This window comes from Subtercola vilae, assembly GCF_004923255.1.
Classification (GTDB): Bacteria; Actinomycetota; Actinomycetes; order Actinomycetales; family Microbacteriaceae; genus Subtercola; species Subtercola vilae.
The window spans coordinates 1-57,671 of sequence record NZ_QYRT01000023.1 but is presented as its reverse complement, the minus strand read 5'-3'; the positions used below and the strand labels follow the sequence as shown (position 1 = coordinate 57,671).

Genomic DNA, 57,671 nt, shown 5'->3' with positions numbered 1-57,671 from the left:
CACCGACAAACGCGAGGTGCTCTTCGGCGGCCAGCAAGAATTTCGGCAGGGTTTCATCGACGGCGTCACTGCCGCGGCTCCGGATGCCCGGCCCCTCGATATCGTCGCAGCATCGGTTGCGGGGGTGTGCCGGGCATCGCACGTCTTCAACGAAGAACGTCGCCCGTATTCCCGCCTTCGCCAGAAGGTCATCGCCGCCCACCCCGAGCTGCAGGAGCGTGAGCTGCTGAAGATGGCATCGCTCGCGGGCGTTCTCGCGGCGGCCCTCCGCGAACGGGGTGTCACCGAGCCCGCCGCCTCACTCGCGGCCGAGTCGGGAGTGACCGTCTTTCGCCTCTCGTTCGAGCACTGGATCGCCGACGGATCGGTAGAGACCCTGAGCGAGATCGAGAGCGCGATGTTCGAGGTGCTGAGGGAGTTACCGGGCGGGCCCCAGTAGTATCGCGAGCAGTGCCGCCGCCCCGCCCACGATGAACATCATGGTGCCGAGCTGCATGGTGCGCGACTTGTTGCGGTCGGCCGTGGGTACGTCGACTTCGAGAATGGGGCACCCCGACCATCCGATCAGCCCCACACTCAGTGCCACAAGCGACGAAGCGACCCAGAACAGCAGCCGCACACCGCCCGTCAGCAGAGCAGGTCGCCAGCCCGAAGCGAGCAGCAGGCCGAGAACAACGGCGATCGAACCGACAGCGGCAGCGAACCACACTGTGCCGGTCTTCACGATGCGCTGAACGTTTTCTTCTGGAGACATCAGGTAGTGCTTTTCAACAGCCGTCTGTTGGGTGGTCACTGCTTCGGCTTTCTCTTGAGGCTTGTCGACAGGAGGCGAGTCGGCACTTGATGAAAGGTTGTACATACAAAATATATTCCGCCTCAGGCGTGCAGGCGTAGCATTGCGGAGGTGATGCGACCAGCCTTGACAACCGTCGGCGCCCTCCGTACAGGGGGGCATGTGCAGAAAACCCTGCGTGCAGAGATTCGTGACAACCTGCTCTCTGCGCTTCGCGAGGGGCGTGATCCGTGGCCGGGCCTGCACGGGTTCGAGTCGACAGTGATACCCCAGGTCGAGCGGGCCCTGATAGCAGGGCACGACATCGTGCTGCTGGGTGAGCGCGGCCAGGGCAAGACGCGGTTGCTCCGCACGATGGTGGGGCTGCTCGACGAGTGGTCGCCGGTGATCGATGGGTCTGAGCTCGGTGAACACCCGTACGAACCCATCACGAGCGAGAGCCGGCGCCGGGCATCCGAACTCGGCGATGACCTGCCGGTGGCCTGGCGCGCGCGGGAAGAGCGGTATTTCGAGAAGCTCGCGACGCCCGACACGAGCGTGGCCGACCTGATCGGCGATGTCGACCCGATGAAGGTCGCCGAGGGGCGGAGCCTGGGTGATCCCGAGACCATTCACTTCGGTCTCATTCCGCGCAGCCACCGGGGCATCGTGGCGATCAACGAGTTGCCCGACCTGGCCGAGCGCATTCAGGTCGCGATGCTGAATGTGATGGAGGAGCGCGACATTCAGATTCGCGGGTACGTGCTGCGACTGCCGCTCGACGTGCTCGTGATGGCCAGTGCGAACCCCGAAGACTATACGAACCGCGGGCGTATCATCACGCCGCTGAAAGACCGGTTCGGCGCAGAGATTCGCACGCACTACCCCACCGAGCTGGCCGACGAGATCGCAGTGATCCGGCAGGAGGCCGACCTGGTCGCCGAGGTTCCCGACTACCTCGTCGAGATTCTCGCCCGGTTCACTCGGGCGCTGCGGGGTTCGAGCGCCGTCGACCAGCGGAGCGGCGTGAGCGCGCGCTTCGCCATCGCGGGCGCCGAGACGGTGGCCGCGGCGGCCATTCACCGGGCCACGCGGCAGGGCGAGGAGCAGGCCGTGGCGCGGCCGATCGACCTCGAGACGGCTGTCGACGTGCTCGGCGGCAAGATCGAGTTCGAGTCGGGCGAAGAAGACCGGGCCGACGAGATTCTCGACCACCTGCTGCGAACGGCCACGGCCGAGACGGTCAGGGAGCACTTCAGGGGAATCGACTTCAGTGTGCTGGTCGATGCCCTCGAGAGCGGTGCCATGGTCACGACCGGCGAGCAGGTCGCCGCCCGCGACTTTCTGGCGGGCCTGCCGGCCCTCGGTGAGTCGGAGCTGTACGACGAGATCGCTGGGCGGCTGGGCGCGAGTACCGAGGGTGAACGGGCCGGCGCGATCGAGCTGGCGCTCGAGGGTCTGTACCTCTCCCGCAAGGTGAGCAAGGAGAGCGGCGGGGGAGAGGCCATCTATGGCTAGAACGAACCGGCGGCTGTCTCGGGCCACCCGTTATGCGAGGTACGCCGGGGGCCCCGATCCGCTGGCGGCGCCCGTCGACCTCACCGAGGCCCTCGATGCCATCGGCGAAGACGTCATGGCGGGCTACTCGCCCGAGCAGGCGATGCGCGAGTTCCTGCGTCGCGGGAGCAAAGACCGCGCCGGGCTCGACGACCTGGCCCGCCGGGTGGCGGAGCGCCGGCAGGAGCTCGCTCAGAAGCACAACCTCGACGGCACGCTGCAGGAGATCAAGCAGTTGCTCGATTCGGCCGTGCTCGCCGAGCGCAAGCAACTCGCCCGCGATGCAGGGCTCGACGAGGGCGATCGGGCCCTGGCCGAGATGCAGCTCGACAACCTGCCGGCGTCGCCTGCCGCCGCCGTGAGTGAACTGAACGGCTACGACTGGCAGAGCGGCGCTGCCCGGGCCGACTTCGAGAAGATCAAAGACCTGCTCGGCCGCGAGATGCTCGACCAGCGTTTCGCCGGCATGAAGAACGCGCTCGAGAACGCGACAGATGACGACCGCGCGGCCATCGCCGAGATGCTGAACGACCTCAACGCGCTGCTCGACGCCCACACTCGCGGCACAGACACCCCCGAGCAGTTCGACGAGTTCATGCAGAAGCACGCCGACTACTTTCCGGAGAACCCGCAGACGATCGACGAGCTGCTCGACACGCTCGCCCAGCGCGCCGCGGCGGCCCAGCGCATGCGCAACTCGATGACCCAGGAGCAGCGCGACGAGCTGGACGCCCTCGCCCAGCAGGCCTTCGGCAGCCCCGAGCTGATGCAGTCGCTCGCTCAGCTCGACGAGAACCTGCAGTCGCTCCGCCCGGGCGAGAACTGGGGTGGCTCCGAGCGAATGGAAGGTCAAGAGGGCCTCGGGCTCGGTGACGGCACCGGCGTCTTCCAAGACCTCGCCGATCTCGACGAGCTGTCTGAGCAGCTGTCGCAGTCGTACAACGGCTCGCGGCTCGACGATCTCGACCTCGACAAGCTCACACGCCAGCTCGGCGATCAGGCCACCGTCGACGCCCGCGCCCTGCAGCAGCTCGAGAAGGCGCTGCACGAGTCGGGCACCATGAAACGCGGGTCTGACGGGCAGTACAAGCTGACCCCGAAGGCCATGCGTGCGCTCGGGAAAGCACTGCTGCGCGACGTGGCCGAGAAGCTCTCGGGACGCCAGGGCAACCGCGACCTGCGGCAGGCTGGGGCTGCGGGCGACCGTTCCGGTGCGACCCGCGAGTGGGCGTTCGGCGACACTGAACCGTGGGATGTGACGCGTACGATCACGAACGCCCTCACTCGCACGGCGGGGGAGGGGCGACCGACAGGTTCGGGCATCCGCATAGAAATCGGTGACGTCGAGGTTCACGAGACCGAGGCGCGAACGCAGGCGTGTGTCGCGCTGCTCGTCGACACGTCGTTCTCGATGGCGATGGATGGTCGGTGGGTGCCCATGAAGCGCACCGCGCTTGCTCTGCACACGCTCATCACGAGCCGGTTCCGCGGCGACGAACTGCAGCTGATCGGATTCGGGCGGGCGGCAGAGGTGATGCAGATCGAGCAGCTCATCGGCCTCGATGCCATGTGGGAGAAGGGCACGAACCTGCACCACTCCCTGCTGCTCGCCAATCGTCATTTTCGTAAACATCCCACTGCGCAGCCGGTGCTGCTGATCGTCACCGACGGTGAGCCCACGTCGCACCTCGAACCGAACGGCGAGGTGTACTTCAACTACCCGCCCGACCCGGTGACCGTGGCGTATGCGGTGCGCGAGCTCGACAACTCGATGCGGCTCGGAGCGCACACCTCGTTCTTCAGGCTGGGCGACGACCCGGGCTTGGCCCGGTTCATCGACTCGATGGCCCGGCGGGTGGGCGGCACGGTCGTCGCGCCCGAAGCCGACGATCTCGGTGCGGCGGTGGTCGGTTCGTACCTCGGTTCACGCAAACCGGGCGGCGGTTTCGGTGCCGCCGGCAGCGGGTTCGATGAGCTGTTCGGCCGTTCGGACGGGCTCTGGGCGCGCTGAGCGTATCCGGCTCGGCTCGGGCGAACTGGGCCAGGTCAGAACAGTGGCCACGGCATCGCGGGCATCTGCCCCCGCGGCGCCGGAAACCGTGGGTTCGCGAGCAGCCGGTCGCACCGGCGGCCCAGAGCTAGCAACTCGACGGGGCTGATCAGCTCTGCGAGTCGTGCGCCGAGGTCACCGGCCAGACCCTCGCGCACCCGCTCGACCCCCGCGACCTCGTCAGGCTCGAGGTCGTCGCCCAGCCAGCCCCACAGCACCGTGCGCAGTTTGTGTTCGACGTGAAAAGTGAGGCCGTGGTCGACGCCGTGGCGGTGCCCGTCGGGCATCGCCAGAATGTGATACCCCTTGCGGTCGGCATTGTTCACGACGATGTCGAACACGGCCATGCGCCTGAGGGCGACTGAGTCTTCGTGAATGAGGGCAACGGGATGATCGTCTTCGTCTCGCCCCTCGAAGACGTGCCGCCACCCCACCTCTGGCACCGCGTCGAGTGCCACGAGGTCGACGGCCTCCTGCTCGGGGTCGGCCTCCTGCCACAGCTGAACCATGCCCTCACCGAACGGCCCGTCGCGCAGCCACGTGCGCGGCACCACGTTCCAGCCGAACGCCTCTGAGACGAGGTAGGCTGCCACCTCACGGTTCGCCAGGTTGCCGCTCGGGAAGTCCCAGAGCGGGCGCTCGCCGGAGATGGGCTTGTACACCACGTCGACATCGCCGAGCTGGGCGAGAAACGTTCCATTCGAGGCCGTCGTGATGCGATCGGTGATGTCGAGGGCACCGTCGAACACGTCGGCCTCGGGCATCAGACCTCGCCGGGAACCGGGCAGATGTGCCCGTCGCCGTCGATGGGATTGCCGCAGAGTGGGCAGAGTGGCCGGCCAGCCCCGACCACCTCGCGGGTGCGCTTCGCGAACGCCCGCGCGGTGCCGACGGGAATGCGAACCAGCAGCTTCTCGGCCGGCTCGTCGGTGTCGGGGTCGAAACCCTGGCCCTGATCGGTGTCGGTTTCGACCAGGGGGTATGCCTCGATGACGACCTGCGCGGTCGACGGATCCCAGCCGAGGCTCATCGCGCCGGTACGGAACTCCTGCTCGACCGGCTGGTCGAGCGGCTCATTGTCGACCAGTTCGATCGGGGTGATGGTGGGCACGCTGTAGGGGTTACCCTCGCCGGCCATCAGCTCATCGAGAATCTCGTCGATCTTCTCGGCGAGCAGCGCCGACTGCTCCTTCTCGAGGGCAACGCTGGCGATCTGGGCGCCGGTTCGCACCTGCAGGTAGAACGTGCGAGCGCCGGGGTGGCCGACAGTGCCGACGACGAGCCGGTCGGGCCAGGCGAACTCATGAACGATAGTGGGCATGAGAATATTTTATGCGCCAGAATCGCTGGATGGCGCCTCGTGGCCTGCTCCGCCGCCCACGTGCGCGTCGGTTGTCGCCGGGGTCGCCCGCAGCCACGAGAGGTCGCCCGAATCGGTGTTGGTGGCGATCACGTCGGGGCGGCTGGCCGAGTAACGCACGATCGAGACCGAGGCCGGCCCCACGTTGATGCGCTGAAAGAGGTCGAGGTGCATGCCGAGCGCGTCGGCGAGGATCGACTTGATGATGTCGCCGTGGCTCACGGCCACCCACACCGCGCCCGGCCCGTATTCGGCCTCAATGGCGGCGTCGTGGCGGCGGATCGCCGCCACCGAGCGGGCCTGCATAGCGGCCAGCGACTCGCCACCGGGAAAGACCGCGGCCGACGGCTGCGACTGCACCACAGACCAGAGTGGCTCTTTCGACAGCTCGCTGAGCGGCCTGCCCTGCCACTGCCCGTAGTCGCACTCGGTGATGCCGCGGTCGATGGGGGCCAGGGGCGAGCCGTTCTGGCGGTCGAGAATGAGCTTCGCCGTCTGGCGGCAGCGCTCCAGAGGGCTCGACACCACGGCCACCAACGGCACCGTGGCAAGTCGCTCGCCGGTGCGCTCGGCCTGGCCGACGCCCACCTTGTCAAGCCTGACCCCTGCGGTACGACCGGCCAGCACTCCGCTGGCGTTCGCTGTGGTGCGGCCGTGCCGCACGAGAATGACTGTAGCCATGACCCCAGCCTAGACAGGCCGCCCGGGCCGGCGATCACGGGGCAACGTCGCCACCACGATGTCGTACGAGTTGCCGATGAGGTCTTCGAGAAGCGTCTCGGTGGTCTCCTCGCCCGGGATGACCGAGATCCAGTGCCGCTTGTTCATGTGGTACCCCGGGGTGACGCTCGGGTGTTGCGCCACAAGCGCTTCGGCGTGCGGGGGTGCGCACTTGAGCGTCACGAGCGGCCGGTTGTCGCGGGATCCGACGATAGCGAACACCTTGCCCACGACCTTGAACACCTCGGTACCCTCGCCGAACGGTTGCCCCTGGGTGCTGGCGGGTAGTGCTGTGGCAATCTGCTCGGCCAGGAGGGTGAGTCGCAGTGCATCCATGCCTCAAGCATGCACCGGTGCCGGCCAGAACGGGAAGGGATGCTCTTCGCTCAAACGGGTGCGGCAATGGGCGACCGCCGGGCCAGCTGAATGACCCCGTACACCGCGAGGCCGCCGGCGATCACGAACACGATGCCTGCCCACCACGGGGCCGAGGCGGCCTCGCCGAGCACGATGATGCCGATCGTCACGCCCACCATGGGGTCGATGACGGTGAGCCCGGCCACCACGAGGTCGGGCGGCCCCGACGAGTAGGCCGTCTGAACGAAGTACGAACCGAACAGGGCTGCCACGATGACGCCGACGAGGCAGACGATGGTGAGGCCGTCACCGGCAACGAGGTGGAACCCATTGTTGATGATGGTGTGCACACGGTCGATCACGAGTTTCGCGAGGGTCGCCACGAAGCCGAACAGAATGCCGGCACCGAAGATGTAGAAGACGGTGTTCACGCGCTTACGAAAGAGCACGAAGGCCACGATGAGAAGGCTCACCACAACGGCCAGGATGATGAGCACGATGACGAGCTGGGTCGTGCCGATCGGAACAGAACTGGTGGTCAGCGCCGCCACGGTGACGAACAGCCCGATGCCGCCCACGCAGAACGCGATCGCGCGGATGGTCGACTTCGACAGCTTCTGCTTGTGTGTTCGAGCATTCACGATGGCGGTGATCACCAGGGCGAGCGCGCCCAGCGGCTGAACCACCGTGAGGGGGGCGAGAAAGAGGCTGGTCAGTTGGCAGACCACTGCGAGGCCGAGCATGAGGGTTCCGATGACCCATGAGGGGCGCCGCGCGAGCGCGAACAACTGCTGCACGTTCAGGCCGGTTCTGGCGCTGGTGGTGGTCGCGGCATCCACCTTGTTGACGCCGCGGTGTTGGAATTCTGTGCCGAGGGCGAGGAACACCGACCCCACCAGTGCGATGGGGATACCCAGCGACTGCATGGGCGACAGCGAGATCAGATCAACGGCCATGCTCAAACGTAACCGCTCGTACGCCGCCGCAGGCACACCGCCCCCCGACCTTGACACTCAGGTGCCGCTATGGGTAGTGGGGGCTACCCTGAGGTGGTGTTCTCGTTTCTGGCCGGGCCGCCCCGCTCCCCCCGTAACAGGGTGACCCGTGTGACGGTCGTGGGTGCCGCCCTCGCTGCGTTCGGGCTGGTGGCCCTCGTGTCGCTGGCGCCACCGCCCGTGACGCCGGCCGACGGCCACGTTCAGGCGAGCGCCGGCGGCAGCCTGCAGATCGTGCGGGTACCCGGCGACGCGTCGGGTGTCATCGTGACGCGCGACGACTACGCTTCGGCGTCTGCGGCCAAGAACCTCGCCGCCGGCACGACCAACCGCGACTGGGCAACGCTGGTGCTGGCGCTCGCCGGGTTTCCGCTCAGCGACACGAATATCACCGTGATGCTGCGCTGGATGCGCCAGGAGAACGGCACCGATGACTGGTGGAACCGCAACAACCCGCTCAACAACGGCTGGGGTTCGGGCGGCGGCAGCGGCTTCGGCAGCTACGACACCCTCGTGACCGCCGCCGCGAACTGCGCAGAAGCTCTGCACAGCGTCGGCGGGTACTCGGCGATCGTTGCCGGTTTCGCCGCCTCTGCCCCGACGAACGTCATCGAGCAGGCCATCTGGGCCTCCCCGTGGGCCTCGAGCCACTACGCGAACGGAGCGCACTGGTCGTACGTTGACGTGCCGATAGTGGCGTCACCCGCCGGCACCTGGTAGCTCTGCTCGGGCCGGTGGTTGCGGATGCCTGCTGCCGTGCATCCGGAGACCCGCGAGTTTGCATGCGTGGTTCATAGCACCGGCATGGTGAGCGCATAGAACTCCTTCGTAACGTCGGGTCAGACCCCACACGAAGGAGCCCCATGTTCGGCACGTACCTCAGGCGAGAGCTTGTCAATCGGCGAAAGCAGACCGTCATCATTTCGATCGGCATGGCGCTGGCCATTGGCCTGGTCATTCTGGTCAACTCGATCTCGGCGGGGGTGCAGGGCGCGCAGGCGTCGGTTCTGCAGTCGGTCTACGGGGTCGGCACCGACATTACGATCAGCCAGGCCGCTGTCGCACCCACGGCCGGAGCCGCGCCAGGGGCGTTCGCCTTCGGCTCGGGTTCTGGCGCGACGGCGGGCGGCACGACAACGCTGAACCAGTCGACGCTCACGACGAGTCGCACCGAGACGGTCTTCGATGCCACCCAGCTCGACACCGTGAGTGCCACGAGCGGCGTCTCTGCCGCAACGGCAACGCTGTCGCTCACGAACATGACGTTCAGCGGCCAGCTGCCCTCGCAGGCGACGGGCACATCGGGCACCACCGGTGGAGCGGGCGGGGCAGTGGGCGGCCAGGCCGGCTCCTCCACCACTCAGACGGCCCCGACCGGCGGCCCCGACGGTGCGGGCGGCAGCTCGTTCAGCGTCGACAACTTCACCGTTCTCGGGCTCGACCCCACCGGCGCCTCAGTGGGCCCCCTCTCAGCGGTGACCCTTGCCAGCGGTCGCCTGCTCACCGCGGCCGATGTGGGAACCGACAACGCCGTGCTCGACTCGAGCTACGCGACCTCGGCCTCGCTGGCCACGGGCGGCACCATCAGCATCGGAGGCACCACCTTCACCATCGTCGGCACCGTCTCGTCGTCGGGCTCTGACAGCGTCACGGCCTCGGACGTCTACATTCCCCTCGATGTCGCCCAGACCCTCTCGAGCAACGTGGGCAAGATCAGCAACATCTACGTGACCGCCTCCTCTTCGAGCGGTGTCGACCAGCTCGCCACCTCCCTGAAGAGCGCGCTTCCCACGGCAACCGTGAGCACGCAGGCCGACCTCGCCTCGACCGTCTCCGGCTCGCTCTCGACCGCCTCCTCGCTCGTCTCGAATCTCGGCACGTGGCTCTCGATCCTCGTGCTGGCCGCGGCGTTCCTGATCGCCATCCTGTTCACGATCTCTGGTGTCACCCGCCGAACGCGTGAATTCGGAACCCTCAAAGCCGTCGGCTGGAGCAATCGCCGCATCGTCAGCCAGGTCGCCGGAGAATCGGTGGTGCAAGGCCTGATCGGCGGTGCCATCGGCATCGTGGTGGGTCTGGTGGGAGTACTCGTCGTGAACATCATTGCTCCGACTCTCAGCGGGTCAGCCGCCGCGACCAGCGCAGCGACCGGCCCCGGCGGGGGTGGCGCAGGCGGCGGGTTCGGCGCCGCGGCGAAAGCCGTCGCGTCGACCACTGTGACGCTGCAAGCGCCGGTCACGCTCGGCATCATCCTGATCGCTGTCGGCCTCGCTGTGCTGGGCGGGCTGCTCGCCGGTGCGATCGGTGGCTGGCGTGCGGCCCGACTGCGGCCCGCCGAGGCTCTGCGTTCGGTCGGCTAGGGCCGGGCATCCGGCCACCGAGACCATCGACCCCACCACTGTGCGACTGAGGAGACAGACATGTACGAACTGAAGAACGTAACGAAGACCTACAACGCGTCGAAACGAAAGATCACGGCGCTCGACTCGGTGAATCTGAGCATTCCCGACGGCCAGATGGTTGCCATTCAGGGGCCCACCGGCGGCGGCAAGTCGACCCTGCTGCAGATGCTCGGCGCCCTCGACCGGCCGACCTCAGGCGAGGTGCAGCTGGGCTCGTCGATGCTCTCGAAGCTCGGCGACGGCAAACTGGCCGCCATCAGGGCAAAAGAGGTGGGGTTCGTCTTTCAGGGGTTCAACCTGATTCCCACACTCACTGCCCTCGAGAACGTCGAGACTGCCCTGGCGCCGCTGGGTGTCTCGGGTGCCGAGCGTCGGCAACGGTCTCAGGACGCCCTGGCCTCTGTGGGGCTCTCCGAACGGTTCGGCCACCTTCCGGCCGAGCTCTCGGGTGGGCAGCAGCAGCGGGTGGCCATCGCTCGCGCGCTGGTCAAGCGCCCCGACGTGCTGCTCGCCGACGAGCCGACCGGTGCCCTCGACGAAGACACCCGTGACGAGATCATGGAACTGCTCGAGAGCTTCTGGCGCGACCAAGGGCTCACGCTCATCATCGTGACGCACGACTCAGCGGTGGCTCGCCGGGCCGAGCGGCGCCTGCACATCAAGGGCGGCAAGGTCACCGAGTTGGCGGCCCAGCCGGCCTGACCACTGCGGGCTCACTAGACTCGGCCCATGGATCATCGGCCCCGCGAGCGCGTGCCCGTTCTCGCCGATGTGGCGCGGGTGGCCGGGGTTTCGGTGCCGACTGTTTCACGGGTGCTGACCGGGGCGACGCCGGTGAGCGACAAGACACGCAAGCGTGTTGACGACGCCATTCTCGAGCTCGGGTACCGGCCGAACGAGGCCGCCCGTGCGCTTGTACGGGGGCGGCAGTCGATGGTGGGAATCATCGCAGGCAACACGACGCGGTTCGGCTACGCTGCCACCATTCAGGGCATCGAAGAAGCGGCGCGCGCCGCCGGACTGCTGGTGGCGATCACGGTGGTGAACTCCGCTACCGAGGCTGACGTCAAGGCGGCGGTTGACCTGATGTTGGGGCAACCGCTCGCCGGGGTCATCGTTCTCGACTTTGATCTGCAGGGTGAGCGAGCGCTGTCGGCGCTGCCCGAGACGCTGCCGATTGCGGTGGTCACATCGACGAACGATGGGCGCGCCGCACGGCGCGTGCTGTTCGACGATCACAAGGGTGGTTACGAGGCCACCAAGTACCTTCTCTCGCTCGGTCATGAGACGGTTCACTATGTCGCAGTACCGAGTTCCGGTCGGCCGAGTGGGCGGCTCGTGGGCTGGCGAGAGGCGCTGCTCGAGGCGGGGCGAAAGGTGCCCGAGGTGGTGCTGGCCGACTGGTCGGCGCAGTCGGGCTTCGAGGCGGGCCTCATACTCGCCGGTCTCTCCGATGTGACAGCCGTTCTCTCGGGAAACGATGAGATCGCCTTCGGCGTGATGAAGGCGCTGCAACTGAACGGGTTGTCTGTGCCGGATGACGTGAGCGTGGTCGGCTTCGACGACCACCCCCATGCTGTGCTGTGGTCGCCGTCGCTCACCACGATGGCTCAGGATTTTGTACAGCTGGGCGCTTCGGCGCTGCATCTCCTTGTCGCTGAGCGTGAGGGCGCAGACGGGCCAGCCGACGCCTCGTCGCCCTCGCCGCATCTCATCGTGCGCGACAGCACGGCGCCGCCTCGGGCGGGCGGGGCCGGCCGCACTATTCATTAGCTCGTGTCGGGCATGGATCCACCCGATGTCACAGATTTGTAACAACCCATGAAAACGTTGATCAAATCAGGTAGCATCATGTTCAGCCGAAAATGATCAACGTTTTCATGGCGTGAACCACCGTCTCGGTCCCAGCCGACGGCCTGTGCAAAGGAGCCCTGATGGATACGTCTATTCGCCGAAACACTATTCGATGGAACACAGAGACGATCTCGATCGTGATCGACTTCAGCGACAGCGCGCCGGCCCGTATCTCTGAGATAGCGCTCGCCACGCGCCGAGCGGGCCTCGATGACCGTACGGTGGTCGAACGGTTGCAGCCTCTTGTCGAAGTCATGGTGCTCGGCGACGGCCACGCTCTCTCGAACACTCGCTTCAGCCACACCGGTGTTGGCGCGAGGCTGCGGTACCGCGAGCACTCAGTGTCGACAGCGGGCGACGGGCGCAATCGACTGTCGATCGTGCAGTTCGATGAACAGACGAATCTGGCGGTGACGAGTCTCTTTGAGGCATTCGATGGCGTCGCCGCCGTACAGACAAGCACCACCGTGACCAACGAGGGCGAGAACCCTCAGATCGTGCAGATGGTCAGCTCCTTCGCCACCGGCGCGTTTCTCGCCCGTGGTGAAAAGATGGCCGATGTCTCGCTGCTGCGCGGCCGGTCGGAATGGTGCGGAGAGAGCCGCTGGGCGTGGATTGAGCTCCACGGCCCTGACGGCCTGCCCGAAATCAACACGACTCTGCATGATCATGACGCTCGCGGAACGCTGACGACCGTCAGTAAGTCGACGTGGTCTTCCGGTGAATATCTGCCCACCGGGGTTCTTGAGAACAGAGAGACCGGGCGTGCGCTCGCGTGGCAGATCGAGCACAATGGGGCCTGGCGTTGGGAGGTCGACGGTCGTCGCGACGCGGAGAACGCAGTGTCGCTGGTCGTCTCGGGGCCGACAGACATCGACCATCAGTGGAATACCTCAATCGGTGCGGGCGGCCACTTCACCAGTGTTCCCGTCTCGTTTGCGGTGTCTGACGCCGGATACGAAGGCGCGATCGCGGGGTTGACAGCCCAGCGGCGTGCGATGCGACGCCGCAGCGTGCCAGATGCACACATGCCCGTCATCTTCAATGACTACATGAATGCCCTGATGGGCGATCCGACGACCGAGAAGCTGCTTCCCCTCATTGACGCGGCGGCCGCCGTCGGCGCCGAATACTTCTGCGTCGACGCGGGCTGGTACGACGACGGGGGCAACTGGTGGCCGAGTGTCGGCGAGTGGAAGCCCTCGACGGTGCGGTTTCCTGATGGCGGGCTCGAGAGGGTGCTTTCGTACATTCGGCAGAAGGGCATGCAGCCGGGGCTGTGGCTCGAGCCCGAAGTCGTGGGGGTCAAGAGTCCGATGGCCGGCGCTCTGCCTCCCGAGGCATTCATCCAGCGGTTCGGCGAACGAGTCGTGGAGCACGACCGGTACCTGCTCGACTTTCGGCACCCCGCCACTATTGCGCACCTCGACAGGGTTGTCGATCACCTCGTCATCGATGAGGGTGCACGCTATTTCAAACTCGACTACAACGTTACGCCGGGCTCGGGTACTGACCTCGATGCCCTGAGTGCCGGTGAGGGATTGCTCGATCACAATCGTGCGCACCTGGCCTGGCTCGACGGCATAATCGCGCGGCATCCGAATGTGATCTTCGAGAACTGTGCCTCGGGTGCCATGCGTATGGACTATGCCATGATGTCGCGGCTCGATCTCCAGTCCACGTCAGACCAGCAGGACTACCGGCTATACGCCACCATTGCGGCTGCCGCCCCTGCGTCGCTCGTTCCCGAGCAAGCCGCAAACTGGTCGTATCCGCAGCCGAACGAATCAGATGAAGCGATCGCCTTCAATATGGTGAACGGGCTCGCAGGCAGGCTGTATCTCTCGGGTTTTCTCGACGGTATGAATGAGCATCAACTCGCGTTGGTCTCGCATGGCGTCGACGTTCACAAGGACATCCGAGCCGACGTGGCAGCGAGCGAGCCGTTCTGGCCGCTTGGGCTGCCGGGTTGGTACGACGACACGGTCGTGCTGGGTCTGCGCTCGGCAGAGAACACCTATCTTGCCGTTTGGTCACGGGATGACGGTCAACAGAGCATCGAACTCACATTGCCCTCTCTTGCCGCGGCCGGAGAATCGATCGAAGTCAGCACCCTGTATCCCGTGACGTTGGGCGACTGGCATCCCACCTGGAACGCTGGTTCGTCGTTGCTCACCGTCACGCCAGCCAGCGCCGGGCCGTCGGCGCGCCTGTTTCGTCTGGCCGCACGGGCGTAAGCGACGACGCGTTCGAAGCTAACTCAAGACTGAATGCCCTCGGGCATTGACCGAAGCGAAAATCAATCAATGATGAGGAGAAACGCACAAATGATCGGTAAAAGACTGGTGATGGCGGCAGCTGTCGCCGCGACGAGCGCTCTACTGCTCGCTGGTTGTTCAGCAGCCAACCCTGGCAGTTCGAGCAGCAGCGCTGAAGTGACGTGGAATGACCCGACTGCCAAGCTCGATGGAGTGACGCTGACCTACTGGACAGCCACTCAGACGGCGACGATGGCCGACCAGGTCATCGGCGCTTTCGAGAAAGCGACCGGGGCGAAGATCAACAAGGTCATCATTCCCGACGTGTACGAAACGAACGCTCCGACGAAGATCGCTTCAGGGTCGAAGCCAGACCTCGCCACATGGCAGCCGACGGCAAGTGTGCTGGCGCTTCTGCAGCCGAAGACGGGCCTGCAAGATCTCAGCAGCGCCCCGTGGATGAAGAACCTCAGCGCCGGAGTTCAAAAGCTCGGCCAGGTCGACGGCAAGACGTATGCGGCATTCGTCAACACGCCTTCTGTCATCGGCATGTTCTACAACAAAGATGTCTTCGCCAAAGCCGGCATCACCACCATGCCGGCCGGCTTCGACGAACTGCTGGCCGATGCGAAGACCATCAAATCGTCGACAAGCGCGGCTCCTTTCTTCGGCGCGGTCGGCGACAGCTGGCCCACACAGTGGTGGCCGCAGGTTCTTCTGGCCGAAGACGCACAGAAGGGGCTGTGGGACAACGTGAACTCGGGCAAAGACACGTTCTCCGGCCCCACAATCCAGAGCGCCATCACCGAGTACAAGAGCATTGTCGATGCCGGGCTGTTCAACTCCGACAATCTCACCTCGACCTACAACGAGTCAGGCCCCGCACTTCTGAACGGTGATGCCGCGATGGTTCTGCAGATCAGTTCGTTCACGTCACTTCTGCAGTCGACGGCCGACACCGCCACGATCAACTCGAAGATCGGCTGGTTTCCCATCTCGAAAGCGGGCAACGTCGGTACCATCATCCCCGGCGGTGACAGCGCACTCGTTGCGCCGAAGACCGGAGATGCCACGAAAGAAGCCGCCGCTCGCCAGTTTCTGAGATTCTGGATGGAGACCGACTACAAGAGCTACATCGATCAGGCTAACCAGATCTCGATCGAGCCCAGTGTGGCCACGCCCGACGGCGTGCCCCAGGTTGCCCTCGACGCGTCGAAGGCGCTCGACAACTCCGTCGGTTCAATGCAGCAGCTGGCTGTGGTCAACCCTGACTTCTACGTCTTTCTCGCCGACATGGTGCACGGTACCAAGACGCCCGAAGACGTTGGCAAGCTGACCCAGGCGCAGTTCACCCAGCTTGCCAAAGCACTGGGAATCGCGGGCTTCTAGCGTCACAGGTGGGGCCGCTCGGGTCATCCAGCGGCCCCACCCATCTTTTCACCCACTCCAGAGGAAGACGAAGCACCATGGCTTACCCCATCGTCGAGACACCCCGCCAACTCCAGCGGAACAGACTGCGCACCTCAAGGCGACGCCAGACCACGACGCACCCCGCGTGGTTTCTGCTGCCCGCGTTCGCGGTGCTCGGAGTGTTCTTTTTTCTTCCCACCATCTTCAACTTCATCTACGCCTTCACCGACTGGTCGGCCTTCAAGAACGAAATCAATTTCATTGGTTTCGACAACTTCAGCAGTCTGCTGTCTGACGGATCGCTGTTCTCCGCCCTGCGGGTGACGCTGATCTATGCGGCGCTGGTGGGCATCTTGCAGAATCTGTTCGGTCTGGGCCTGGCTGTGTTGTTTGAGCGCGACACCCGGATCAACCGGTTTGCGCGCGTGATCTTCTTCATTCCGGTTCTCATGTCGGCCCTCGCCGTGGGCTACATCTTTCAGGCACTGTTGAAGCCATCGGGTGCCGTCAACGGCATCCTCGAGTTCTTCACGGGGCAGCACGTCGACATCGCCTGGCTCGGCGACACGACGTGGACCCTGTTGGTGGTCGCCTTCGTCAACTCGTGGAAGTGGATGGGTTTGGCGATGATCATCTTTCTCGCCGGGCTGAAGACGGTGCCCGAAGACGTACTCGAGGCAGCAAAGATGGACGGCGCGGGGCCGTGGAAGACCTTCTTCAGAGTCAAATTTCCTCTTCTCGCTCCCGCTGTGACTTTCAACTTCGCAACCGCCCTGCTCGGATCGCTCAACGGGTTCGACACCGTACAGGCGACCACCGGTGGGGGGCCCGCGCAGACCACCGAAGTGCTCAACATCTACATCTTCCAGATCTTCGGATACGGGCTGTACGCGCAGGCCACAACGATGAGCCTCGTGCTCTTCTTCCTGGTTCTGGTTCTTGCGTTTCCCGTTGTCGGCTACCTGCGCAGAAGAGAGAACGTACTGTGATCACCGCCGTAGTTTCTTACAAACGCCACAAGAACCTCTGGGTGCGATTCGTTCAGCCCGTCGTTGTCATCGCGCTCTGCGTCATCGCCGTGGGTATTCCGCTCTGGCTCGCGCTCATCACCTCTGCGAAGAGCCAGGGGGAGGCGAACCTGCCTGACCTGTCGTTGCCCACATCGTGGCACATCGTCGACAACTACGTGCAGGCCTTCACCGACGGCGAAGTGTGGCGGGGGCTGCTCGGCAGCCTCTTGGTGATGGTTCCCTCGGTCATTGGCGTGATTCTGTTCGGCTCGCTTGCGGCCTGGATTCTGGCGCGTCGATCAAGCCGATGGGCATCCGTTCTCTACGCCGCAGCGATCAGTGGGCTCATTCTGCCCCCGGCGGTAGTCACGATCGTTCTGCTGCTGCGCCAGCTCGGGCTGGCCAGCAGCCCCGCGGGCATGATTTTCGTCTACATGGGTATGTACATGTCGATCGTCATCTTCTTCATCACGGGCTTCGTGCGAACGATTCCCATCGAGCTCGAAGAGGCTGCGCGCATCGACGGTGCGAAGCCCCTGAAGATCTTCTTCACGATCATCTTGCCCCTGCTGAGGCCAGTGATCGCCACGGCCACGATCCTGGTCTGCCTGTACATCTGGAACGACGTCTTCTACTCGTTCTTCGTGCTGGGTGGCGGGTCAACCACGACGCTGCAGCTGAATCTCTTCCAGATCGCGTCGAGCAACCTTTACCAGAACAACTGGAACCTCATTTTCGCGTACGTCGTGATCTCGAGCCTGCCGTTGCTGATCGTGTTCATCTTCGCTCAGCGTCGCATCATCTCCGGCATCACCGGGGGCGCGGTGAAGTAGTGTTGGTCGCGCTTTCTCCGACACCCCCGGCTCAGCGGCGCCGGCTCAGCGGCGACGAAGCGACGCGTCGAGCAGGGCCGGTGGGGTGTCGACTTTCTCGTCGGGCGCCAGGTCGAGGCCGGGGGCGACGATCTGGTCGATGGCGTCGAGAACATCGCCCGAGAGCACCGTGTCAGCCCCGGCCAGTTGCGAGGTGAGGTGCTCGAGGGTGCGCGGGCCGATGATGGCGCTGGTGACGGCCGGATGCGCGGTGACGAAACCGAGGGCGAGCTCGATCAGGGTGAGACCCGCCTCGTCTGCGACGACCACCAGTTTCTCAACGGCGTCGAGTTTGGCGCGGTTCGCGGCAATCGCGGTGTCGAATCGCTGGGGCATCAGCGTCGAACGGCTCGTGGTGACCTCTTTGCCCTCGCGGATGGCGCCCGACAGCCAGCCCGATGCCAGAGGGCTCCAGGCCAGCACGCCGAGGCCGTACTCTTCGGCCACAGGGAGCACGTGGCTCTCGATGCGGCGCTGCAGAATGGAGTAGCTGGGCTGCTCGGTGACATAGCGCCCGAGGTGGTTCTCGCGCGACGCCCACTGCGCCTCGACGATGCGGTAGGCAGGAAAGGTGGAGGAGCCGAAGTAGCGGATCTTGCCCGATCTCTGCAGATCGGTGAGGGCCGAGAGGGTCTCTTCGTCGCTGGTCGTGGCGTCCCAGCGGTGCACCTGGTAGAGGTCGACGTGGTCGACGCCGAGCCGCCTCAGGCTGTTCTCGAGCTCAGTGATGATCCAGCGGCGCGAGCTGCCCCGGTGGTTTCGATCCTCGCCCATCGGGCCCCATACCTTGGTGGCCAGCACAATGTCATCGCGGCGACCGGCGATGGCCTTGCCCACGAGTTCTTCAGACTCACCGCCGCTGTACATGTCTGCGGTGTCGATGAAGTTGATGCCGCCCTCGAGCGCGGCGTCGACGATGGCGCTGACGTCGTCTTGGGTGGTGCGCCCGAGGGTGCCGAAGTTCATCGCGCCGAGTACGAGGGAGCTGACCGAGACGCCGGTGCGCCCGAGAGTGCGGTATTGCATGGAGACCTTCTTCTGTGAGGGGAAGTGATCGTGAAACGGATCGCCGTTCCGCAACTATACGGAACAATGCTCCGATTGACAAGTAGTGCGCCCCGGCGACGGGCCGTTTGGGTGAGCGGGCCATGGGCATCGAGACGGTTATCGTTCGGGCTGGCGGTGGGCCTGTGATGCAGATTCCGGTCACGTACCGCTCGGCGCCCCTCGGTGACGCCGAGCGGTGGTTCATTGGCACCATGCAGCACTCGGTTCTGGGCACGCGATGGGTGTACGACGGTCTCGGCGACCCCGTCTACGGCGAGCTCGTCTTTCGGGCAGACCCTTGCGTGGCTTGGGCTCGACTGAGCTGAGTCTCTCGCCTCACTTGCGTCGAGCATCCGTTGTGCGACCGGCTGCGGCGCATGGTGCGACTCGATGGCGTGGTTCGCTCAGTCGGAATCGTACGCAGCCAGACGTTCTGAAGCGAGCTGCATGAGAGGTGAACGGCGCTCGCCCTCGACGATGGAAGCGCGTTTCACGACGGGCATCTTGATGAGGCGTTCACCCGGCGTCGCATCGGAGAGGAGCAGTTCGACTGCCGCGCGCCCCATCGCCTCGTGCGGCAGTCCGACCGTCGTGAGTCCAGGCCGGAGGTAGGCGGCCAGTTCGTCGTTGTCGAACGATGCGATCGAAATGTCGCGGCCGACGGTCAGACCGCGTTCCTGGCAGGCCTGGTAGGCGCCGAAAGCGAGGCGGTCGTTCATGCAGAGGAGGGCTCGGATATCGTCTCGCCGGTCGAGCAGCGAGGCAGCGAGTCTGTACCCGTCCTCGGGTTCCCACTCCCAGCACGACTCCTCGGCAACGAACCGCAGGCCGAAGTCGGCCAGTTCTGAACGCAGACCCTGCACCCGGCGCGCGACCGTTGCAGAGCGGAACAGGTCGCCCTCGACGTCATCGCTCTGGCCGATCAGTGCGATGTCGTCGGTGTGGCCGGCTGCGACCAGAAGGTCGACGGCTCGGCGCCCGCCCTGCTCTTCGTCGGGCAGAACGGAGAGTCCGAATTGTGCGCTCGTTGCGTTGAGGATGACCACACGGGTCGAGTCGGGAATGGGGGGTACGAAAAGTTCTCGCGCCCGCATTGTCGCGAAGATGATGCCATCGACCTGGCGATCGAGTACGGCGCCCACAGCTTCGACCTCGCGGTCGACGTCATCGCCGGTCTCGACGACGAGCAAGAGGTGGCCGGCAGTCTGCGCCTGCTCGAGGGCGCCACGAATGAGTCCGCTCGCGAAGCGGGTGGTGGCAACGACGTCGGAGATGAAACCGATGGTGAGAGATCGGTCGGTACGCAGTGCGCGGGCTCCCATGTTGGGCCGGTAGCCGAGTTGAGCCACTGCGTCGTGCACCCGGCGATGGGCGTCGGCCGAGAATCGGGTGTTGGGTTTGCCGTTGAGGATGAGTGACGCGGTGGTGGGAGAGAGGCCCGCCAGGCGCGCGACATCGGCCAGTGTTGCCCTTTTCGAAGCCACGGCGCCCCTTTCGGCTCTAGCGTAACCGCTGGTGGGAAGACCCCACGCACGAAGTCCTTGACAGGGTGATCGCTTTAAGTGACTATATTCCTAATCGAGGTAAATGCTTTTACCTATCGACCTGAACGCATTCCCAGCGCACCACGACAAAGGAGTCACAGCATGAAGATCAACAAGCGCGCCAGTCGCGCACTCGCGGTCACGGCAGGGGTCGCAGCAGCGCTTCTCGCCGTGACGGGTTGTGCACCCGGTAACAACACCGTTGCTGCTCAACCAACGGGCACTGTGAGCACGGCCGCCCCGACGAGCGACATCACGATCAAGATCATGGATGAGACCGGCTTTCCCGTCACATCCAATCTGACCGACGAGTTCACGAAGCAGTACCCGAACGTGAAATTCGACATCACCCGCGACAGCTTCCAGAACCTGCTAGCCAACACCCCTCGCCTGCTCGCGGGCGCAGATGCTCCTGACCTCATTCGTCAGTCGACCATCGGCACCACGGTGAAAGACGGACTGCTCACCAACCTCGACCCCTACTTCAACGCGTACGGGTGGAACAAGTTCTCTGCTGGCCAGCTTGCGGGCGGCCGCATCACTGCCGACGGCGTGCGCGGTGAGGGTTCGCTCTATCAATTCGGTATCGGCTTCAGCGTCACCGGCCTCTACATGAACAAGACCATCGCCGGGCAGGTTGGAATCACGGGGATGCCCGCCACGGTCGACGAGCTCGAAGCAGACCTCGCCAAGGCGAAGGCCGCGGGCGTACTGCCTATTCAGACCGGCATGCAAGACGGCGTCGGCACCTTCGTGCTGCAGGCTCTCATCAACCAGTACGGCGACAAGCAGAAACTCATCGACTGGATGTTCAACAAGCCGGGCGCGACGATCAACACGGATGCCGCGCTACAGGGTGCAACGAAGTTTCAGGACTGGGCCAAGGCAGGTTACCTCCCGCCCGACGTCAACGCCATCAACTACACGACGATGGTCTCGAACTTCACCTCGGGCCAGGGCCTGTTCATGTGGGACGGCAACTGGGATGCCGCCAACGTCGACAAGGGCCTCGGTACCGGCAATGCGGAATTCGTGCTGATGCCCCCGGCCACCGCCGGCGGCAAGCACGTTGCGATGGGTGCAGGAAACACCTTCACCATTCCGGCCAAGTCGAAGAACGCCGACGCAACCGCCTTCTTCCTGAACTGGATCGCGACCAACGACAAGGCCCGCCAGATTGTGGTCGACGTCACAGGGTCCTCGCCCGGTGGCGACCCGACAGCGGCTCTGCCCACCGTGGCGTCAGGAAGCCTGATTGAGGCTGCCCTGGCCAACTCGGCGAAGGTCGCTGCAGATGACGGCTTCGTCGACTTCATGGCCAACTCGACAGCGGGCATCTACCAGGGCTCGCTGCAGCCCAACGAGCAGCTGCTGCTGACCGACAAGATGACGCCGGCCGACTTTCTGACCGCGACGCAGGCGTTCTATGAGAAAGACCTCGCCGCAAAGTGACCACCACACCCCACACTGGCCCGGCTGAGACGAGGGCCATTGCCTTCGCCCCAGCCGGGCCGGCGGCCCCGGCGATCGCGCCGCGCCGCCGTAGCCGCTCCGCCAGGCGCATCGCGATGGTGGGCTGGCTGATGGTGCTTCCCGCCCTGCTGGCATACCTCGCCTTTGTGGTCTACCCGCTTCTCACCGCCGTGCAGTATTCGTTCTACAACTGGAACGGGATCGGGGCCTCGACCTGGGCCGGCTTCGACAATTACAGTGCGATCTTCACCGACCCCACCCTTCTCACCCCGATCTTCAACGCCCTCATTCTGATCATCTTCTTCACGATCATTCCGATCGTCGTCGGGCTCGTGCTGGCGAACCTCCTCCGCACGATGCGACAGGGGCCGTTCGCGGCGGTCTCGCGCACGATCCTGTTTCTTCCACAGATCGTTCCGCTCGTCGCGGCCGGTATCGCATGGTCATGGATGTATGCCCAGGCGGGCACGATCAACACGATCCTGAACGCGGTTGGTCTCGGCTTTCTCTCCCGTTCCTGGCTCGCCGATTTCGATACGGCCCTGCCAGCAGTCGGCCTCATCGGGTCGTGGGTGCTGACCGGTCTCTGCACAGTGCTGCTGTTGACCGGCATGGGTAAGATCGACGGTTCGCTCTACGAGGCGGTGCGTCTCGACGGCGCGGGCTGGTTCCGTGAATTCTTCACCATCACGCTGCCAGGCCTGCGGCAGGAGGTCGCCGTACTGACCACCATCACGGTGATCGCCGCCCTCGGCACGTTCGACATCATCTACACCACCACCAAGGGTGGCCCGGGTACGACGACGCTCGTCCCCGGCATCGCGATCTTTCGGCTCGCCTTCGTGCAGAGCCAGGTCGGCCTTGCATCCGCGTTCGGCGTTGTGCTTCTGATCTTCGTGCTCATCGTCGTACTCCCCATTCAGCGCCTGTCGAGGGAGCGAGACTCATGATCGTCAACCGCACCGAACTCGTCGTCGGCAGAATCCTCCTGATCGCAGTCGTACTGCTCACCCTGTTGCCCTTCGCCAGCATGCTGACGGCGGCGCTTCAGTCGCCCGACCGCATACCGAACGGTTTCGCCTGGCCGACTGACCCGCACTGGGAGAACTTCGTCACCGCGTTCCAGCTCGGCAACATTGCCACGCTCATGCTCTCGAGCATCTTCATCGTGATTGTCGTCGTTCCCGTCGCCCTGCTTTTCGCGACGCTCGCGGGCTACGCGCTCGGCAACCTGCGCATTCCGGGTGGCCGGGCCGTGCTGATCGGTATGGTGATCGGCTTGACCATTCCGTTCGAGGCCATCATCATTCCGCTCTACTATCAGTTCACCTCGTACGGCCTGATCAACACCCAGTGGGCGATCATCCTGCCCCTGATCGGGCTCTACATGCCGTTCAGTGTGTTCTGGATGCGCGCGCATTTCATCGGCGTACCACGAGAACTCTCAGAGGCGGCCCGTGTCGACGGGGCCAACATCTGGCAGGAGTTCCGTCGCATTCAGCTGCCCTTGGCTTCTCCGGCGCTCTCTGCGCTCGCGATTCTGCTCTTCCTGTGGACGTGGAACCAGTTCCTCCTCCCACTGGTGATGGTCTCCGACCCCAGCAAACGCACGATGGCGGGCGCCCTCGGTGCGTTCCAGGGCCAGTACATCGACACCCTGCCACTGCTGTTCGCCGCGTCGCTCATCGTGATGCTGCCCACGGTAGCTGTGTACCTCGTCTTTCAACGCCAGTTCATCAAGGCGTTGCTCCAGGGCGCAGTGAAAGGCTGACCGATGACCTTCTCTCTGCCCCACCACTGGGTCTGGGACTTCTGGACGGTACTCGACGATGGCACCGTGCACCTGTTCTATCTGCACGCCCCGCACTCGCTCGGTGACCCCGAACTCCGCCACCGCAATGCTTCTATCGGCCATGCGACCTCGACCGACTTCATCAACTGGACCGACCGCGGTGTCGTTCTGGGTCACGGCGCAGAAGGCGACGCCGATGAGTCTGCCACCTGGACCGGCAGCGTTTTTCGGGGGCCCGACGGAGTCTGGCGCATGTACTACACCGGCTCACGATTTCTCTCCCCGACAGAGACGACCAACATCGAGACCGTTCTGCTCGCGACATCCACCGACCTTCACACCTGGTTGAAACAGCCCGAAACCGCTCTCAGCGCTTCTCTGCCGTGGTATGAGACCCTTGCCGACGGTACGTGGCGGGAGGAGGCCTGGCGCGACCCGTGGATCGAGGTCGACCCGGCCGGCAATGGATGGCACATGCTCATCACCGCGAGGGCCCGCGCGCTGCCCGCCGGGGCCGATTCGTTGGATCGCGGAGTAATCGGTCACGCCGTTTCGGGTGACCTCGCCACGTGGAGGGCCCGCGAGCCCCTCAGCAGCGCCGGCGCGGGATTCGCCCACCTCGAAGTGCTCCAGCTCGCCGTGGTCGAGGGGCGCGAGGTGCTGGTGTTCTCCTGCGATTCCGCTCATCTCGTCGGGCAGCGCGCTGGGTCGAAGGGCGGTATCTGGGCAGTACCGATCGTGAGTGGCTCGCTGTTCACCGGCGAGCTCGTCGACCTCGACAGGGCGCAACTGGTGGTGGGTGAGGAGCTCTACGCCGGTAGGATCGTGCAAACAGCCAACGGCGCCGCACTACTCGGGTTCGAGAACGAAGGGCTTGACGGGGCTTTCGTCGGCCGGCTCTCTGACCCTCGACCTCTGTACTTCACCGAGAGTGGCCGCCTCCTCGCCACAGCACAGGAGAGAACCCGATGACAGATTCATCCGCATCTCCTCACGGTTTTGTCGAGGCAGGCTACGAATCGGTGGCTGAGGCGTTCGACCGCGCCATAGCCGATGACACCGGCACAGGAGCCGCGCTCTCGATCTGGCGTGACGGGCGGCTCGTGATCGACCTGGCGGGAGGCGTCGCAGACAGGGCGACGGGCCGTGCGTTCAGTCTCGACACCCCAAGCGTCATCTTCTCGAGCACGAAGGGTCTGGCATCCATTCTGCTCGCCCACCTCGTGCAGGAGGGGCGGCTCGACTACGACGCCCTCGTCACCGACTACTGGCCGGAATATGCGGCTGAGGGCAAGGGTGACACTCGCGTCAGCGCGGCCATTTCGCACCGCGCGGGCCTGTCGGCGCCACGCCGGGACTGGGCCTTCGATGACATTCTCGACTGGCAGCGGGCCACGGCGTTGCTCGCCGAGCAGCAGCCGTTGTTCGAGCCGGGAACAGCCTGGGCCTATCACGCCATCACGCACGGCTGGCTGACCGGGGAGCTCGTGCATCGGGTGACCGGCATGCTGCCGGGTGCCTACTTCGAACACTGTGTCACCCAGCCACTCGGTGTCGAAGCGTGGATCGGGTTGCCGGTCGGTCGTCACGACAGGGTGGCGAGAATGATCGTCGGCGACAGCCTGGCCGCGCTCGTCGCTCAACAACAGGCCGAGCTCGACGCAGGCGGTGCTGTGTGGTCTGCACGCGCCATGACCCTCGGTGGCGCGCTGCCACTCTCGCTCGTCGGCCCCGATCTGGGTTTCAACCGTGCTGATGTGCAGGAGGCGCAGATTCCGGGGGCCGGCGGAGTGAGCACGGCGCATGCCCTCGCCAAAATCTGGTCGGCCGTGGTTGTCGAGACCGACGGGGTTCGCCTTCTGAACGACACGACGATCGCGCGGGCGACTCGGGTGCAGTCGCAGGGAGCACCCTTCTTCGACGTACCAGGGCCGTGGCCGCGGTGGGCTATGGGCTTCCAGCTCGACTCCGAAGCCCGCCGCTACCTCGGCGACACCAGTCTCGGCCACGATGGCGCAGGAGGTCAGGTCGCGTTCGGCGACGTGGAATCGAGAATCGGGTTCGCATTCCTCACGAACCGCATGGAGGCGGTGGACCGGCGCGGAACCGACATCATTGAGGCGCTTCGCCGCAGTATTGCCTAGCATCGTGGCGATGGTGCCGGTTTGTCGGTCGACGAGACATCCTTCGTCTTCAACACCTGGGGGCTGCCTGTAATTCAGACGCTGCGAGATGTCAGAGTCGACGTTGGACTTCAGGATTGCAACGATGCAAAAAGTCGCGTATCTTTACATCGACACAGCCCGCACTGGGCGCGCTCGACTATCAACGAAGATGAGGACAAGCCGATGACCCTGAGGAAAATGAGAAGAACACCCCCACGACCGCGTGCCCGTGCACTGAAGATTGTTCCTCTCGTGACCGCCGTCGTGAGCGTCATCGCTCTTTCTGGCTGCTCCGGCGGTTCGGATGCGTCGGCCACTGTCGCAGCGAGCCCGTCGTCGACGACCACGGCTTCGTGTAGTTCAGGTGCCACACAGTTGACATTCTGGGGTTGGCCGGCCGGGTACGACCTCGCCGTCGATGAGTTCAACAAGACGCACCCCAATATCTGTGTCGCACTTGAAAACGCAGGCGCATCGGCCCAGGAGTACACGAAACTCACCGACGCTCTCAAAGCCGGCAGTGGTACGCCTGACATTGCGACGATCGAGTACTTCGAGTTGCCGTCATTCGAGATCACGAATTCGCTCGTCGACCTCTCGGCCTTCGATCTTGCCTCGGTCAAAGCCACTGCGGCGCCGGTCGCGTGGTCGCAGGTTTCTCGCGGCCCCGCGGTGTACGCCATGCCCGTCGACCTTGGGCCACTTGCGCTTTTCTACAATCAGAAGCAATTTCAGGCGGCCGGTGTTCAGGTGCCGGCGACGTGGGATGATTTCGCCGCCGCGGCCGACACTCTGCACGCCAAAGACCCGACTGTCGCCATCACCAACTTCGATCCAACCAATGCGCAGGCGACGCTCGCTCTCATGCAGCAGAGCGGCGCTTTTCCCTTCACCTACAGCGGTGGCTCTGATCTCGGGATCAACTTCACGGGAGCGAAGCAGACGGCATTCGCCGCGTACTGGCAGAAGCTGATTTCAGCCAAAGAAGTCACCACGGCGGCTGATTTTTCTCCCGCTCAGTGGTCGAACCTCGACAGTGGCGCGAACGCGGCCCGCCTCAGCCCTGCCTGGGGACCAGTGGGCATGCAACTGAGCATCAAGAACACCATCGGCGATTGGAACACGGCCCCCTTGCCGCAGTCGACGGCCGGTCAGACGGCCTCCGGCAACTGGGGAGGCTCGAGTCTGGCCGTGGTGAAGGGCACACCACATGCTGCAGAAGCGGCCGAGTTCGTCAAGTGGTTCGGTGGTTCTGATGCCTCGTGGAAAATTCTGAGCGGCGACGTCGGTGGCGCGTTCCCCAGCTACCTTCCCCTGCTCAACGACACCACGTTCCAGAACAAGACGCTCCCGATCACGGGATCGACGACACCGAACTCGACGTTCGCCACTGCCGCAAAGAGTGTAGAGAATCCGCAGTGGCCGCCGATCATGACGGCTGCGCTCACGCAGTGGACCTCAACGTTCGCTGGAGTCGTCAACGGAGACCAGACGCTGCAGCAGGCCTTCGCCACCTTCCAAGACCAGATGACGACGTACGCGAAGTCCCAGGGTTTCACCGTCACCGGATCGTGACGCACCAGTGACACAGACACTGCAGAACCCGGGGCGTGGCGCTTCACACGATGCGCCCGCCCCGGCCGCGCCCCCAGCCCGGCACATGCCGCGAAAGCGGCGGTCGCACGACCGGTCGGGAATCGCCTTCATCTCACCCGGCATGCTCATGCTGGGCCTGTTCATGCTCGTTCCCACCGTTTACGCGATCTGGTCGAGTCTGTACTCCACCAGACTCATCGGCGGTCGCAGCTTCAGCGGGCTCGACAACTATCTGACGGTGTTCCAGTCGGCAGAGTTCTGGTCGGGAGTTCTGCGCGTTCTTGTTTTCGGCGCGATCCAGGTTCCGTTGACGTTGGCGCTCGCGTTTGCCTTCGCCGCCCTGTTCGACGCGGGGGTCATCCGGGGCAGCAAGTTCTTCCGCACGGTGTTCTTCATGCCCTTCGCGGTTCCCGGGGTTGTGGCGTCGGTGATGTGGTCGTTTCTGCTTCTGCCGCAGTTCGGCCCGTATGCCGAGATTCTCAGCGGTCTGGGTTTGAAAGGGGTGAATTTCTTTTCAAGCGGCATGATCGTACCGACCATCATGCTGATCGTGATCTGGGAGTGGACCGGGTACAACATGACAATCCTGTTCACTTCGCTGAAATCCATCCCTCGAGAGGTTTCCGAAGCGGCGATCATGGAGGGGGCGTCACTGTGGACCATCGTCACGAAGATCAAGCTGCCGATGGTGATGCCGACCATCGTCATGCTGGCGTTTCTGAACTCGGTGGGAGCTCTGCAGCTCTTCACCGAGCCCTCGATTCTCGCCGCCTTTCAGCCGCAGGCCGTGTCTTTCGGTTTCACTCCCTCGCTGTTCGTCTACAACACAGCGGTGGGAAGCGGTCAGTATGAGCTCGGCGCGGCCGCAGCGGTGATTCTTGCATTGATCATCGGTGCCATCTCAGTCGGCGGCTTCCTTGTGCGCCGGAGAAACGGAGAATTCCGATGACAAGCATCCGGCAGTCTGGCCCGTCACCGCAGACCCCCACGAAGCAACGGCGCAGAGCTTCGCAAGCGGCCGACCAGATCGATCCCCGCCTGTACGGCCTGCCGCGCGCGGCAACCCCGGTACTGACCATCCTGGCGGCTCTGTTCGCCGTTTTTGTGCTCGCACCCCTGCTGTGGCTGCTCATCAGTGCAACCAAATCGCAGGCCGACATCTACACCAGCTTCGGCTTCTGGTTCTCGGGGCCGTTCCGACTCTTCGACAACATCGCGTCGCTCGGGCAGAACATCAGCGGCGCCGGTGTTTTTGTGCAGTGGCTCGCCAATACGCTGCTCTACGCCGTCGCAGGAGCGGTGGGTGCCACCATTCTCTCTGCTCTCGCGGGCTACGGCTTCTCGCGCTATCGGTTCCGCGGATCGAATGCCTTGTTCTTCGGCGTGATGGCGACTCTTCTCGTTCCCATTACCTCGATCGCGCTGCCTCTGTTCCTGGTGTATTCGAAGGTGGGTCTCGTGAACTCGGTGTGGGGAATGATCCTCCCGAGCGTCGTATCGCCCGTTGGCATCTATCTGATGCGCACCTACATCGACGCTTCTGTTCCGAAAGACCTCATTGAGGCTGCCCGTCTCGACGGAGCAGGGGAACTCGGCATTTTCGTGCGCATTGCGCTCCCACTTTCGATGCCCGGATTGATGACTGTTCTCCTCATCACCGTCGTCGCGGTGTGGAACAACTACTTTCTACCGTTGGTCATCTTCAGCAAGAGCAGCCTCTACCCCCTGACGGTCGGCCTTTCTGCGCTTTCGCAGGCGTCGCAGAGCGGTTCGAAGGCTGAATTGGTGCCCGTGCTCATCACCGGTGGCCTCGTGACAGTCGTTCCCTTGATAGCGCTCTTTCTTCTGCTCGAGCGATACTTTCGTGGGGGCCTGCTGCAAGGAAGCACGACAGGGCTGTGACAGGGCGCATTCCGAGCGCACACGACCTCGGGTGCGGGATACTACGGGGATGACCTTTCGGCGTCGCTGTAGGGCGGCCGAGCCCAACCATTGCGAGGTGACAGCATGACCGGTTCAGTGGCACCCGCCCGACTTCGGGATGTTGCGGCACGAGCCGGCGTCTCGATTCGCACCGTGTCGAACGTCGTGAACGGCTATGCGGCCGTGTCGAACGAGAAACGCGCCCGCGTAGAAGAGGCGGTGAAGGCGCTCTCGTACCGGCCGAATGTGCTGGCCAGAGGCCTCAAGAGCGGGCGAAGCGGGCTCATCGCTTTGGTTGTTCCGGAACTCGATGTACCGTACTTCGCCGAACTGGCGCGGAGCGTCGTGACGGTCGCGCGCGAGTACGGGTACACCGTTGTCATCGATCAGACCGACGGCGAACCAGACCGAGAGAGAGAACTTCTTCATCGAGACGGTGGAGCCGCTCTGTTCGACGGAGTGATTCTGAGCCCCCTCGCTCTGACGCGCGACGACCTGCCCGCGTTCGACCCGGCCAGGCCGCTGGTTCTCCTCGGTGAGCGCGTGGCCGACAGTACGCACGATCACGTGTCGATCGACAACGTCGAAGCTGCTCGCCTCGCGACAGAGCATCTGTTCTCGATTGGCCGTACGCGGTTGGCCGCAATCGGTGATCAACCCTATGAGACGGGTGAGACGGCTCAACTCCGAACCGCCGGGTTCGTGTTGGCCCATCGAAACCGTGGTCTTGAGCCCGATCCGGCACGGGTCATCCCTCGGCAGAAATTTCACTTCTCAGACGGCGCCGAGGCTATGAAACAGTTGCTCGAGCAGCCCGGAGGGCCACCGGATGGAGTCTTCTGCTTCAACGACCTCGTTGCGATGGGTGCCATTCGCACCATTCTCGATGCCGGACTTCGAGTGCCAGAAGACATAGCGGTGGTCGGCTTCGACGATATAGAGGCTGGTCGTTACCAGACACCGTCGCTCACGACCATTGCGCCTGACCGGGCACGCATTGCACGCCTCGCTGTCGAGAGCATCATGCGGCACCTCGGGGAAGCAGGGAAAGACGGAGGGCCTGCTGCGGCCGTAGAGCTGCAGGCAGGCCACTCGTTGGTCATTCGCGAGAGCACTGTGGGCCGGGCGACCTAGCGCACGACATCAATGAGGCCTCGGCCCACCTCCGCGCCCTCTGATCGCAGAATGACGTGCAGGCGTCTGGCGTCGCCCGGGTCGGGGAGGGCGGTCTCGATGGTGACGGCGTCACTGAGGATGAACGGCTGAGCTACCACGCGACCCGACCGCAGCTCGGTCGACTCGGCTTCGAGTCCGAAGACAGGCCCCCACGCAATGAAGACGTCGACGTCGAGGTCGTCGGCACCGTGATGTGAAACCGCGACGCCGAACGTCACACGCCCGTCGTGGGCGACGATGTCGCGGCCCGGCGCCACGGGCACGATGTCGAAGACGGGGGTGGTTTCGGCATTCGCGTAACGCGCAGGCCTGCCGCCGTCATCTTTCAGAGTTCTCGACGCGTCGACGATGCCCGCCGACTCGTGCTCGATGTCGTTCAATTCGGTCCAGACCCAGCCTGCGATGCTGTCGTGGCGGCGAAGCTCCTGAGTCTGCCAGTGCAGATTCCAGCCGCGGTCAAGCGATGTCCAGCCGCCGCCGAACTCACTGTTCAGAAAGGGAACGTCTCGCGGCACCGATCGCCCGATCATCAGAGCCTTGTCGACCGTCACGTCGACCGCCACGGCCACCGGAAATGTCGGGTCGTCGCTCTCGACGAGCTCGCGCACTTTTCTCGCCCAGCCGCTGGGGTGCTCGTCGTACATGTGCCAGTCGACGAGGCCTGTCTCGAGGTGTGTCCACCCTGAGTTGTCGACGATCGGGCGCGATGAATCCAGCCCTGACAACTCATCGAATGCCGCTCGCACCACCGCCTGTTTTTCGGGGTCGTTGGGCAGATCCCAATCCAAACCCCATTCCTCGTTGTAGAGGCCCCACACGACGATGCTGGGATGGCTGCCAAGTGACTCGGCCATCGGCCGGATCTGGGCCGCGAAAGAACGTGCCGCCGCCGCCGAGAACCGACCCGTCGACGCGGGTTCGGCCCAGACGAGCATGCCCGCCAGATCCGCGTGGTGGTAGAACCGAGGGTCTTCGAGCTTCAAGTGCTTGCGAACCATCGTGAAGCCTGCGTCTCGAGCGATCTCGAGGTCACGAACGAAGGCCGCATCTGTCGGTGCTGTCATGCCGGTCTCGGGCCAGTACCCCTGATCGAGAACGCCGCGCAGGGAAATTCGCCGCCCATTGAGGTAGATACCGTTTCCTCGCGTCTCGATGCGGCGCAGACCCGCGTTGCTCACAACACGGTCGACTCCCGAGTCGGAGGCCACGTCGACACGAACGCGGTACAGGTAGGGGTCGCTGGGGCTCCACAGCCGCGGCTGTGTAACGGTGATCACGTAGCCCTCCGCCAGCGCAGCGGCGCTGATCGAGACAGGCGTCGAGGCCGTATCGGTGTCGACCGAGTCGATCGAGATCTCAACCACGGCGGTGGCACTGTGCTCGCCGCGAACGCGCCCTGTTACCTGCAGGCCTGTCAGATCTGCGGTGGGGGTGAGCACGAGTGCGTCCAAGAACGTTTCGGGCCTGCACTCCAACCAGACGGGCTGCCAGATGCCGCTCGAGGGAGTGAAGGCGCAACTGTCGTAGTCGTCGCGGGGCATGCTGCGTTGTTTGCCGTGCACAATATTTCTCTTGTCGACAGGCGCGTAGACCTCAACCCTCACCTCATGGTCGATATCGCCCGACAAGGCGTTCGTGATGTCGATCTCGAAGTGCGTCGAGCCCCCGACATGCGTGCCGACGAGCACTCCGTCAACACTGACGCTCGCCTCGTGGTGCACCGCGCCAAAGTGGAGCACCACCCGTTCGTCCTGCCATTCGGATGGCACCGCGAATCGTCGGCGATACACGGCACGTTCAAGCCAATGGGCTTCGATTCCCGATGCCGGTGTCTCCCAGGCGAAAGGAACCACAATCGTGGTGTCGAACACGTGCCCGGTTCCCCTCGCAAACTCCCACTCACCGTTGAGTGAGCGCCAACTGTGCGCTCGATCGAACTGGGGGCGGGGGTATTCGCCTCTGGGCACAGTGTCGGTCGGCCCGTCGGCGAGGCCAATGGCGGGAGAAATGGTCGTCATGAAGTTCCTCTTGTAGAAATAGCGGACAGCGGGACAGTATCACGTGGTTTGCATCGTTGCAATAATCTCTTCCCTTCTGGTGGTCGAGGCCCTATCATCAAAATGAGCAAGCTTTGCAACGATGCAAAAAATGCTGCTCGAGTTTCGCAACGACGCGATGAAGGAGACACATGATGGGCACACGTACCCTGCGAGTCAATCGGCGGATGGTGGCGGCTACCGCCGTGCTTCTGGCGCTGGCCGCCGGTGGGCTGTCGGCATATGCCGCTGACGCAGCTACAACCTCGAGCGGCACGCTCTATCACCCGAGCACAGCGAGTGGTTCAACAGAAGATGCGAGCTATCCACGCATGATTCGCCTTCAGCACAATGGGTCGGCCAATGGCACTCTGCTGTCAACGTTTTCGCACTCGGGCACCGGTGTGCCCAAAGCGAACTTCCCCGTCTACCGCTCGACGGACAATGGGATCACCTGGACATCGACGCCGATCAGCACGGTGACCGACACGGTGCACGGGTGGGACCTCGACGGCCCCACTCTGTACGAACTGCCGCAGGCCGAAGGCACTCTGCCTGCCGGAACTCTTCTGGCTTCTGGCACTGCGTGGAACCATGGCGACTACACGCAACAGGCCATCGAGGTGTTCGTCTCGACCAACCAGGGCGCCACCTGGAGCTATCGCAGTTCGTGCGCGAGCGAGACCGGGCAGCCGAACACGATCAAGCACGGCATCTGGGAGCCCGAATTCGACGTCGCTGCCAATGGCCACCTCGTCTGCTACTTTTCAGACGAACGCCCCTCGTCGAACAACTACAACCAGGTACTCGCTCACGTCTCCTCAACCGACGGAGGCGCCACCTGGGGCACCGAAGTGTATGACGTGGCCGTTCAAGACAACGTGCAACGCCCCGGCATGGCCACCATCGTGAATCTGCCCAACGGCAGCTACGCCATGTCGTATGAAGACTGCAAAGACGGATTCGACCCCGACCAGGCCTGCGACGTGTACATCAAGACCTCGTCGAACGCGGAGTCGTGGAATGCAGCCAGTCTCGGCACAAAAATTCAGACCAGCGACAATCGTTTTCTGCTGCACACCCCGTATCTGTCGTGGTCGCCGGCAGGCGGAACGAATGGCACTCTGATTGTCTCGGGCCAACGTGTCGTCGCGGGCACCGACGGCGCTCTGGCGGTGCAACCTGAGTCAGGTCACGTCTTGTTCGTCAATAAGAATCTGGGCGTCGGTGCCTGGCAGGAGATCACCACTGCGGTAACCACCGACCCGACCGGGGGTTACGACGCCGGCGAGACGGCGTGTGCCGGATACAGCTCGCCGCTGCTCGCCGCGGTCTCGGGCTCGAGCTTTCTCATGATGGCCGGCGTGCACGTTGCAACGGGCAAGTGCGAGACGGACTTCGCTTCGGCGAATCTCCCCATCGCGACGGGGCAGATCACCGGCCCCGGTACCATCGCGAAGTGCATCGATGTGAAAACCAACACGTCGGCAGCGGGAAACGCTGTGCAGCTCTACACCTGTGGAGCCGCCAGCGGTCAACAGTGGTCTCTTGAGACAGACGGTACCATCAGGGCATTCGACAAGTGCCTCGACATTGTCGGCAACGCCACGGGCAATTCCGCCAAAGTCGAGCTCTACGGTTGCAACGGTGTGGGCGGCCAACAGTGGCAGGTTCGCGCCGACCACTCCCTCTACAACCCGCAATCGGGCCGGTGCCTCGACGACCCCCAGGCGATCACGGCCGATGGCACCCAACTGCAGATCTACGACTGCAATGGTCTCTCGACCCAGCAATGGCAGACGCCCACGGCCTGACTATGTGCGACGGCCGGCCGACCTGCGGTCGGTCGGCCGATCGCTAACTGTCGACTGAGGGCCCGCTCGGCACGCGAAACGCGGCCCCCGGATGCTCAGCCGGCAGTCGACGGTGCCCGACCCCGAACAGCCTCTCCCTGAGCGTGCTGCCCGCGTGGTCGGTGTTCATCAGCCCTCGTTCGCGCAGCACGGGAACCACCATGTCGATGAAGTCGTCGTGCGTTCCCGTGGGGTCGGGCTGAACGAGAAAACCGTCGGCGCCCGTCTGCTCGATCAGCAGCTGCGCCTGGTCGACGGCCTGCTCGGGCGTACCGATGAACGGCCGGCCCATGACGCCGTTGCTGCGGAACTCTTCGAGAATCTCGCGAACAGTCGGCGCGGGTGCGCCGTTCTCGCCAGAGAACCGTTCGACGTTCGTGCGACCCTGCTCGGTCTTGACGGTGGCGAGCGGCTTGTCGAGATCCATTGAGAGCAGGTCGAGCCCGGTGAAGAAGGCGTAGGCGGCCGCGGCGGTTTCGAGGGTGCCGAAACCGACCATGGTGTCGCGGAGCGCGTGCGCCTCGGCTTCGGTCTCGGCCACGATGAACGAACCGGCGACCAAGAACTTGATGGCGTCAGGGCCGCGGCCGTGGGCGGCTGCGCGAGCCCGGACATCTGCAATCTGGGCTTTCACGAGCTCGGGCTCGCTGGCAAGAAACACGGCCTCGGCATACGTGGCGGCGAGCTCGCGCCCCGTCGACGAGGTGCCGGCCTGAAAAAGCAGTGGTGTTCGCTGCGGAGAGGGCGGCACGGTGAGCATGCCGTGGGCCGAGAAGTAGGGGCCGTTGTGCTCGATCTCGTGCACTTTTGACGCGTCGGCGTACACGCCGTTCACGCGGTCGACCTGCAGGGCGTCGTCTTGCCACGAGCCCTCCCACAGCTTCAGCGACAGGTTCAGGTGGTCTTCGGCGATCGCGTAGCGCTCGGCGTGCGGCAGCATCGTGTCGCCGAAGAGCTTGGCCGACGAGTTCTGGCCGGCGCCGGTCACGACATTCCAACCGAAGCGGCCCTGGGTGAGGTGGTCGAGTGTGGCGAATCGGCGGGCGAGTGACTGCGGGCGCTCGATGGTGGTCGACGACGTGGCGACGAGCCCCAGGTTCGTGGTGGCGAGGGCGAGGGCCGAGAGGATGACCAGCGGGTCTGCGCGCGGAAACTGGATGGCTTTCTCAATGGCGGTGTCGATCACCGCGCCGTTCAGTATGGGGTAGGCATAGTCGTCGGCGAAGAAGAGAAAGTCGATACCCGCCTCGTCGAGGCGTTTGGCCATGGTGACCCAGTGGTCGAGGTTCAGAAAGTCGACCGAGGTATTGCCGGGCAGACGCCACTGGCCGCCGAGTCCGAGGCTCTGGAACATGCCGAGCATGAGGGGTTGTGGCACGAGGGGCTCCTTCGGTGAACGGCAAGCGATTCGAAAGTGAACTGATTGGTTCACTCGCTGGTGGTTCCACCGTACGACGCCCGGGTTTCACGCAGATTTCGGCCCGGTCAACAGTTGCGCCAACACAACCAGACACACACCGACACAACCTGTCACGCGGCCCCATGGGCCCCGGCAGCCCGCTAGATTCGACATCACCGCACAGCCCACTGGCCCCTCACAGAGAGACATCGACCATGACCGCTCGTATCGACAACCGCACTGCCGCGTTGTCGACGGCGGCTGGGTTCGGTCGAATGCCTGCGGTAGCCGATGCACGGGCGGTCAACGCCCGATGTCTCTGTCGCACCCGCTGAGTTCTCTTTCTCCAGCGCAGCGCACGCTGCCCGTAACCTCTCTCGTCTGAGCGCGGTCTTCCCGCCGGCTGTTCATTCCGTGGCGCCCGCCTGCTCTGATTCGCGCACCTCCCACACCTCCCACCCCTCCTGATTCGCTCATTCACCTCGTCAAGGAGTCTCACCATGACCGTCGAATTCATCAGTGCCATCAACGTCAACCGTTCGAACGAACTGAACGGGCTCGCCGACCCGACGCTCGACCCGTCGTATCTGAAGCGCTACGCCCGCGTTCTCGAAGACGGCGGTTTCGACTACACACTGGTGCCCTACGGCTCGCCGGGGCACGACCCGTTCATCATCGCCGCGGCCGTCACGCAGCACACCGAGAAGTTGAAGCCCATCGTGGCGCTGCGGCCGAACACGATCTACCCGACGGTGGCCGCGAAGGCCCTCGCCACACTCGATCAGCTGTCGGGCGGCCGAGCGGTGGTGCACTTCATTGCGGGCGGCAGCGACGCCGAGCAGGCCAGGGAGGGCGACCGCCTGAACAAGGTCGAACGGTACGCGCGGCAGGAGGAGTACATCCAGATTCTCCGAAAGGTGTGGGCGAACACCGAACCGTTCAGCCACACGGGCACCTACTACTCGTTCGAAGACTTCGTCTCGGTGGTGCGGCCGACGAATGGCACGATTCCCATCTCGGTGGGCGGCTCGTCAGACGACGCGTACCGGGTGGGCGGCGCGCTCGGCGACATCTTCGGTCTCTGGGGCGAGCCGCTGAAAGAGACGCAGGAGCAGATCGACCGCGTCGCTGCCCAGTCCCGTCTCGCCGGCCGCAGTGACACGCCTCGCACGTGGGTGACGTTTCGGCCCATCATCGCCCCCACCGAGGAGCTGGCGTGGGAGAAGGCGCACCACGTTCTGTCGACCCTGCAGGAGCGCTCAGGGGCCGCGACGCTCTGGCGCCAGCGCAAGAACAACGGCCAGGCCCCGGCGAACGTGGGCTCGCAGCGCCTGCTCGACATCGCGGCTGGCGGCGACCTGCACGACCGTGCCCTGTGGACCCCGACGGCAACCGCCACGGGGGCGGCGGGGGCATCCACTGCCCTGGTCGGAACACCCGAGACGGTGGCGGCCGCGATTCTCGACTACGTCGACCTCGGCGCCGACCTCATCTCGATCAGGGGCTACGACAACTTCAACGACGCCGTCGACTACGGCCGGTACGTCATTCCGCTGGTGCGTGAAGAGCTCGCGCACCGTGAACGCACCGGTCAGAAGGGCTTGCTGCAGGCCGAGCACCTCGGCGCCTACGCCGAGAACAGCATCGGCCGGGTCTCGGCATGACCGACACCATCGTGCAGCGAGTGGATGCTGTCGGCCGGGCTGGCGAGGTCAGGCCCGGCGAGGCCAGGCCCGGCGAGGCCAGGCCCGGCGAGGCCAGGCCCGGCGAGGCCAGGCCCGGCGAGGTAGGGCCTGGCGACTGCCCGCCCACCTTTCACCCGCCCGCCTTCCGCCTGCCTGTCGCCGACCTCTCTGATGCGGCACTCGCCGCGGTGACGGCGCGGCTCGCGCTGACCGCCGAAAAGTACGACCGTTCGGCCGAGTTCCCCTGGGACGGCATTCGGGTTCTGCACGAAGCGGGGCTGCTGACCGTCGGCGTGGCCGCGCGGTATGGCGGAGACCCGCCGTCGAGCACCGACCTGGTTCGCCTGTTCGAGGCGCTCGGCAAGGGCGATCCGTCGGTGGCGCTGATCGCCGCGATGACCATCTTTCAGCACGTGCACCAAGCGGCGGCGCCGTGGTGGCCCGAGGAGCTCTACGAGAAAGTGGTCGCTGATTCGGCGACCAACGCTGTGCTGCTGAACGCCATCCGGGCCGAACCCGAGTGGGGTGCGCCGGCGCGCGGCGGCATTCCGGCCACCAAGATTCGCCGCACCGAATCGGGCTGGGTGATCAATGGACACAAGGGGTTCGCGACGGGCTCCGAGGGTCTGGCGTACCACCTGGTCTGGGTCGCGACCGAAGACGACGACCCGCTGCTCGCGCACGCCATCGTGCCCGGTACCGCGCGGGGTGTCGAGATCGTTCGAACCTGGGATCACCTCGGCCAGCGGGCGACCAGCACGCATGACGTGATCTACACCGATGTGCACATTCCGTTCGAGAATTTTCGGGGCACGCCGAAGTCGAAACTGTCGCCTGAGGCGGGGGCGGGGGCGGGAGGCGCGAGCGGTCTCGCGGTGAGCGCGCTCTACGTCGGTGTGGCCCGTGCCGCGCAGGAGTTCTTCACGAAGTTCGCGTCCGAGCGCATCCCCACCTCTCTCGGCCGGCCGATTGCCACCACCGAGCGCATCCAGAGTGTCGCGGGCGAGATCGAGACGCAGCTGGTTCAGGCCGAGGAGGTGCTGTTCGGGCTCGCCCGGCGCATCGATGAGGGCGATCAGCAGGCCAGTGAACGGGCCCTTGTGGCGAAGCTCATCGCGACCCGTTCGGCGATCGCCGCGGTCGAGGCCGCGGTCGCCGCCATCGGCAACCCGGGGCTCACCCGGCACAACCCGCTCGAACGCCACCTGCGTGACGTGCTGTCGTCGCGCGTGCACCCGCCGCAAGACGATGCGGCGCTGCTCATCGCGGGGCGACGGGTGCTGGCGACGTACGCCGCTGATCGCTGATCGGCTCCACCCCGCACACGACTGCACACCCACACGCCTACATTCACCCGACTTCACCAGAGGAACACCGCAATGACGAACCACAGACACTTTCGGCACCGAGCCGCCGCTCTTGCAGGGGCCGCCGCCGCCCTGGCGCTGGTCGTGACGGGCTGCGCCGGTGCGGCATCCGGAACCCCGGGCGCGAGTACCGACTCCGCGACCCCCGTTTCGGGCGGCACCCTGAAGGTGGCGTTCTGGGATGACCAGCAGGGCTGCATCGATCCGAACCAGGTGTACTGGATCGAGTCGCGCTCGATTGACCGCCAGATCGCCGACTCGCTGACCGACCAAGACCCCGACAGCGGAAAGATTGTGCCGTGGCTGGCGACGGCGTGGAGCATCAACGCCGATTCGACCCAGTACACCTTCACCCTGCGCGACGGCGTGACGTTCAGCGACGGCGAGAAGTTCGACGCCACCGCGGTGAAGACAGCCCTCGACGGCACTTTCGCGCTCGGCCCGAAGTCGATTCTGGGGCTGACCTACCTCGCTGGCTACGGCTCGACGACGGTCGTCGACCCCACCCACGTGCAGGTCGACTTCACGAAGCCGAACGCGGCGTTCCTGCAGGCGACTTCGACGACCACTCTCGCCATCGAGGCGCCGGCGACCTACCAGCAGACCCCCGAGGCGCGCTGCGCCGGGGCCGTCGTCGGGTCGGGCGCGTTCACGCTCGACAACTACACCGCCGCGAAGTCGGCGCACCTGACGAAGCGGGCCGACTACGCCTGGCCGTCGGGCCTGGTGACGAACCAGGGCGCCGCCTACCTCGACGCGATCGACGTCACGTACATCAAAGAAGACAGCGTTCGAAACGGTGAGCTCACCGCGGGAACGATCGACGTGGCGTGGCCACGCCAGCCCATCAGCGACGCCGACCAGCAGGTGATCACGGCCGCCGGCGACGTGATCGAGTCTCGTGCGCTGCCCGGTATCTCGAGCATCCTTGTGCCGAATGTGACGAAGGGTGGGCCGCTCGCCGACGCGGACGTGCGGAATGCGCTGCAGAAGTCGATCGATCGAACAACCTACGCGTCGACGATCTTCTGGGCCGACTACCCGGTCGTGACGAGCGTGGTCGACTCGACGACGCCGTTCGCCACCGACGAGTCGAAGCTGCTGGCCTACGACCCCGACGGCGCGAAGAAGCTGCTCGACACCGCCGGCTGGGCCGTGGGCGCCGACGGCTACCGCTACAAGGCCGGCCAGGAGCTGACCCTGCACTACCCGCTCACGGTCAGCGGCGCGGGCGAGCAGTTGCTGCAAGACCAGCTGAAGCAGGTGGGCATCAACCTCTCGCTCGATGTGGTGACGGCGGCGCAGAACACGCAGAAGCTCGCCGCGGGCGACTACGACCTGACGGGAACCTACCTGACCCGCGCCGACCCGAGTGTGCTCGGTTCGTCGCTCGACCAGTCGAGTTCGAAGCAGGCGTCGGCCGTGAACAGCCAAGACGCTGCAACGGGGGCGAGTATCAGCGAGCTTTTCGCCACGGGTCTCGAGACACCGGATGACACGGCCAGGGGTACGGCGTACGCCGCCCTCCAGTCGAAGCTCATCTCGACGGGTTCTGCGTTCCCGATCTTCGAGCGGGTTCAGATCGCCGGGGTCTCGAACACAGTGCACGGATTCGCGTTCACGTCGGAGGCCTTCCTCCGCGCGAACGACATCTGGCTCGAGCAGTAAGGAAGGGTGACCGTGTTCGCTCGATACATCTCAGGCCGGGTTCTGCAGGCGGTGCTCGTACTGTGGGCGGCGTACACGGTCACCTTCGTTGTGCTCTACCTGCTGCCCAGCGACCCGGTGCAGCTGCTGCTGGCGGCGGGCAACATCGATGTCACTCAGATCTCGCCCGACCAGCTGGCCGCGCTGAAACACCAGTACGGCGTCGACCAGCCGGTGTACCTGCAGTACGTCAACCAACTGTTCGAGTTCGTGCGGGGCAACTTCGGTGAGTCGATCACGAAGAACGTTCCGGTGGCGCAGCTGTTGGCCCAACGGCTGCCGTCGACGCTGGTGCTGGGGGCCTCGGCCGTTCTGCTGACCATCGTGCTCGGCGTGGGCACGGCCTCGCTCGCGGTGTTCGCGAAGGTGGGGTGGCTGCGCACCGTGCTCTCCCGGCTGCCCGCCATCGGGGTGTCACTGCCGCCGTTCTTCGTGGGGCTGCTGCTGATTCAGGTCTTCGCGTTTCAGCTGAAGTGGTTTCCTGCGAGCGGCGACAGTGGTGCGGCCTCGGTGGTGCTTCCGGCGGTGATGATGGCGATTCCCACGGCAGCCCTGCTGGCGCAGGTGCTGACGCGCAGCCTCGAAGATGCGCTCGACGAACCGTACGTGGTGACGGCGCGGGCGAAGGGGCTCTCTCGTTCGGGCATCCAGTGGCGGCATGCCTTCCGAAACGCGGCGCTGCCGGCCCTCACCCTGCTCGGTCTGCTGCTCGGGTCGGCGCTCGCGGAGGCGGTGGTGGCCGAGACGATCTTCACCCGCAACGGCATCGGCAAACTCGCCCAGGAGTCGGTGCTGCAGCAAGACGTGCCGGTGGTGCAGGCGATCGTCGTCATCGCGGCGGCCCTGTTCGTGAGTATCAACCTCATCATCGACCTCATCTATCCATTGCTCGACCCGCGCATCGTGCGCGGTCACAGCGTGATCTGACCGCACGACATTCAGGAGAAGACCATGGCGATCGACACCGCACTGAGCTCCAGCCTCGAGCAGGCCGAGCTCGAGACATTCCCGCCCGCGCACCGGGGCCGACCGGGTGACCTGGGCGAATCGGGCGAGAACCGCGAGCAGGATGACCGGCGCCCGCCCCTTCAGAACGCACGCCGTGAGCGGCTGCAGTACGCCGCCCGCCGCGTGCTCCGCCGCCCGGGGTTGGTTGTTGCGATTCTGCTCTTGCTGTTCGTCATCGTGTCGGCGGCATTCCCGGCGCTCTTCACGCACTTCGACCCGTACGCCACAGCTCCCGCCGACAAGCTGAAGGCGCCGAGCCTCAGCCACCTGTTCGGCACCGACGAGATCGGCCGCGACCTGTTCACCCGGGTGCTCTACGGCTCGACGCTCACCATTCAGGCGACGCTGGCCGCCGTGGCCATCGCGGTCGTGGTGGGCCTCGCGCTCGGCGTCGTCACCGGGTTTCTGGGCGGCTGGGTCGACCTGGTTCTGATGCGGCTGGTCGACGTGATGCTCGCCATTCCGCGCCTGCTGCTCGCGCTCGTGATCGTGACGGCCCTCGGGTTCGGCACCGTTCCCATCTCGATCGCCGTCGCCGTGGGCATCATTCCGGGCTTTGCCCGCATCACCCGGGCCGAGGTGCTGAAGGTGAAGAACCTGCCCTACATCGAGGCCGCGCGCACCGGCGGAGCGTCGTGGGCGCGCGTACTGTTGCGGCACATCCTGCCGAACTCCTGGGGCCCGGTCTTCGTGCTCGCGGTGCTCGACTTCGGGGTCGCCATTCTCGCCATCTCCGCGCTCAGCTTTCTCGGTTTCGGTGCCGCGCCACCGGCAGCGGAGTGGGGCACGCTCATCTCGAACGGTCGCAACTTTCTCATCACTTCACCGTGGTTGAGCCTGCTGCCGGGCCTGTTCGTCGGCCTCGTCGTGTTCAGTCTCAACCACATTTCGAAATCGCTCGAGGAGCTGCAACGATGACCACCCCCCTTGTTGAGATCACCTCTCTCTCGGTGACGTACAGCCGCGAGGGGCGGAGCTCTGCCGCCGTCACCGACCTGTCGCTTCGCATCGCCCCCGGTGAGACGGTGGCGATCGTGGGGGAGTCGGGTTCGGGCAAGAGCACCACAGCGAACGCCCTGCTCGGGCTGCTTGCGGCGGGCGGGCGGGTGACGGGCGGCACGATCCGCGTGGGTGGCGTCGACACCACTCGTGCGTCGCAAAGGGTGCTGCGGGGCATCCGGGGCCGCGTGATCGGGCTGGTGCCGCAAGACCCGATGGTGGCGCTGAACCCCACGCTGCGGGTCGGGCCGCAGGTCGCCGAGGCGGTGCGGCGGCGCGGCGGCGTGCCCAAACGGTCGGTGAACGCCGAGGTGCTCGAAGCGCTCGAGGCGGCGGGGCTCGACAACGTGGTGCTGCGGGCCAGGCAGTATCCGCACGAGCTGTCAGGCGGGATGCGCCAGCGGGTGCTGATCGCCAGTGCGCTCGCGGGGCATCCGCAGCTCATCGTGGCCGACGAGCCCACCAGCGCCCTCGATGTGACCGTGCAGAAGCGCATTCTCGACCACCTCGCGTCGCTGGTGGCCTCCCGGGGAATCTCTCTGCTGATCATCACGCACGACCTCGGGGTGGCGGCCGACCGGGCCGACCGGGTGCTCGTCATGCAGGGCGGGCGGGTGGTGGAGCAGGGGCGGCCCGCCGACATTCTGGTGTCGCCGGCTAAGGAGTACACGCGGCGGCTGATCGCTGCGGCGCCGGGGTTGTCGCCGGATGGGCGGGTGAAGGTTCGGCACGCGGCAGGGAGTGCTGCGCCGGTCGGGTCTGCTGCGCGGCGGGGGGCTGCCGTGCCATTGGAAGCTGCTGCCTCGCGGGCGCCGATCCTGTCGATCGTGGGCGTCTCGAAGGACTACCGGCTGCCGCGCTCGCCCGACGGGGAGCGCACGTTTCGGGCGATCGACTCTGTGACGCTCGACGTGCCGACGGGCCAGACCCTCGCTCTGGTGGGGGAGTCGGGTTCGGGCAAGACCACCACGCTGCGGGTGGCGCTCGGCCTCGAGAAGCCCACTGCCGGCCGAGTGCTGTTCGACGGCACCGACATCACCGACACTCGCTGGAGCGAGCTGCGGCCCCTGCGGCAGCGCTTTCAGCTGGTGCATCAGAACCCGTACTCGTCGCTCGATCCGAAATTCACGGTGGGCCAGTCGATCATCGAGCCGCTGGTCTCGTTCGGCATCGGCGACCGGGTCTCGCGGCGGGCCCGGCTGCGGGAGCTGCTCGACCAGGTTGCACTGCCGGCGGCGTTCGCCGATCGGCGACCCGCCGAACTCTCGGGCGGGCAGAGGCAGCGCGTCGCCATTGCTCGGGCGCTCTCGGTGAAACCCGACCTCGTGTTTCTCGACGAGCCCGTCTCGGCGCTCGACGTCTCGGTGCAGGAGCAGATTCTGACCCTGCTCGCCTCGCTGCAGAACGAGCTGGGCGTGAGCTACCTCTTCATTTCGCACGACCTCGCCGTGGTGGCGCAGATCGCCCACCGGGTCGCCGTGCTCAATCGCGGCGCCGTAGTCGAGCACGGCGTGACGGCTGACGTGTTCACCTCACCGCAGAGCCCCTACACTCGTGCGCTCCTCGACGCCATCCCCGGTCGCGCCCGCTCCCTCCCTCCCTCCCTACCTCCCCACCTCAGAATCGAGTCGGCGAAGTTTGCGGGTGTGAGCGGCCGTCACCCACAAACTTCGCCGAGTGGATTCCGCGGTTAGAGCTGCAGGCGGTCGGTGAGGCCGGCAGCGGTGAAGGCGGCGATGGTAGCTGCGGTGCCTTCGGTGAAGTGCGCCCAGCCGTCGACGTGCGCCAGAACGATGCGGCGGGCATCCAGGATCTGTGCCGCCTCTGCCGCATCGGCGGCGTCGAGGGTGAGGAGAGCGCCCTCGAGCACCGGGCGGCGCACGGCTCCGGCGAAGAGCACGGCGGTGTCGATGGGCCCTGCGCGATGGGCGATTTCGCGCACGAGGTCGAGGGAGGCGTTGTCGCCGCTGATGTAGACGGTGGGCAGGGCGTCGCCGGCGAGGAGGAAGCCGGTGACCTCGCCGACGACCAGGTCGGCTCCGGGAGGGCCGTGCAGGGCGGGCGCGGCCGTGACCGTGACGGTGCCGCCGGCGGGGCGCGGGAGTTCGACTGACTGCCACGGGCTCAATCCCTGTGCCGTCACCGATGAGGAGGTCGGGGTGTCCGCGCCGAGAGGGGATGAGGGGGTGCCGAGTCGTTCCGCCGCGGAGGGAGTGGTGAGGGTGACCGGCACCCGGGGCAGGAACGCGAGGCCGGCCAGGTCGAGGTTGTCGATGTGTTCATCGTGTGACAGCAGCACTGCGTCGATGTGCCCGAGAGCATCCGGAGCCAGCGTTGACGCCGTCGTTTTGGTGAAGTCACCCGGATACGACTGGGGTGGGTCGAAGGTGGGGTCGGTCAGAAAGCGGAGCCCGCCGTACTCGATCAGAACGGTTGGACCGCCGAGTACCGTGATGCGGACGGTTTCGGGCGTGGTCTGAGCGCGAGAGGTCATGGTGTCGGCAACGACGGGTTAGGGGTGGCTATTCCGGTGTTGCGAACAACGACGGGCGGCAGCGGGGGAGCAGCCCGGCGAGAGGTGCCTGCAGACATGCTGGCGACACAGATGGTCACAACCGGAATGCCGGGGCTCGACCGGGGTTGACTGTGGAGTGCGGCGACGGTTTGCGCACCCATTCGCGCACCGATGCGCGTACAACGACCCACCAGAACGACCGACCCAGAAAGCAGTGACCCGATGTCTCACTACCTCGACCCGAACGACAAGCAGTTCACCCGCGTGTACAAGCAGGAGACGCCCGACATGTTGAAGACGTTCAACGACTTCAACGCCGCCGTGTTCGCGCCCGAGGGCCCCGAGCTGTCGCTGAAGGTGCGCGAGCTCATTGCCGTCGCGGTGGGCATCACCACGCAGTGCGTCTACTGCATCGAAGCTCACTCGAAGAATGCCGCCGCAGCAGGCGCCACGGAGAAGGAACTCGCCGAGGCCGCATGGGTCGCCACCGCAATCAGGGCTGGCGGCGGGTTCGCGCACGGCCGTCTGGCGTTCAAATTCACTGAGGAGCAGGCCGCCGGCCACACACACTGAGCAGCGCCCGCCTCAGGGGCACTGAGTGGCACCCGCCTCAGCGGCTCACGCCGTTCGGGTGCCGCACGAGCACGTTCGAGCCGCGGTTGAAGACGTAGCCGACGCCGTGCACCGTGCGCACCAGGTCGGCCTCGGTTCCGAGTTTGACCCGCAGTCGCCGAACGTGAACGTCGATGGTTCGAAAGTTGGGGCTGTCGTCGGTGTCGCTGGAGGAGAGCTCGTGTACGAGCGCGCGACGGCCCACGGGCTGCCCTTCGTTCTCGACGAGCGTGCGCAGCAGATCGAATTCCGAGGCCGTGAGGGTGGTCACCTGGGTGCCGATGACGATGCGTCGCCGTGACAGGTCGATGACGGTGGTCGACTGCTCGCCTGCGCTGCGGCTGCTGCCGAGGCCCGGCGCCCCGCGGCCGACGCCGCCCGCGCCGCCGCCCGCGCCGCCGGCGACCGGCGACTCGTCGACGTGCCGCGTCGCGCTCTTGACCACGTCGAGGTCGCGCCCGCCGGCATCGCTCGGCGCCACGGCGATCGACGCGAAGGTCTCGGCGCTCGGCGCGATGCGGTGCACGAGTGCTTTCAGCTCGGCCGCCATCTCGACCAGCGTGGTGCCGTCGGCGAGGGCTCTGAACTCGTCGATACCGACGTAGACCGCGAAACCGCGTGTCTCGGGTTGTTCGTTCGGTGGGCTATTTTCGTCTGCGTTCGTCACCGTTCTCCTCCCCTGAGTGGGCGCGTAGTGCCGAGTGTGGGCCCTCGCTGCGGCGCACGGGCCGAAAATGACGCACCGTGTCGATATGTGCAGCTGTGTGACCACGTGTTGAGCTGTGTGGCCGGGCATCCCGCTTCGCCGCCGCACCCTGTGAGAGCATCGGGTCACCCCAGAAACACCTGCTTCACACGAGAAAGCTGCTGCCGTGTCTGTACTGATCACTGCCGACGATCTGAAGACGCTCATCGATTCGGGTTCGCCCCTCACCGTGCTCGACGTACGCTGGAAGCTGGGTGGCCCGGCCGGCAAGCCGCTCTATCTCGAGGGTCACATCCCCACGGCGGTCTACGTCGATCTCGACTCCGAGCTGGCCGGTCACGGCGAGAAGGCGGAGGGCCGGCATCCGGTGCCCGCCATCGCCGATCTTCAGGCCGCCGCCCGCTCGTGGGGCATCGACCCCGGCGACACCGTCGTGGTCTACGACGATCTCAAGAACTTTTCATCGGCCAGGGCGTGGTGGCTGCTCCGCAACGCGGGGCTGGCCGACGTGCGCCTGCTCGACGGCTCGCTGCGGGCCTGGACCGGCACCGGTTTCGCGCTCGAACAGGGCGAAGTGGCCGTCTCGCCGGGCAGCGTGACCCTGGAGTACGGCTCGCTGCCGACGCTCGACATCGACCAGGCCGCGGCGTTCTCTGAAACGGGTGTGCTGCTGGATGCCCGTGCCCCCGAACGTTTTCGGGGCGAGGTCGAGCCCATCGACCCGCGGGCGGGCCACATTCCGGGTGCCCTCAATGCTCCGGCCACCGCCAATGTCGACGCGTCGGGGCGGTTCTTGCCGGCGGATCAGTTGCGGGCCCACTTCGAGTCGATCGGGGTGCGACCGGACGCCCCCGTGGGCGTCTACTGCGGCTCGGGCGTCACCGCCGCGGCCGATGCCGTCGCCCTCACCCTCGCGGGTTTCTCGCCCGCCCTCTACCCCGGATCGTGGTCTGCGTGGTCGAACACTCCCGGCCGCCCGGTCGCGACAGGCGAGTGAGCGGCGCTGCAGCACCGGCGGGCATCGTCAGCGGGGTCACTCCCACCGAACCCGCTGCCTGGCTCGCCGAGCTGACCGCCGGCGTCGCAACCTGGTCGACCACCGACGAACACACCGCAGCGGCCGGCGCCGACCGCTCGGGCACCCGACAGGCGGGCCTGCCCTCTGTCGTCGTCTACGCTCACACCGTTGCCGACGTCGTGCACACCCTCACCGTGGCTCACCGCCACCGCGTGCCCGTCGTCACCCGCGGCGCCGGCTCCGGCCTCGCCGGTGGCGCGACCGCCGGCAGCACCGCGATCGTGCTCGACCTCGCCTCGATGAACCGCATCGTCGAGATCAGCCCGGTCGACGGCCTCGCCCGCGTCGAGCCCGGCGTCATCACAGCAGACCTCGACCGCGCGGCCGCCGGTCACGGCCTCTTCTACGCCCCCGACCCGGGCAGCGTGGCGATCAGCACGATCGGCGGCAACATCGCCACCAACGCGGGCGGCCTGCGCGGCGCGAAGTACGGCGTCACCCGCGATGCGGTGCTGGCGCTCGACGTGGTGCTCGCCGACGGAACCGTCGTGCACACCGGCCGCGACACGGTGAAGGGCGTCACGGGGTACGACCTCACTGCGCTGTTCGTGGGATCGGAGGGAACGCTCGGCGTGGTGGTGGGGGCGACCGTGCGACTGCTTCCGCGCCCGAAGGGGCAGGCCACAGCGGCGGCATACTTCTCGTCGGTTGATGCGGCGGCCAGGGCATCCGTTCTCCTCGCCACTCTCGGGGTGCGCCCGGCCGTCGTCGAACTGGTCGACGGGCGCACGCTTGCGGCGATCGACGACCTGCGCGGCACCGACCACGCCACCCGCGGAGCCGCTTTTCTACTGGTGCAGACCGACGGTTTCGGAGCAATTGCCGAGATCGAGGTGGTGGCCGAGTCGCTTCGGCAGAGCGCGCTCTCGGTCGAAGTCAGCGCCGATGCAGCACTCGCTCTGGCGCTCGCCGCAGCTCGGCGCGACGCCCTGCCGGCGATCGAGGCGCGTGGGCGCGTGCTGATCGAAGACATCGCGGTGCCGCGCTCGCGGCTGGCCGAGGCGTTCGAGGCGGTCACCGAGATCTCGGAGCGCACGGGCATCGAGATCTACCAGTTCGCGCACGCCGGCGACGGCAACCTACACCCGATCATCGTCATTCCGCCGGGGTTCGCGGCCACCGAGATTCCCGCTCACGTGCAGGCCGCGGCCGACGAGATCTTCGCGCTGGCCCTGCGGCTCGGCGGAACCCTCACCGCCGAGCACGGAATCGGCCGTCTCAAGGCGGCGTGGGTCGAGCGCGAGGTGGGCCCAGAGGCGCACCGGCTGATGCGCGGCATCAGGGCGCTGTTCGACCCGCGCGGCATTCTGAACCCCGGCACGTCGGTGTAGGCGAAGCTCAGAACGCGGTGCTCGGCAGGTCTTTCTCGTCGGCCAGAATGGCGGCCACGATGCGGTCGGCGACGGCATCGGGGTCGAGCCCCGGGGCGAAGGCGGGTGCGGCACCGGCAAGCGGATGCGCCGAGAGGGTTGTCTCGGTGTGCCCCGGTCGGGCATCCAGCAGCCGGATGCCCGACCGCCGCAGCTCGCGCGACGCCGCCTGCACGAACGCCCACAGGCCGGCTTTCGACGCCGAGTAGGCCGCCATGCCGCTGGTGGGCGATTCGGCGACCACGCCGCTGAGCGTCACGATGAAAGGGGATCGGCCCGCCGCCGCCGACTCTGCCAGGCGCGGTATCGCCCCGCGGATGAGCCGGATGGGCGCGGTGGTGTTCACAGCGAAGAGTGCGTCGATGGTGTCGTCGGCCAGTTCATCGATCGGCCCGAAGGCCACGGCGCCGGCCGCGATGACGAGCCCGTCGAGGTGTTCGGGATGCGCGGCGGCCGCTGCGAGCAGCAGCGACGCCGCCCCGCCGGGTACGGCCAGGTCGGCGAGGTAGGCGTCGGGCCCCGAGAGGGTGGCGGGGTTGCGGGCCGCTCGAATGACGGTTGCGCCCGCGGCTTCGAGCCGTTCGGCGACTCGTGCCCCGAGCCCTCCCGACGCGCCCACGACCAACACGACTGCACCCTCGACGCTTCTCATGTTCGGAAGACTATCCGCGCACGTTCTGCGGCGGCAGGGCTTGCCAAACCGCCGGGAGAGCAACGTAAATCAGCGGGATCGCGGGTTCGCGTGTTTGCGTGTTCAGAGGGTCGCCGGGTCAGCGGTTGGCATTCACGGGAATACGGCGATCGAGCACGGTCAGCAGCAGGCTGGCGAGCCCGATGGCCCCGAGTACCCAGGCGAGGGCGTGAAACCCCGCGTCGGTGGCGGAGGCGCCGAACACGATTCCGATCAGGCTCGACGAGAAGATGGCGCCGATGTATGAGAACGTTCGGTACAGGCCCGACGCCACGGCGATGTCGGCGGCCGTCGTCTGCACATACAGGGCGGCCTGGTTGGCGAAACCGCTGAAGCCGTTGGCGCAGCCGAGCAGCAGCGTCATGCCGATGAGCACGGGCACCGTCGACTGGCTGGTGATGAGCAGCATCACGCCGCCGGTGAGCAGCAGGGCCGCCGCGGTGACGAGCAGGGGGACCCGCACCCAGCCGCGGCCCGAGACCACCCGTGCGATGACGATACTGAGCCCCGAGAGCGGGAGCAGGATGAGCCCCACGGCGGTGGGTGTCAGGTGCGCGCTCTGCTCCATCCATTGGCTGGTGCCGTACAGCGACAAGTAGATGCCGAGCCCCACGAGCATCTGCCGCAGGTAGGTGCGTTGCAGGGGCCGGTTGGCGCCGAGCATGCGAACGTCGATGAGCGGGCTCGGGCTGCGGCGCTCCCACAGCACGAGCAGCGCGCCGAGCGCCGCGCCCACCGGCAGCAGCCACCAGGGCGGCGCGGCCAGGTTCGACAGAAACAGCAGCAGGCTCGTGATGGTGCCGGCGAACAGCAGGATACCCACCCCATCGACCGCCGTGAACAAGCGCATTCGCGGCCGCGCCGCCGACGGCGTGTCTTTCGCCACCCCGACATACGTGGCGACCAGTGTGACAAGGGCGAGCGGAATGTTCACGAAGAACAGCGCTCGCCAGCCGAACGCCCCGGTGAGCACACCGCCAAGCGGCAGCCCCACCACGGTGGTCACCTGGCTGGCTATTGAGAAGTTGCCCAAGACGCGGCTCGGCACCCCCATGCCCATCGATTCGGCCCGACTGCGCACGAGCGACATGGCGGTGGGGTAGGCGGCCGAGGTGCCGATGCCGATGAGGGCACGCGACACGACCAGAAAACCGAAGCTCGGCGCGGCCGTGCCGACGACGCCGGCGGCCAGCAGAATGAGGATGCCCGCCAGAAACACGCGCCGCGGCCCGAAGAGCGTCGAGAGCTTGCCCATCGTGGGTTGCATGACCGCGCTGCAGAGGTAGAGCACCGAGATGAGGGTGGCTGTCTGGCCGGGGCCGGTGTGGAAGTCGACACCGATGCCCACCAGGCCGGTCGCGAGCATCGAGCTGTTGATCGGGTTAAGGCTCGAACCGAGCAGCAGCGGGCTGAGAAAGCGCCACCCGAACGGCTTGCTGCCAACTGACGAGCTGCCCAGTCCAGCAGGAGCGCCGGGGCCAACCCGACTGCCCGGGCCGCCGGCAGCGCCGGCGCCCCCCAGTGAAACGGTGCCGGGCTCGGTCACGCCCGCGCGGCTTCGAGCAACGCCAGAACTTCGGCAGTGCTGCCGGTCTCTGCGATGCGGGGAAAGCTGGTGGCGATGCTGTGCTGGTGGGCATCCGGGCTCGCATCGGTCATGGCGTCGACCGGCAGCGTGACGCTGTAGCCGTATTCGTGGCCGTGCCGGGCGGTCGATTCGACGCCGCTACTGGTGGCGATGCCGACGATGACGAGCTGCGTCACACCGAGTTCGTGCAGCTTCTCGTCGAGCCCGGTGTTGGTGAAGGCGCTGCGGGCGTGCTTGACGACGAGGATGTCGCTGGGCTGAATGTCGAGTTCGGCGATGGGGTCTGCCCATCCTGCAGGGAAGGAAGGGGCGGCGCCGCTGGCTGCGCTCAGGTCGGTTCGCCCGGAGGGCACGCCCTCGACCGTGACGATGACCACCGGCAGCTCGTGGCTGCGGAACGCACCCAGGAGCTTCACGCACGAAGCAATGACGTCGGCCGTGGGGTGAGCGAGCTCGCGCCGGGCAACGCCCTCTTGAAGGTCGATGACGATGAGCGCGGTGCGGGGGTCGAGCGTGGTGATCGGCACGGGATACCTGTTTCTCTGGGTGACGCGGTGGTCAAAAAAGCGTGGCGGAAGCGCGCGAGAGGTGCGGGTCAGGAGGCCCGCAGCAGCCGCCGCAGCAGCACGATCGACGATGCGAGCTGCTGCTGTTCTGTGGCTGTCAGTTCAGTCTGCATCGCATGGAACAGCCAGTCTTCGCGCGCCAGCCGACCTGTGGTGAACTGCTGAACAGCGCTCTCTGTGAGCGACAAGACCGTCTTTCGACCGTCGCGCGGGTCGGTCGAGCCTGAGACGAGCCCGGCCGCATCGAGCACAGCAACCGTCGCGCCCATCGACTGGGGCCGCACGCCCTCGAGGCGCGCCAGCGTGCTCATCGTCGAGGGCCCGCCGACCTCGAGGCGCCGCAGCACCGCCTTCTGCGATGGGGTGAGGTCACCCACCGTGCCCACCTCGCGCACCTGCCGAATGAGTTGCCCCAGAACCACCCGCAGTTCCGACGCAAGCGTAAGCGTCGCGGCGGTATCGAAAGCAGCCGCCGTGTCGGCGGGGGGTTCCGGATGCTCGATCATCCCTCCACCGTACCAACTAGTAAGGCAACTGTACAACTACCTGCAGAAACTACGCCGTAGCGCGCGTGGCCTTCGTCAGGTTCTCGATGAGCTCCTGCTTGTTCTGGCGCACCACATACGCCGGCTGGTCGCGCTCGACACGCCAGCTCTCGGAGAGCGGCCCAACGTTCACGGTGTCGAACCCGATGGCGTCGTAGAAGCCGTTCACGAACTCGGCGGCCTCCTCGAAGTCGCTCGAGGTGGCAAGCGCGCGGCGGTTCTCGCTGCCCGCCGGAGCCCCGTCGGTGGTGATGTCGTCGGATTTGATGTGGTTGAAGCCCTTGGCCACCTTGCTGTTCACCAGGTGCCGCTGCAGCATGCTGCTCACGGTGTCGAGGCCGTTGTCGAGGGCGGCGATGTGGCCGTCGCGCTCGAAATAGTAGTTGTTCGTGTCGATCACGATCTTGCCGGCCAGAGGCTCGACCGGAACGGCGTCGTATGCCTTCAGCGGCACGGTCACGACGGCGATGTCGGCGGCTTCGGCGGCCTCTACCGCTGTGGCCGCGCGGGCCTTCGGGCCGAGGTCTGCGACGAGATCAGCGAGGGTCTCGGGGCCCCGAGAGTTGCTGATCACGACGTCATAGCCTGCCGCGATGGCTGCCCGAGCGACTTGGCTGCCGATGTTACCTGCTCCGATGATTCCAAATGTTGTCATGTGTGAAGTAACGGCAGGGGAAGCGAGGTTATTCCGCTGCCCACGCTTCTGCGAGCAGCCGGTACGACTCCTGCTTGTCGGCAGGGTCGTAGGCGCTCGTGGTGATCACCAATTCGTCGGCCCCGGTGGCCCGGGCGAGGGCTCGGAGGCGTGCCACGACGGTCGACGGCGACCCCACGATGCGCGCCGCCACGCGGTCGGCCACGATGGCCTCGCGTTCGTCGTTCCACGGGAAAGCCGCGGCACTGGCGGGGCTCAGGTACGGCCGCGCCGCGTACTCGAGGCGTGAGCTGTACATCCACGGCCGAAACCCGGCCCCGAGTTCTTCGGCGAGTTCGTCGGTCGCGGCCACGAGCACGTCGGCCGACACCGCGACGTACGGTTCGGCCAGCTCAGCCGAGGGCACGAACGCCGCACGGTAGGCCGCCACCGTCTCGAGCACGAGCTGAGGAAAGTTGTGGTAGTTCGCCCCGAACCGGAGCCCTCGTCGCCCCGCGACCTCAGCGCTGATACCGGGGGTGCTGCCGTGCACCCACAGCTCCACGTCGGCACCGCGAGCCGGTGCGACATCGAGGGTGTCGCCCTCGAGCGGCTGGTAGCTGCCGTCGAGAAACCCCAGAACGTCGTCGACCTGCCCACCGAAGTCGGCCGGGTCACCGGGCGTGCGCGAGAGCAGCCGGTCGTTGAGCTCGGCGCGATCGGCATTGAACGGGGCGGTCACGAACGGCGGAATCGTGACCCCGTCGACCTCCCTGAACTCACTCGTCGGGCCGGCCGTCAGTTCGCCGCTCGCAAGCTTCGCCGAGGTGATTCGGCCCTTCGCGACCTGCTCTGCCGAGGGGCCGCCACGACCGATGCCGAGGTCGAAACCCCGCCCGGTGAGAGCCGCGCAGGTTCCCGCGATCTCAGCCACGTGCACGGGCGAGTAGTTGTCGATGACGAGCACAGCGGTACCCACCCGAATGGCCTTCGTGCGCTCGGCAATGAGCGGAGCCAGTATGTAGGATGCTGCACCGGCGCCGTCCGCGTAGAAGTGGTGTTCCGCCAGCCAGTACCGCCGGTAGCCCAGGGCGTCGGTCACCCGGGCCAGCTCGAGGCTGTTCGCGAGGGTCTCTGCGGGAGTGTCGCCCTCCGAGGTGAGCACGAGGTCGAGAACCGAGAGTGCCACCGTCATCTGTTACTACCCTTCACACGCGTGCCAGAACCATCAATACTGCCACGCGCCCAACTCGATTACGCTGAGTGACTATGACATCGCCTGCTCTGCACCGTGTGCACCTGGGCGCGTTCTACCCGAACGACCACTACTACACGCTGTGGAGCAAGGCGCCGCTCGGCAGCCAGGTCGAATTCGTGGCCTTTCGGCACTTCGCCCAGAGCGCCGAACGCGGCCTGTTCGACTTCGTCTTTCTCGCCGAGGCGAACTGGCTGCAGGAGCACCGAGGCCGCGTGGTGGAGCACGCCATCATGGACAAGCCCGACTCCCTCACCGTGCTCGCCGCCCTCGCCGCCGAGACCACGCGGGTGGGTCTCGTGGCCACCATCGGCACCACCTTCTCCGACCCCTATACCGTCGCCCGCCAGCTCGAGACCCTGCAGGCGCTCTCGGGCCACCGCGCCGGCTGGAACGTCGTGACCAGCCACACGACGTTCGGCGTCGGGGCCTCGACCAACTTCCGCCCTGGGCGCATGGTGGCGCACGCCGACCGTTACCGGGCCGCCGCAGCCTTCCTCGAAGGCACCTGGGGCTTCTGGGGCGACCACGAGAAGCCGGTGATCGTTCAGGCCGGCGGCTCCGACGAGGGCCGCGCCCTGGCCGCCGCCCACGCCGACGTGATCTTCACCGGCCGCCGCAGCCTGCCAGAGTCGCGCGAGTTTCTGACCGACCTCGCCGCGCGGGCGGCGACCCACGGCAGGCCGGCGCCGAAGGTGCTGCCGAGCACCGCGTTCGTGCTGGGCGACAGCCAGGCCGACGCCGACGAGCGTGCCCGCGAGTGGGCGCAGCTCGAGATGACCCCGGCCGTGGCCCGGTTCATCCTCGAAGAAGTGTGGGGCGGCGACCTCACCGACTTCGACGTCGACGGCCCGCTGCCCGGCTTCGACCCCGACTGGAAGGTCGCCGACGCCTACACGCGCGGCGGTGTCGACGGTGAGCGGGATGCCCGCACCCTCATCGCCCGGTGGCGCGACCTCAGCGAACGAGAGCACCTCTCGGTGCGGCAACTGTTCGGCACCGTGCTGGCGCGGCGCGACTTCGTCGGAACCCCGCTGGCCGTCGCCGAACAGATCAACCACTGGGTGCAGAGCCGCGCCTCCGACGGGTTCGTGGTGAACCCCTCTGTGGTGCCCGGCGTGCCCGGGCAGCCCGGGGGGCTCGACGAATTCGTCGACCGGGTGGTGCCAGAACTGCAGAACATGGGAGTGTATCCGGCGGAGTATGCCGGTGAGAGCCTGCGCGAACACATTACGGGCGGCGACGCCCGGCACGACGAACCAGAGCGACACGACGACGGAGACACCTGATGACCGACGAGACAGCCGCCCGGGCATCCGGGTACCCGAAGATCGAACTGCATGTGCACCTCGAGGGGGCCATTCGGCCGGCCACGCTGCTGGCGCTGGCGAAGAAGAACAACGCGGTGCTGCCGGTGTCGACCCTCGCCGAACTCGAGGCGTTCTACGAGTTCGACGACTTCGAGCACTTCATCGACGTGTGGACGGTCACGACCGATGTACTCGACGACGCCGACGACTTTCGGCGCGTGGTCGTCGACTACGCGAAGGAGGCCGCGTCGTTCGGGGCCGTGTACCTCGAGGGCATCGTCTCGCCGTCGCAGTACTACTTGCGCGGCATAGAGGGGCGCGAACTGTTCGAAGGGTTCACCGACGGTATTCAGGAGGCGTGGGAGCAGACCGGTGTGCGCGTGCGGCTGACGCCCGACATCGACCGCGGGCGGCCGGTCGAACTCAGCCGGCAGGTCATCGACGACGCGATTCTCTTTCGCGACCGCGGCATCGTGGGCATCGGGCTCGGCGGGCGCGAGCGGGCGGCCCCGGCGAGCACATACACCGAGCTGTTCCAGGTGGTGCGGGATGCCGGGCTGGCGTCGGTTCCGCACGCGGGTGAAGACGACGGGCCGCAATCGGTGCGTGACGCGATCGACCTGCTCGGGGCTTCGCGGGTGCGGCACGGAATTCGCGCGGCCGATGACCCGGCGCTCATGCAGGAGCTCGTCGAGCGCGGCATCGTGCTCGACGTGAGTATCACCTCGAACCTGCGCACCAAGGTGACGGCAGACGTGGCGTCGCACCCCCTGCCGCGGCTGCTCGCCGCCGGTGTGGGCGTGACCATCAACACCGACGACCCGGCCATGTTCGGTACCGACCTCGGGCACGAACATGAGCTTGCGCTGGGGCTCGGGGCGACGCCGCGCGACATGTTCCTCGCGGGCGTGGCGGGGCAGGTCGGCGGGGCCGAGATCGGCGCGTGGCTCGAGGGGGTGGGGGCAGAGGCCTGGCCGGCGGGGGCTGCGGGTGCTCCTGCCGCTTCTGCTGCTCATGACGCGGCTCCGGATGCTCGATGACCGGTAGCCCGCGGCCGTTCCTGCTCGGTGTGCGCGTCGCGGCGCCGCTGCTCGAGGGTGCGCCTGCCGCTGAGTCAGACGAGCATGCTGGGCCTGACGCGTTCGGTGGGCTTGACGGGTTCGTGCGGGCGGCGCGGCTGGCTGACGAATCCGGGCTCTCGTACGTGGCCGTGGCTGAAGGAGGGTTCGCCACGATGGCGGGGCCCGAGCTCGCCGCGTACCTGGCGCGGAAGACGGTTCAGACGGGCATCCTGTCATCGGCCGAATCGCACTATGCCGAACCGTTTCACGTGGCCAAGGCCGCGGCGACGCTCGACTTCGTCAGCGGTGGGCGGGCCGGGCTCGAGGTGCGCGCGGCACGATCGCCGCAGCTCGACGCCGCCTTCCCGGCCGCTCTGCCGCTCGAACTCGACGAGCTCGCCGAGCAGGGTGCTGAGTTCGTCGCCGTCGTGCGTGAGCTCTGGGATTCATGGGAAGACGGCGCGGAACTCCGCGACGCCCCCTCCGGGCGCTACCTCGACAGCGCCAAACTGCACCACATCGCGCACGCCGGGCCCTACTTCACCGTGCGTGGCCCGCTCATCACGCCGCGGCCGCCGCAGGGCCAGCCGCCCATCGTCGTCAGCGTCACTGCCGCCGACATGTTCGCTGCCGGGCCCGCCCGGCTCGCCTTCCTGCTCTCGGCCGACGCCCTGCTGCTGCCCGACCTTCCGCAGACGGCGGCCGGCTCTGCCGTCGTCGCCGCGTCGAGCGTCGCTGCCTTCGCTGCGCGCCTGGCTGCTGCTGCTGCTGCTGCCGCCGCCTCCTCTGCCGCCGCCGTTGTCGACTCTGGATACCGGATGCCCGCCCTGCTCATTCAGCTCGCCGACGATGCCGTGGGCGCTTCCGCCGACCCTCGCACCACCGGCTTCCACGATGCCGAGGACGCTGCAGCCGACCCTCGCACCGACGGCCTCCACGATGCCTCAGCCCGGCCCGCGTCGCACGCTGTCGCCCGTGCACTCGCCCTCCTCGACGAAGGCACCGTCACCGGTGTCGAGTTCGCCAGTGCTGCCCAGCTCGCCGCTGCCCTCACCCACCCCGACTGGCCCGCACTCGCTGCCGCTGTTACGGCTACCGCCGCTCCCGCTCCCGCTCCCGCTGAACCAAGCACCGCGGCCGCGACTCTTGGTGGGCCTCAGACTCTCAGGGAGCGCTTTGCCCTCGGCCGCCCCGCCAGCCGCTACTCCCGCTGACTCCACTCACTCGGCCCCAAACCCGCTCCGTCCCGAATCCATTCGGTAAAAGTTGCGGGTGTAACGCCCCGCCACCCGCAAACTTTGCCGAGTCTTTCACTGATGCAACCAGCGTGGCCCGTGACACGCGCTGATGGGG

The 57,671-nt window shown here is 66.1% G+C and carries 52 protein-coding genes (1 of these 52 running past the window's edge); 34 read left to right on the top strand and 18 right to left on the bottom strand.

The window, feature by feature from the left end; translation table 11 throughout:
• Positions 1-439, top strand: partial view of a TetR family transcriptional regulator gene (locus D4765_RS12235; RefSeq protein ID WP_136642580.1) — the 3' portion only. 143 nt of this gene lie to the left of the window's left edge; the window shows 439 of its 582 coding nt (coding positions 144-582); its start codon lies beyond the left edge, outside the window; the stop codon is at positions 437-439.
• Here D4765_RS12235 and D4765_RS12230 read toward each other — a convergent pair.
• Positions 419-793: a hypothetical protein gene (locus D4765_RS12230; protein ID WP_161580437.1), complete on the bottom strand. Its 375-nt coding sequence runs from the start codon at positions 791-793 to the stop codon at positions 419-421. The two genes, D4765_RS12235 and D4765_RS12230, sit on opposite strands and share 21 nt — an antisense overlap.
• A gap of 114 nt (positions 794-907) precedes the next feature.
• Here D4765_RS12230 and D4765_RS12225 point away from each other — a divergent pair, with 114 nt between their 5' ends.
• On the top strand, positions 908-2,290 hold the full coding sequence (locus D4765_RS12225; RefSeq protein WP_136642589.1) for a MoxR family ATPase: 1,383 nt from the start codon (positions 908-910) through the stop codon (positions 2,288-2,290).
• Positions 2,283-4,340, top strand: a complete 2,058-nt coding sequence (locus D4765_RS12220) for a vWA domain-containing protein (RefSeq protein ID WP_136642578.1) — start codon at positions 2,283-2,285, stop codon at positions 4,338-4,340. The genes D4765_RS12225 and D4765_RS12220 overlap by 8 nt, the downstream gene beginning before the upstream one ends.
• Before the next feature lie 35 nt (positions 4,341-4,375).
• Here D4765_RS12220 and D4765_RS12215 read toward each other — a convergent pair whose 3' ends face one another.
• From D4765_RS12215 to D4765_RS12195, 5 genes are read right to left on the bottom strand one after another with little or no spacing between them, the layout of a single operon-like run.
• Positions 4,376-5,143, bottom strand: coding sequence for an SCO1664 family protein (locus D4765_RS12215; protein ID WP_136642577.1), 768 nt, complete (start codon positions 5,141-5,143; stop codon positions 4,376-4,378).
• Positions 5,143-5,700 (bottom strand): DUF3090 domain-containing protein, encoded by a 558-nt coding sequence (locus D4765_RS12210; RefSeq protein WP_136642576.1) that lies wholly within the window; start codon positions 5,698-5,700, stop codon positions 5,143-5,145. The genes D4765_RS12215 and D4765_RS12210 overlap by 1 nt, the downstream gene beginning before the upstream one ends.
• Before the next feature lie 9 nt (positions 5,701-5,709).
• Positions 5,710-6,420 carry a histidine phosphatase family protein gene (locus D4765_RS12205; RefSeq protein ID WP_136642575.1) on the bottom strand — a complete coding sequence of 237 codons (711 nt, stop codon included), beginning with the start codon at positions 6,418-6,420 and terminating at the stop codon, positions 5,710-5,712.
• Between the two features lie 9 nt (positions 6,421-6,429).
• Positions 6,430-6,795, bottom strand: a complete 366-nt coding sequence (locus D4765_RS12200; protein ID WP_136642574.1) for an MmcQ/YjbR family DNA-binding protein — start codon at positions 6,793-6,795, stop codon at positions 6,430-6,432.
• 50 nt (positions 6,796-6,845) lie between these two features.
• Positions 6,846-7,772 carry a DMT family transporter gene (locus D4765_RS12195; protein WP_136642573.1) on the bottom strand — a complete coding sequence of 309 codons (927 nt, stop codon included), beginning with the start codon at positions 7,770-7,772 and terminating at the stop codon, positions 6,846-6,848.
• A gap of 69 nt (positions 7,773-7,841) precedes the next feature.
• Here D4765_RS12195 and D4765_RS12190 point away from each other — a divergent pair, with 69 nt between their 5' ends.
• The 8 genes from D4765_RS12190 to D4765_RS12155 all read left to right on the top strand — a co-directional run bounded on the left by D4765_RS12190 (position 7,842) and on the right by D4765_RS12155 (position 17,578).
• Positions 7,842-8,531 carry a hypothetical protein gene (locus tag D4765_RS12190; protein WP_136642572.1) on the top strand — a complete coding sequence of 230 codons (690 nt, stop codon included), beginning with the start codon at positions 7,842-7,844 and terminating at the stop codon, positions 8,529-8,531.
• Between the two features lie 143 nt (positions 8,532-8,674).
• Positions 8,675-10,171, top strand: coding sequence for an ABC transporter permease (locus tag D4765_RS12185; RefSeq protein WP_136642571.1), 1,497 nt, complete (start codon positions 8,675-8,677; stop codon positions 10,169-10,171).
• 60 nt (positions 10,172-10,231) lie between these two features.
• Complete coding sequence (locus D4765_RS12180; protein ID WP_136642570.1) at positions 10,232-10,915, top strand: ABC transporter ATP-binding protein; 684 nt, start codon at positions 10,232-10,234, stop codon at positions 10,913-10,915.
• A 27-nt stretch (positions 10,916-10,942) separates the two neighbouring features.
• A complete protein-coding gene (locus tag D4765_RS12175; protein WP_136642569.1) occupies positions 10,943-11,986 on the top strand; it encodes a LacI family DNA-binding transcriptional regulator in 1,044 nt (347 codons plus the stop codon).
• Between the two features lie 161 nt (positions 11,987-12,147).
• Positions 12,148-14,304 carry a glycoside hydrolase family 36 protein gene (locus D4765_RS12170; protein ID WP_136642568.1) on the top strand — a complete coding sequence of 719 codons (2,157 nt, stop codon included), beginning with the start codon at positions 12,148-12,150 and terminating at the stop codon, positions 14,302-14,304.
• A 90-nt stretch (positions 14,305-14,394) separates the two neighbouring features.
• Positions 14,395-15,714, top strand: coding sequence for an ABC transporter substrate-binding protein (locus D4765_RS12165; RefSeq protein ID WP_136642567.1), 1,320 nt, complete (start codon positions 14,395-14,397; stop codon positions 15,712-15,714).
• Between the two features lie 77 nt (positions 15,715-15,791).
• Positions 15,792-16,724 (top strand): carbohydrate ABC transporter permease, encoded by a 933-nt coding sequence (locus D4765_RS12160; protein WP_162849204.1) that lies wholly within the window; start codon positions 15,792-15,794, stop codon positions 16,722-16,724.
• Positions 16,721-17,578: a carbohydrate ABC transporter permease gene (locus D4765_RS12155; RefSeq protein ID WP_201799307.1), complete on the top strand. Its 858-nt coding sequence runs from the start codon at positions 16,721-16,723 to the stop codon at positions 17,576-17,578. The genes D4765_RS12160 and D4765_RS12155 overlap by 4 nt, the downstream gene beginning before the upstream one ends.
• Before the next feature lie 45 nt (positions 17,579-17,623).
• Here D4765_RS12155 and D4765_RS12150 read toward each other — a convergent pair whose 3' ends face one another.
• On the bottom strand, positions 17,624-18,643 hold the full coding sequence (locus D4765_RS12150; protein WP_136642566.1) for an aldo/keto reductase: 1,020 nt from the start codon (positions 18,641-18,643) through the stop codon (positions 17,624-17,626).
• A 122-nt stretch (positions 18,644-18,765) separates the two neighbouring features.
• On the opposite strand from D4765_RS12150, the gene D4765_RS12145 reads away from it, so the two are divergent.
• Entirely contained in the window at positions 18,766-18,990 is a 225-nt protein-coding gene (locus D4765_RS12145) for a maltokinase N-terminal cap-like domain-containing protein (RefSeq protein WP_136642565.1), read from the top strand.
• 78 nt (positions 18,991-19,068) lie between these two features.
• Here the strand turns inward: D4765_RS12145 and D4765_RS12140 are convergent, their stop codons facing one another.
• Positions 19,069-20,148, bottom strand: coding sequence for a LacI family DNA-binding transcriptional regulator (locus D4765_RS12140; protein WP_136642564.1), 1,080 nt, complete (start codon positions 20,146-20,148; stop codon positions 19,069-19,071).
• Between the two features lie 162 nt (positions 20,149-20,310).
• Here D4765_RS12140 and D4765_RS12135 point away from each other — a divergent pair, with 162 nt between their 5' ends.
• The 9 genes from D4765_RS12135 (at position 20,311) to D4765_RS12095 (ending at position 30,291) form a co-directional block, all read left to right on the top strand.
• Positions 20,311-21,660 carry an ABC transporter substrate-binding protein gene (locus D4765_RS12135; protein WP_136642563.1) on the top strand — a complete coding sequence of 450 codons (1,350 nt, stop codon included), beginning with the start codon at positions 20,311-20,313 and terminating at the stop codon, positions 21,658-21,660.
• Positions 21,657-22,631: a carbohydrate ABC transporter permease gene (locus tag D4765_RS12130; protein ID WP_136642562.1), complete on the top strand. Its 975-nt coding sequence runs from the start codon at positions 21,657-21,659 to the stop codon at positions 22,629-22,631. Before D4765_RS12135 ends, D4765_RS12130 begins: the two co-directional genes overlap by 4 nt.
• Positions 22,628-23,452, top strand: coding sequence for a carbohydrate ABC transporter permease (locus D4765_RS12125; protein ID WP_136642561.1), 825 nt, complete (start codon positions 22,628-22,630; stop codon positions 23,450-23,452). Before D4765_RS12130 ends, D4765_RS12125 begins: the two co-directional genes overlap by 4 nt.
• A 3-nt stretch (positions 23,453-23,455) precedes the next feature.
• The gene (locus tag D4765_RS12120; protein ID WP_136642560.1) at positions 23,456-24,445 is read left to right on the top strand and encodes a glycoside hydrolase family protein; all 990 of its coding nucleotides are present in this window, start codon (positions 23,456-23,458) and stop codon (positions 24,443-24,445) included.
• Positions 24,442-25,617, top strand: coding sequence for a serine hydrolase domain-containing protein (locus D4765_RS12115; protein WP_136642559.1), 1,176 nt, complete (start codon positions 24,442-24,444; stop codon positions 25,615-25,617). The genes D4765_RS12120 and D4765_RS12115 overlap by 4 nt, the downstream gene beginning before the upstream one ends.
• Positions 25,618-25,890: 273 nt before the next feature.
• The gene (locus D4765_RS12110; RefSeq protein WP_201799306.1) at positions 25,891-27,213 is read left to right on the top strand and encodes an ABC transporter substrate-binding protein; all 1,323 of its coding nucleotides are present in this window, start codon (positions 25,891-25,893) and stop codon (positions 27,211-27,213) included.
• Between the two features lie 7 nt (positions 27,214-27,220).
• Positions 27,221-28,183, top strand: coding sequence for a carbohydrate ABC transporter permease (locus tag D4765_RS12105; protein ID WP_201799305.1), 963 nt, complete (start codon positions 27,221-27,223; stop codon positions 28,181-28,183).
• A complete protein-coding gene (locus tag D4765_RS12100; RefSeq protein ID WP_136642557.1) occupies positions 28,180-29,136 on the top strand; it encodes a carbohydrate ABC transporter permease in 957 nt (318 codons plus the stop codon). The genes D4765_RS12105 and D4765_RS12100 overlap by 4 nt, the downstream gene beginning before the upstream one ends.
• 105 nt (positions 29,137-29,241) lie before the next feature.
• Entirely contained in the window at positions 29,242-30,291 is a 1,050-nt protein-coding gene (locus tag D4765_RS12095; protein WP_201799304.1) for a LacI family DNA-binding transcriptional regulator, read from the top strand.
• Here D4765_RS12095 and D4765_RS12090 read toward each other — a convergent pair.
• Entirely contained in the window at positions 30,288-32,351 is a 2,064-nt protein-coding gene (locus tag D4765_RS12090) for a glycoside hydrolase family 2 protein (RefSeq protein WP_136642556.1), read from the bottom strand. The genes D4765_RS12095 and D4765_RS12090 overlap by 4 nt on opposite strands.
• 170 nt (positions 32,352-32,521) lie before the next feature.
• Here D4765_RS12090 and D4765_RS12085 point away from each other — a divergent pair, with 170 nt between their 5' ends.
• Complete coding sequence (locus D4765_RS12085) at positions 32,522-34,183, top strand: sialidase family protein (RefSeq protein ID WP_201799303.1); 1,662 nt, start codon at positions 32,522-32,524, stop codon at positions 34,181-34,183.
• A 43-nt stretch (positions 34,184-34,226) separates the two neighbouring features.
• Here the strand turns inward: D4765_RS12085 and D4765_RS12080 are convergent, their stop codons facing one another.
• On the bottom strand, positions 34,227-35,600 hold the full coding sequence (locus D4765_RS12080) for an NtaA/DmoA family FMN-dependent monooxygenase (protein ID WP_136642555.1): 1,374 nt from the start codon (positions 35,598-35,600) through the stop codon (positions 34,227-34,229).
• Between the two features lie 521 nt (positions 35,601-36,121).
• On the opposite strand from D4765_RS12080, the gene D4765_RS12075 reads away from it, so the two are divergent.
• The 6 genes from D4765_RS12075 (at position 36,122) to D4765_RS12050 (ending at position 44,081) form a co-directional block, all read left to right on the top strand.
• Complete coding sequence (locus tag D4765_RS12075) at positions 36,122-37,285, top strand: LLM class flavin-dependent oxidoreductase (protein ID WP_136642554.1); 1,164 nt, start codon at positions 36,122-36,124, stop codon at positions 37,283-37,285.
• Positions 37,282-38,613 carry an acyl-CoA dehydrogenase family protein gene (locus tag D4765_RS12070; protein ID WP_136642553.1) on the top strand — a complete coding sequence of 444 codons (1,332 nt, stop codon included), beginning with the start codon at positions 37,282-37,284 and terminating at the stop codon, positions 38,611-38,613. Before D4765_RS12075 ends, D4765_RS12070 begins: the two co-directional genes overlap by 4 nt.
• 72 nt (positions 38,614-38,685) lie before the next feature.
• Positions 38,686-40,341 carry an ABC transporter substrate-binding protein gene (locus tag D4765_RS12065; protein ID WP_136642552.1) on the top strand — a complete coding sequence of 552 codons (1,656 nt, stop codon included), beginning with the start codon at positions 38,686-38,688 and terminating at the stop codon, positions 40,339-40,341.
• Positions 40,342-40,353: 12 nt separating this feature from the next.
• Positions 40,354-41,307, top strand: a complete 954-nt coding sequence (locus D4765_RS12060; RefSeq protein ID WP_136642551.1) for an ABC transporter permease — start codon at positions 40,354-40,356, stop codon at positions 41,305-41,307.
• Between the two features lie 24 nt (positions 41,308-41,331).
• Complete coding sequence (locus D4765_RS12055; protein ID WP_136642550.1) at positions 41,332-42,306, top strand: ABC transporter permease; 975 nt, start codon at positions 41,332-41,334, stop codon at positions 42,304-42,306.
• Positions 42,303-44,081: a dipeptide ABC transporter ATP-binding protein gene (locus tag D4765_RS12050; protein ID WP_136642549.1), complete on the top strand. Its 1,779-nt coding sequence runs from the start codon at positions 42,303-42,305 to the stop codon at positions 44,079-44,081. The genes D4765_RS12055 and D4765_RS12050 overlap by 4 nt, the downstream gene beginning before the upstream one ends.
• Here the strand turns inward: D4765_RS12050 and D4765_RS12045 are convergent.
• Complete coding sequence (locus tag D4765_RS12045) at positions 44,078-44,881, bottom strand: MBL fold metallo-hydrolase (RefSeq protein ID WP_136642548.1); 804 nt, start codon at positions 44,879-44,881, stop codon at positions 44,078-44,080. The two genes, D4765_RS12050 and D4765_RS12045, sit on opposite strands and share 4 nt — an antisense overlap.
• A 243-nt stretch (positions 44,882-45,124) precedes the next feature.
• Here D4765_RS12045 and D4765_RS12040 point away from each other — a divergent pair, with 243 nt between their 5' ends.
• Positions 45,125-45,475, top strand: coding sequence for a carboxymuconolactone decarboxylase family protein (locus D4765_RS12040; RefSeq protein ID WP_136642547.1), 351 nt, complete (start codon positions 45,125-45,127; stop codon positions 45,473-45,475).
• Positions 45,476-45,512: 37 nt separating this feature from the next.
• On the opposite strand, the gene D4765_RS12035 is transcribed toward D4765_RS12040, so the two are convergent.
• Positions 45,513-46,181 carry a winged helix-turn-helix domain-containing protein gene (locus D4765_RS12035; RefSeq protein ID WP_136642546.1) on the bottom strand — a complete coding sequence of 223 codons (669 nt, stop codon included), beginning with the start codon at positions 46,179-46,181 and terminating at the stop codon, positions 45,513-45,515.
• A gap of 205 nt (positions 46,182-46,386) precedes the next feature.
• On the opposite strand from D4765_RS12035, the gene D4765_RS12030 reads away from it, so the two are divergent.
• The gene (locus D4765_RS12030) at positions 46,387-47,217 is read left to right on the top strand and encodes a sulfurtransferase (protein ID WP_136642545.1); all 831 of its coding nucleotides are present in this window, start codon (positions 46,387-46,389) and stop codon (positions 47,215-47,217) included.
• Positions 47,175-48,629 carry an FAD-binding oxidoreductase gene (locus tag D4765_RS12025; protein ID WP_201799302.1) on the top strand — a complete coding sequence of 485 codons (1,455 nt, stop codon included), beginning with the start codon at positions 47,175-47,177 and terminating at the stop codon, positions 48,627-48,629. The genes D4765_RS12030 and D4765_RS12025 overlap by 43 nt, the downstream gene beginning before the upstream one ends.
• Positions 48,630-48,636: 7 nt before the next feature.
• On the opposite strand, the gene D4765_RS12020 is transcribed toward D4765_RS12025, so the two are convergent.
• The 6 genes from D4765_RS12020 to D4765_RS11995 all read right to left on the bottom strand — a co-directional run bounded on the left by D4765_RS12020 (position 48,637) and on the right by D4765_RS11995 (position 53,887).
• Positions 48,637-49,320: an SDR family NAD(P)-dependent oxidoreductase gene (locus tag D4765_RS12020; RefSeq protein WP_136642544.1), complete on the bottom strand. Its 684-nt coding sequence runs from the start codon at positions 49,318-49,320 to the stop codon at positions 48,637-48,639.
• Between the two features lie 118 nt (positions 49,321-49,438).
• Positions 49,439-50,905, bottom strand: a complete 1,467-nt coding sequence (locus D4765_RS12015; RefSeq protein ID WP_201799301.1) for an MFS transporter — start codon at positions 50,903-50,905, stop codon at positions 49,439-49,441.
• Positions 50,902-51,474, bottom strand: a complete 573-nt coding sequence (locus D4765_RS12010) for a cysteine hydrolase family protein (protein ID WP_136642543.1) — start codon at positions 51,472-51,474, stop codon at positions 50,902-50,904. The genes D4765_RS12015 and D4765_RS12010 overlap by 4 nt, the downstream gene beginning before the upstream one ends.
• Positions 51,475-51,542: 68 nt before the next feature.
• Positions 51,543-52,019 (bottom strand): MarR family winged helix-turn-helix transcriptional regulator, encoded by a 477-nt coding sequence (locus D4765_RS12005; protein ID WP_136642542.1) that lies wholly within the window; start codon positions 52,017-52,019, stop codon positions 51,543-51,545.
• 49 nt (positions 52,020-52,068) lie between these two features.
• Positions 52,069-52,713 (bottom strand): NADPH-dependent F420 reductase, encoded by a 645-nt coding sequence (locus D4765_RS12000; protein ID WP_136642541.1) that lies wholly within the window; start codon positions 52,711-52,713, stop codon positions 52,069-52,071.
• A gap of 28 nt (positions 52,714-52,741) precedes the next feature.
• Positions 52,742-53,887, bottom strand: a complete 1,146-nt coding sequence (locus D4765_RS11995; RefSeq protein WP_136642540.1) for an LLM class flavin-dependent oxidoreductase — start codon at positions 53,885-53,887, stop codon at positions 52,742-52,744.
• Between the two features lie 74 nt (positions 53,888-53,961).
• On the opposite strand from D4765_RS11995, the gene D4765_RS11990 reads away from it, so the two are divergent.
• Genes D4765_RS11990 through D4765_RS11980 form a run of 3 tightly spaced genes read left to right on the top strand, consistent with a single transcriptional unit; the run spans position 53,962 to position 57,532 of the window.
• Positions 53,962-55,236, top strand: coding sequence for an LLM class flavin-dependent oxidoreductase (locus D4765_RS11990; RefSeq protein ID WP_136642539.1), 1,275 nt, complete (start codon positions 53,962-53,964; stop codon positions 55,234-55,236).
• Positions 55,236-56,297, top strand: coding sequence for an adenosine deaminase (gene add / locus D4765_RS11985; RefSeq protein ID WP_136642538.1), 1,062 nt, complete (start codon positions 55,236-55,238; stop codon positions 56,295-56,297). Before D4765_RS11990 ends, add begins: the two co-directional genes overlap by 1 nt.
• Positions 56,294-57,532 (top strand): LLM class flavin-dependent oxidoreductase, encoded by a 1,239-nt coding sequence (locus D4765_RS11980; RefSeq protein ID WP_136642537.1) that lies wholly within the window; start codon positions 56,294-56,296, stop codon positions 57,530-57,532. Before add ends, D4765_RS11980 begins: the two co-directional genes overlap by 4 nt.
• Positions 57,533-57,671: the final 139 nt, after the last annotated feature.

Bases quoted from the DNA above. Each gene is read 5' to 3' on its own strand.
- D4765_RS12225 (WP_136642589.1), top strand. From the start codon at position 908: ATGCGACCAGCCTTGACAACCGTCGGCGCCCTCCGTACAGGGGGGCAT.
- D4765_RS12220 (WP_136642578.1), top strand. From the start codon at position 2,283: ATGGCTAGAACGAACCGGCGGCTGTCTCGGGCCACCCGTTATGCGAGG.
- D4765_RS12215 (WP_136642577.1), bottom strand. From the start codon at position 5,143: ATGCCCGAGGCCGACGTGTTCGACGGTGCCCTCGACATCACCGATCGC.
- D4765_RS12210 (WP_136642576.1), bottom strand. From the start codon at position 5,700: ATGCCCACTATCGTTCATGAGTTCGCCTGGCCCGACCGGCTCGTCGTC.
- D4765_RS12205 (WP_136642575.1), bottom strand. From the start codon at position 6,420: ATGGCTACAGTCATTCTCGTGCGGCACGGCCGCACCACAGCGAACGCC.
- D4765_RS12200 (WP_136642574.1), bottom strand. From the start codon at position 6,795: ATGGATGCACTGCGACTCACCCTCCTGGCCGAGCAGATTGCCACAGCA.
- D4765_RS12195 (WP_136642573.1), bottom strand. From the start codon at position 7,772: ATGGCCGTTGATCTGATCTCGCTGTCGCCCATGCAGTCGCTGGGTATC.
- D4765_RS12190 (WP_136642572.1), top strand. From the start codon at position 7,842: ATGGGTAGTGGGGGCTACCCTGAGGTGGTGTTCTCGTTTCTGGCCGGG.
- D4765_RS12185 (WP_136642571.1), top strand. From the start codon at position 8,675: ATGTTCGGCACGTACCTCAGGCGAGAGCTTGTCAATCGGCGAAAGCAG.
- D4765_RS12180 (WP_136642570.1), top strand. From the start codon at position 10,232: ATGTACGAACTGAAGAACGTAACGAAGACCTACAACGCGTCGAAACGA.
- D4765_RS12175 (WP_136642569.1), top strand. From the start codon at position 10,943: ATGGATCATCGGCCCCGCGAGCGCGTGCCCGTTCTCGCCGATGTGGCG.
- D4765_RS12170 (WP_136642568.1), top strand. From the start codon at position 12,148: ATGGATACGTCTATTCGCCGAAACACTATTCGATGGAACACAGAGACG.
- D4765_RS12165 (WP_136642567.1), top strand. From the start codon at position 14,395: ATGATCGGTAAAAGACTGGTGATGGCGGCAGCTGTCGCCGCGACGAGC.
- D4765_RS12160 (WP_162849204.1), top strand. From the start codon at position 15,792: ATGGCTTACCCCATCGTCGAGACACCCCGCCAACTCCAGCGGAACAGA.
- D4765_RS12150 (WP_136642566.1), bottom strand. From the start codon at position 18,643: ATGCAATACCGCACTCTCGGGCGCACCGGCGTCTCGGTCAGCTCCCTC.
- D4765_RS12145 (WP_136642565.1), top strand. From the start codon at position 18,766: ATGGGCATCGAGACGGTTATCGTTCGGGCTGGCGGTGGGCCTGTGATG.
- D4765_RS12135 (WP_136642563.1), top strand. From the start codon at position 20,311: ATGAAGATCAACAAGCGCGCCAGTCGCGCACTCGCGGTCACGGCAGGG.
- D4765_RS12125 (WP_136642561.1), top strand. From the start codon at position 22,628: ATGATCGTCAACCGCACCGAACTCGTCGTCGGCAGAATCCTCCTGATC.
- D4765_RS12120 (WP_136642560.1), top strand. From the start codon at position 23,456: ATGACCTTCTCTCTGCCCCACCACTGGGTCTGGGACTTCTGGACGGTA.
- D4765_RS12115 (WP_136642559.1), top strand. From the start codon at position 24,442: ATGACAGATTCATCCGCATCTCCTCACGGTTTTGTCGAGGCAGGCTAC.
- D4765_RS12100 (WP_136642557.1), top strand. From the start codon at position 28,180: ATGACAAGCATCCGGCAGTCTGGCCCGTCACCGCAGACCCCCACGAAG.
- D4765_RS12095 (WP_201799304.1), top strand. From the start codon at position 29,242: ATGACCGGTTCAGTGGCACCCGCCCGACTTCGGGATGTTGCGGCACGA.
- D4765_RS12090 (WP_136642556.1), bottom strand. From the start codon at position 32,351: ATGACGACCATTTCTCCCGCCATTGGCCTCGCCGACGGGCCGACCGAC.
- D4765_RS12085 (WP_201799303.1), top strand. From the start codon at position 32,522: ATGATGGGCACACGTACCCTGCGAGTCAATCGGCGGATGGTGGCGGCT.
- D4765_RS12075 (WP_136642554.1), top strand. From the start codon at position 36,122: ATGACCGTCGAATTCATCAGTGCCATCAACGTCAACCGTTCGAACGAA.
- D4765_RS12070 (WP_136642553.1), top strand. From the start codon at position 37,282: ATGACCGACACCATCGTGCAGCGAGTGGATGCTGTCGGCCGGGCTGGC.
- D4765_RS12065 (WP_136642552.1), top strand. From the start codon at position 38,686: ATGACGAACCACAGACACTTTCGGCACCGAGCCGCCGCTCTTGCAGGG.
- D4765_RS12055 (WP_136642550.1), top strand. From the start codon at position 41,332: ATGGCGATCGACACCGCACTGAGCTCCAGCCTCGAGCAGGCCGAGCTC.
- D4765_RS12050 (WP_136642549.1), top strand. From the start codon at position 42,303: ATGACCACCCCCCTTGTTGAGATCACCTCTCTCTCGGTGACGTACAGC.
- D4765_RS12045 (WP_136642548.1), bottom strand. From the start codon at position 44,881: ATGACCTCTCGCGCTCAGACCACGCCCGAAACCGTCCGCATCACGGTA.
- D4765_RS12040 (WP_136642547.1), top strand. From the start codon at position 45,125: ATGTCTCACTACCTCGACCCGAACGACAAGCAGTTCACCCGCGTGTAC.
- D4765_RS12020 (WP_136642544.1), bottom strand. From the start codon at position 49,320: ATGAGAAGCGTCGAGGGTGCAGTCGTGTTGGTCGTGGGCGCGTCGGGA.
- D4765_RS12005 (WP_136642542.1), bottom strand. From the start codon at position 52,019: ATGATCGAGCATCCGGAACCCCCCGCCGACACGGCGGCTGCTTTCGAT.
- D4765_RS12000 (WP_136642541.1), bottom strand. From the start codon at position 52,713: ATGACAACATTTGGAATCATCGGAGCAGGTAACATCGGCAGCCAAGTC.
- D4765_RS11995 (WP_136642540.1), bottom strand. From the start codon at position 53,887: ATGACGGTGGCACTCTCGGTTCTCGACCTCGTGCTCACCTCGGAGGGC.
- D4765_RS11990 (WP_136642539.1), top strand. From the start codon at position 53,962: ATGACATCGCCTGCTCTGCACCGTGTGCACCTGGGCGCGTTCTACCCG.
- add (WP_136642538.1), top strand. From the start codon at position 55,236: ATGACCGACGAGACAGCCGCCCGGGCATCCGGGTACCCGAAGATCGAA.
- D4765_RS11980 (WP_136642537.1), top strand. From the start codon at position 56,294: ATGACCGGTAGCCCGCGGCCGTTCCTGCTCGGTGTGCGCGTCGCGGCG.